This window comes from Streptosporangium sp. NPDC053982, from assembly GCF_055585205.1.
The window spans coordinates 368101-412292 of record NZ_JBVJKQ010000008.1; the positions used below are offsets into that span (position 1 = coordinate 368101).

Here is a 44192-nt window from a genome sequence, read left to right on the forward strand (position 1 = left end):
GTCCTTGTCCAGGCCCGGCACCCGCGCGCTGACATTCGGTTGCGCGGCTTTGGGGGAAGGGCAGTCAGGCAGGATGGCCACCGGCTTACCGCTCACCTCCACCTGAAACGTCTTCGATTCCTCGCGCGACGGGTCGAAGACCGCCGTGGTGAGTCTGCGGTAGACGGTGCCGTCGGACTCCTCGTACCGGGCCGGGAGCTTCTCGGTCACTTTCGCGGTGGTCGGCTGATCGACGTGGTCCGGCCCGCGCAGGCCGGCGATCGCTCCCGTGGTGACGACCGCGACGGTGGCGGTGACAGCGGCGGTGACGGCCGCCAGCCGGCGCCGCCGCGCGCCGCGCGTCCTGGCCCGCAGTGAGTGCCACGGGATCGGGCGGTCGAGTGCGGGGCGGCTGCGCTCGTCCAGCAGGCCGCGGAGTTCTCCCTGGTCGACATGCATGGTGCTACCCCCTCCTGTCGTACGCGAACGACTCGTCCATCCGAAGCTTCGCCAATGCCCTGCTCGCCTGGCTCTTGACCGTCCCGACGCTGCAGCCGAGCGTCGAAGCGGTCTGGGCTTCGGTCAGGTCCTCGAAGAACCGCAGCACGACGACGGCCCGTTGCCGGGCGGGCAACCGGCCGAGTGCCTGCCAGACCAGTTCGCGGTCGTCGGCCTGTCCCATGTGGTCGGCCGCCTGCGTCCGGTCGGGCGGTGACTCCCTGGTCAACTCGGCCTGTCTCCAGCGACGCCGCCACCAGGAGACGTGCAGGTTCACAATGATCTTGCGGACGTACGCCTCACGTTCGTCGCCCAGACGCGGCCACGCCTGCCATGCCTTCAGCAGCGCCGTCTGCACCAGGTCCTCGGCCGCTCCCCAGTCACGGGCGAGCAGGTAGGCGGTGCGGAGCAGCCGGTGCCACGACGCCTCGACGAACGCGTCGTACTCGGATCGATCCGCCATGTACGGTCCTTCTTCAGATGACAGTCACCCGCCTTTACGCCGCCGGAAGCACAGAAGGTTGCTCAGTCTCAAGAAGCCGTCTTCCATCGCTCTTCTGCGACCACTGACCGGCGAGGAACGCGGACATCCGGCCGGAGCGTGGCCGATCGTCGGGATTGTCGGTGTGCCCCGCCATACTCGTCCCCCGGCGGAAGCCGTCCCGGTGCCGCCGGACGAAGGGAGTGAGTATGGCCGAGGTTCTCCTGTTCCACCATGTGCACGGGCTGACGGCCGGGGTGCTGGAGTTCGCCGAGGAGCTCAGGCGGGCCGGGCACACCGTCCATGCCCCTGACCTGTACGAGGGGGAGGTCTTCGACGACTTCGAGGAGGGCGTCGCCCACGCGCAGAAGGTCGGGTTCGACGTGCTGACCGAGCGTGGGCGGGCCGCCGCCGAGGGGCTGCCCGGCGAGCTGGTCCACGCCGGGTTCTCGCTCGGCGTCCTCCCGGCGCAGTCGCTGGCCCAGACGCGGCCCGGCGCGAAGGGCGCGCTGCTGTTCCACGCCTGCATGCCGGTCTCGGAGTACGGCGGTGCGTGGCCGGAGGGGGTTCCGGTGCAGGTCCACGGCATGGACGCCGACGAGCTCTTCGTCGCTGAGGGCGACCTCGATGCGGCCCGCGCCCTGGTCGTGGAGGCCAAGGACGCCGAGCTGTTCCTCTACCCGGGTGACCGGCACCTGTTCGCCGACCCGAGCCTGTCCACGTACGACGCGGAGGCCACCGCGCTGCTCACCGAACGCGTGCTCCGCTTCCTCGACACCGTCCGCTGAGCCACGGGCGGTTCGCCCTAGTCGGTGCGTCACGGATGTTTTGTCAGTGATTGGGTAGCGGCGGGCGGGTGACGCCGACGACGAACCCCCGCCCGCCTCGTCCCCGCGCCCGGTTACGGGCGATCTCCGCCGTGATCGCCGCACTGGTGCTGTTGCTCCCGGCCTGCTCGGCGGGGGACGGCGAGCACCGCAGCATCACCGACGTGATCAAGCAGGCGATCGACGACGTCAAGCGGCACCGGGAGCAGAAGAGCGGCACCACACCGAGCCGACGGGACTCGGCTCCTCTGGGCACCGACGGGCGCACGTCCTTCGACTACGCCGCCTACCAGCGCACCCTGTCGGCCACCCTCGGCCTGCTGGAGCGGTACTGGAGCAGCCAGGTGCCGGAACTGGGCGGCTCCTACGGCAAGCCGCGCGCCTACACCTACTACCGCTCCGACGAGGGCGGCGGCCCGGCCTGCGGCGACCAGCCCGCGCCCGCCCGCAACGCCTTCTACTGCCCGGCCGGGGACTTCATCGCGTGGGACGAGTCCGGGCTGATGATCCCGTACTACGTCAGCGGCGGCGACTTCGCCGCGTCCTTCGTACTGGCCCACGAGTTCGGTCACGCCATGCAGGCCCGGCTGCCGCGCCAGGAGCAGGCCGGAGTGCTGCGCGAGCTGCAGGCCGACTGCTTCGCCGGGGCGTGGGCGCGGTGGGTGGCGCAGCAGAACCTGCTGGAGGAGGGCGATCTGGACGAGGCCACGCTGGCGGTCTTCTCCGGCCGGGACCTGCCCGGCACCGCGTGGACCGACCCGGCCGCCCACGGCAGCGGGTTCGAACGAACCCGCGCCTTCGGCGACGGCTTCGAGTCCGGCGCCAAGACCTGCTACCCCGCCCCCGCCGAACGCTGGATCCTCCGCTGACGTCGACGCCAGGCCGTCAGGCGAGATCTTCGACGAAGGCGGAGAGTCGGACGACGTTGCGGCATTCGCGCATCGGGACGACCGCGCCGTAGGCGCTCGCCAACGAGTCGCCGGTGTCCCACCGGCTCACCGGCTCGGGGTTGAGCCAGCGGGCGGGCCGGGCCACGGCCGGTCCGCCCGGCGTTCCGCCGTTCACCGTACCGCTTCGGCCAGCCTGTCGGCGAAGTGGCGGCGGCAGGAGAGGCAGCAGAAACCGTAGGTCGTGCCCTCGTGTTCCAACGTCGCCACCGGATCCCTGGTGGTCATGCCGCACACCGGATCGACGAACACGCCGGGGTCAGCCGGAGCCGGGGTTCCGGTCCTGGCGTCACTGATCATTTCCAGCAGCGCCGACTCGCCGACGACCCGGCCCGACATCCCGTATCCGCCCTCCGGCACACCGATGACGTGTACCTCGACGTACGGCTCGCGGTGGTGGCGCTCGGGGTCGGGGTCGGCCTGTGAGATCACCCGGGTGACGGCGGCGACGAAGAACGCGCTCATGTCCTTGCGCCAGGGGCCGGGCACGTACACGCGCGCCACGTAGCGGGTCGGCCCGGCCGGGCCCAGCACGTTCCCGCCGACGACCCAGGTGCCGATCTCGTGCACGACCACATGGGTGATCGTGTCCAGGAAGTCCATCACCCCGGGATCGGTGCCGGACCCCTCGTCGCCGCCCACGACGTCGCGGATGGCGTCCACATGGGTCAGCAGCGCCTTCATGGTGAGCCCCTCGGCGAGCCGGCGCAGCTGCTCGGGGCTCTTCGTCCCGCGCGGAACGAACAGTTCGAGGAACATCATCTCCAGGACCTCCAGAACCGGCCGGGTCGATGCCGGCCGGACGCGTCGCGTACGGGCTGACGGGACACACCCTGGCGTTGCGACCTGTCAGACGGCTCTCAAGCCGCTCTCAGCCGGCTAGGGCGGCTCTCACCCCGCTTCTGGCCGACGATCCGCTGCTCCCGGCCGGCCGCGGTCTGGCGGCCGCCGGGCAGCCGGACCACCGGGCCCGTGGTCAGTGCGACAGCCGGTCGGAGACGACGGCGAGCGCGTCGTCACGGCCGAGACCTCGGCCACGGTCGTAGGCGGCCCGGTACGCTTCCGGGCCGAGCGCGGCCCGCAGTTCACGGCTCACCCTGCGGACATCGGGATCGCCGACGTCGGGGACACCACGCAACGCGTGGGCGGCACCGAGCACGGAGGCGGCGTCCCCGGCTGCACCGCTACGCAGCGCGAGTTCCGCCACGCCCACCGCGATCTGCGCCACCATCGGCATGTCAGGCATCGAGGAGGCCAGTGTGAACGCCTCCCGCAGATGGGCACGGGCCACGTGGAGGTCACCGGTGGACAGGGCCAGCCGTCCCCGGCCCAACCGCAGCAACGCGTCATTGAAGCAACCGTCGCCGAGCCGCTCGGCGGCCAGGTCGATCTGGGCCGCGGCTTCGGCCGGCTCACCGCTGTGCCGGCTCAGATCGGCCAGGAAGAGCCGCGCCATCGCCTCGGTGGCGTGCGGCGTCCTCTCGTCGAGGACCGCCAGCAACCCGGCGCGCGCCGCCACGGGCCCTCCGGTCCGGGCCCGCAGCATGGCGAGCCAGACGCGCTGGAAGTGATCGGAGCCTCCCAGGTCCCGGATCAGCGTGATCGACTCCTCCAGGGCCGAAGCGCCCGCGCGGGCATCGTCGGACATGCCCTCGGCGAGCCCGAGATAGGTCAGCGAGGTGGCCAGCCCCCAGCGTTCCCCGGCGTCCCGGAAGGCCGCCGCCGCTGCCGCGAGGTCCCGCCGCATCGTCGCCATGCCGCCGTCGGCGGCGCCGGCCAGCATGGCGCGGGTGAGGGCCAGCATCCCCCGGTGCCAGGGATCCGCGGGCGGTGGTCGCCGGTCGATCGCGGTGAGGCCGGCGGGGACGTCGTTCCCGAGCAGAGCCAGCAGCGCTGCCACCAGCGTCGCGGCCGTGTGGTCGGCGTCGCGGCCGAACGGCCCGGCGGCCGTTCCGGCCGCTTCCGCGGTTTCCGCGGTTCCGGCTGCTTCGGCTGATTCGGCCACCGGGATCGTTCCGGCTGCCCCGGCTGCCGGGATCGCTCCGGCCGCTTCGGTGGTCTCGACCGGCGAGATGGTTCCGGCCGCCGAGGCGGTCGCTTCCGCGTCCGGTACGCGCCCGCTGAGCACCGCGTGGAACAGGTACTGCGCCGCCACCTGCGTGCTCGCCGTCACCGGGGCCGCGCCGGGAACGGTCAGCGCGGTGCGTAACCGGTCGGCGGCCTCGGCATGGCCTCCCCGGATCGCCCAGAACAGCCCGAGCGCGGCGCCCAGCCTTCTGGCCGTGGCGGCATTCCCGGCCTCGGCCGCGAAGTCCAGTGCGGTGAGCAGGTTGTCCTCCTCGGCCGTCAGCACCCCGAGCCAGTACGGCTGGCCGGCGCCACGCAGATGCGGCGCCGCCCGCTCGGCGAGTTCGAGGAAGCAGGCCGCGTGCGCGACGCGCGCGGAGCCGGCCAGGCCGCTGTCGGCGAGCCGTTCCAGGCCGTACTCACGGATCGTGGCCAGCATCCGGTACCGCTCGCCCACCAGCTGCAGCAGCGACCTGTCCACCAGTGTGTCCAACGTCTCCCAGCCGACACCCACACGGTCGGCGGCCTCGGCGGTGAACGAGGACGGGAACACCGCCAGCCGGGCCGCCCGCGCACGCTCCGCGTCGGACAGCAGGTCCCAGCTCCAGGCCACCACCGCCCGCAGGGTCCGATGCCGCTCCGGCGCCGAACGCGCCCCGTGGGCCAGCACCCGGAAACGGTCGTCGAGACGGGCCAGGAGCCGCCCGAGCGTCATGGTCCGCAACCGGGCGGCCGCCAGCTCGATCGCCAGCGGCAACCCGTCCAACCGGCGGCATACCTCCGTCACCTCGGCCGCGGTGTCCTCGGTGAGCGCGAAGCCGGGGCTCACCGCGGCCGCGCGGTCGGCGAACAGCCGTGTCGCGGGACTCTCCGCCTCCGGGGCGTCGGGCAGCGGCAGCGGCGGAACAGGACACAGCCGCTCGCCGGTGACGCCGAGAGGTTCACGACCGGTGGCCAGCACCCGCAGGCGTGGGCACCGGGCCAGCAACTCGCCGACCAGTCCCGCGACGGCCTCGATCACATGTTCGCAGTTGTCCAGTACGAGCAGCGTCTCACCGGACGCCAGCACCTCGACCAGGCGGCGCACCGGATCGCCCGACCCGGCGGAGGTGTCCGGAACGCCCACCTCACGTGGCCCCAGCGCCGTGAGCACGGCCCGCGCGACATCACCGGCGGTCACCGAGGCCAGCTCCACCAGCCACACCCCGCCGTCGGTGCGCGCGGTGATCCTGGACGCGGACTCGGTCGCGAGCCGTGTCTTGCCCACGCCTCCCGGGCCGACCAGGGTCACCAGCCGGCCTTCTTCCAGCCGCGCGTGGATCCGTGCCACCTCTCCGGCACGTCCGACGAAACTCGTCAGCGGTGTGCGCAGGTTCCCCCTCGGCCGATTCCCGTCCCGCCGGTCATCGGCCGGCCGGGCGCCGTCCGGCTGTCCGCCGCGCAACACGGCCAGGTGCGCCCGCCGTACCTCCGGCCCCGGGTCGCACCCCAGCTCGTCGGCCAGCCGTCGCCGGACGTCCTCATAGAGGGCCAGCGCCTCCGCCGGCCGGCCGTCGGCGTCCAGGGCTCGTATCAGCAGGGCGCACAACCGCTCACGCAACGGGTACGCCGCGGTCAACTCGGTCAGCTCGGCCACCGGCGGCGACGCCGGCCCGCACGCGAGGTCGGCCTCCACCCGGTCCTCGATCGCGGCCAGCCGCAGCTCCCGAAGCCGTACGGCGGCGGCCACGGCGTAGGGCGCGTCCGCGGCGTCGATCAGCGGTTCACCCCGCCACAGCGCCGACGCCTCCCTCAACCGGCTCCTCGCCAGCCCGGCGTCACCCGTCCGCAACGCTCGCCGTCCCTCGTCCGCCAGCCGTTCGAACAGACAGGCGTCCACCGCCTCCGGCGGCAGATCGAGCCGATACCAGCCGCTCCCGGACCGCACGATCCGCTCGTCCGGAAGGGCCCGCCGCAGCCGCCACATCAACGACTGCAGCGCCGCCGCCGGATCCTCCGGAGCCGCCTCCGGCCACAGCGCGTCCACCAGGGAGCCCGTGGCGACCGGGTGCCCGACGTCCACCGCGAGCCGGATCAACAGCGCCTTCAGCCGAGTGCCGCCGATCCTCACCACGTCGTGGCCGACGGTCACCTCCAACGGCCCCAGTATCGACACGCGCATGTCCACACCCTGCCACGGGTGGCGGCGGTACGCCTTCCCCGCGCGGACCGTGCGCCTCCCTGGAACGGCGCGGCGACCTGCGGACCCGGCATGGCTTTCCCGCGCGGACCGTGCCGGCCGGATACCCGGACGCGAGGTGGGCGTCAGGTGAGGTCTTCGACGAAGGCGGAGAGCTGGACGACGTTGCGGCATTCGCGCATCGGGACGACCGTGCCGTAGGCGCTCGCCAGGGAGTCGCCGGTGTCCCACTGGCTCACCGGCTCGGGGTTGAGCCAGTGGGCGTGCCGGGCCTCGCGGACCATGCAGCGGAGGGTCGTAAGAGCGGGCGGCTGGTAGTTGGACCGGGCGTCGCCCAGGATCAGCAGGGACGTCTTCGGCCCCACGGCGTCGCCGTACCGTTCGGCGAACCGCTCGAAGGCGTGGCCGTAGTTCGTCCGGCCGAACCGCACCATGTCGGCCTCGGCGGTCATCCGCGTCATCGCCTCCGTCACGTCGGAGCCGGGTGTGAAGAAGCGGGTGATCTCGTCCACGGTGTCCACGAACCCGAACGCCCTGACCCTGGCGAACTGCTCGCGCAGCGCGTAGGTCAGCAGCAGCGTGAAGTGGGCGAAGGAGGCGACCGAGTCGCTGACGTCGCACAGGACGACCAGCTCCGGCCGGTGCGGGCGGCGCGGCCGGTTGACGACGGTCAGCGGCACGCCGCCGCTGGACAGCGAGGCCCGCACGGTCCGGCGGAAGTCCAGGCGGCCCCGGTGGCCGGTCCGGTTCCTGACCGTCAGCCGGGCGGCCAGCCGCCGGGCGAGCGGGTGGACCTCCCGGCGCAGCCTCACCAGGTCGGCCCGGGTGATCCGGAGGAAGTCCACCTGCTCCAGCGGCGGCCGTACGGCGGAGCGCGCGATCCGCTCGATCCCCGACTCCTCGGCGATCCGGCGGCGCACGTCGGTGGCGACGGCCTCCTCGAAGCGCCGGATGCCGTCACCGATCCGCCGCCGGGCCACCTTCTCGGCCAGGCCGCCGCGCTCCTGCCCGGCGAGGACCTCGGCCAGCAGCCGGGCCATGAGCGTCTCGGGGGACAGTGCGCGCAGCACCGGGTAGGAGAACCAGTTCTGCCGGCCGGGGGAGGCGGCCTGGCGGCCGAAGCGCTCCACCATGGCGCGGGCGAAGGCGTCCATGCCCTCGGCGCCCAGCAGCAGCTCCGCCAGCCGGTCGCGCAGCTCTGGCAGGTCGGCGGTCCCCGGGTCCACACCCGCGGTGAGGTCCCGGGACGCGGAGACGCCGGGGTCCCCGTCGCGCGGGTCCGCGGGCTCCTCCGGATCCCGGGCCGCGGGCGGGGCGGTGGTCGCGGCGGGGAACCACAGGTCGAAGAGAGCGTCGAACCCCGGCCGGTACGACGGCCGCTTGACCAGCGTGGCGGCGTAGGCGGCGCGCAGCGACTCGCGTTCGGCCAGGTCGACGACCAGCAGCGCCCGTGCGGCGTCCAGCCCCTCGGCCGGTGACACCGGCAGCCCGGCCTCGCGCAGCGCGCGCACGAAGCCGACGTGCCGGTCCAGCAGGCTCACCGCCCGGCCCCCGCCCGGCCGTGCCGGAGCGTCCGGAGGGTAATCCGGCCCGCCCGGCTGTCCCGGAGGGTAATCCGGCCCGGACGGGAGGGTGTCCGAACCGTCCGGTGAGCCGTCTCGGCCGGGCGGGCGCGGGACGGGCTCCCGGACGGTCCGGACAGTCCGGTCCGGCCGGTCACAGGCCCAGCTCCTTGCGGGTCCGCGCCTGGTCGGAGGCGTGTTTGAGCACCACCCCCAGGGTGGCGTCCACGGTCGCCTCGTCCAGCTCGGTCCGCCCGAGGGCGAGCAGGGTTTCGGCCCAGTCGACGGTCTCGGCGATGGAGGGCGACTTCTTCAGCTCCAGGGCGCGCATCGTGGCGACCGTACGGGCGAGCCGTTCGGCCAGGTCCGCCTCGACGCCGGGCACCCGCGCCAGCACGATGTCACGCTCGCGCTCCGGCGTCGGGTACTCCAGATGCAGGTAGAGGCAGCGCCGCCTGAGGGCCTCCGACAGCTCGCGGCTCGCGTTGGAGGTCAGCACCACGTACGGCCGGCGTGTGGCGGTGACCGTGCCCAGCTCGGGGATCGTGACCTGGTAGTCGGACAGGACCTCCAGCAGCAGGCCCTCCACCTCGACGTCGGCCTTGTCGATCTCGTCGATCAGCAGGACCGTCGGGGCGTCGGCGCGGATCGCCCGCAGCAGCGGGCGCTCCAGCAGGAACTCCTGGGTGAAGATGTCGTCGTGGGCGGCGTCCCAGCCCTCGCCGCCGCCCGCCTGGATGCGCAGGAGCTGCTTCTTGTAGTTCCACTCGTACAGCGCCCGGGCCTCGTCGAGCCCCTCGTAGCACTGGAGGCGGATCAGCGCGGCGCCGGTCGCCGCCGACACGGCCTTGGCGAGCTGGGTCTTGCCCACCCCGGCCGGCCCCTCGGCCAGCAGCGGCTTGCCGAGCGCGCTGGCGAGGAACACCGAGGTCGCGATGGAGTCGTCGGAGAGGTAGTCCGCGGCGGCGAGCCGGTCACGGACGTCGGCGGGCGAGGCGAACCACATGTGTGCTCCCGGGCGGGACCCGGACGCGATCCGGGCGGACTCGAACAGGCTCGTACAGGTACCGAATGTTGTTCTAGCGTAGCCGCTGACAGCGCCGGGCGGCATCGGGTGTCCCGCCGCCCGGCGGCTCCGGCGCCGGGGCGCTTCGGGCAGGAGAGGCCGCCTCCGCCTTCGGCCGGGCCCCGTATTCCGGTTCGGATCGTCCGGCGGAGTGCGCTATTCTTCAAGGGCTTCACGCGCCGCTAGCTCAGTTGGTTAGAGCAGCTGACTCTTAATCAGCGGGTCCGGGGTTCGAGTCCCTGGCGGCGCACAGAAAAGAAGCCCCGGCCCGGGTGCACCCGGGCCGGGGCTTCTTTCGATCTACGACTCCGGTGGGGCTTCAAGGCGTTCCGCGGCGGCGTAAGGGTCCGTCAGGGCATCCTCCCGGACTCCGCCGACGGCGTTGATCTGTTCGGCGGACAGGCCCGTGAGCAGAGCGACACGGGCGAGGTTCGAGCCGTCGAGTTTGCGCATGGACTCCGTCATCCTGGTGCGGATCTCCTCCCGCCGCAGTTCCGAGTAGACCCGGACCGCTTCGGCGACCAGTTCCTTCCTCGGGCTTTCTTCGGGCGCCCGGGCGCCGGCGGTACGGCCTCGCCGGCCGGGCTCGAACCGGCGCCCACCCGGTCCAGAGCCGGGCGCTCCACCACTGAGCTACGGCGAGGCCGTCCGTCGCGCGCGGCACCGCCGGCCGGGCTCGAACCGGCGCCCACCTGGTAAAGAGCCAGGCGTTCTACCACTGAACTACAGCGTGCCGGTGCCAGTCTGCCCGATGGCCCCAGGCGGAGGCCACCGGTTAACGACGGCTCCGGAGGCCGCCCGCCGGTGGGTCCTCCCTGGGAGGACCCACCGATCACCGGCTCACCGGTCCGGCAGGGGGCGTCGTGGGCAGGTCGCTCGCGACCACCCCGGAGGCCAGCCCATGGTAGGCCTCGGCGGCCAGCTCCGGCTTGACGCGCCCGCCGCTGAACACCCCTGCCCGGCGGAGCAGCGCCGCCCACACCGGGTCGGCGATGGTCACACCGTGCACCAGCTCGGGCGTCGGCCGGAACACCGCCGTCCCGCGCCGGGCGGCGGGCGCGGTCCAGCCGGTCCGCTCCGGATCGAGCCCCGCCGTACGGCAGGCCGCCTCGACGTCCGGACGGGTGCAGGACGCCTCACCGTCGAGCACCTCCCAGGGCGGCGGCAGAGCAGCCCACACCGCGGTGCCCGGGTCGACCCCGCCGCCGGAGACCTGATGCCAGGCGGCGAGATCGGCCGCCATGAACCGCATGACCTTGCCCGGACAGGCGGCGTCCAGAAGCTCCAAAGCGTCCAGTGAGGCCAGACAGGCGAGCCAGCCGGCCCGGGCCGCGTTGTAGGCGGTCGCCAAGTTGTTCCACGTGCTGGAGTCGTCACCCCGGCGCACGATCATCGTCGTGCGGTCGACGCCGGGACTCCAGCGGTCACGGAGCAGGCCGGCGCTCTCCCGCATGACCGCCGACCACCGGCCGAGCAGCAGTCCCCGCTCCTCGTCGGTGAGGCGGGCGAGGACGTCGGGTGTCGCCCGCACCTGGGCGATCATCCACCAGTCGCTTCCCGTCGCGCACCGGTCGAGCAGCACCTGGGCGATCTCGTCGAACGGGTTGTCCCGTCCGGACAGGCTGAACTCCCGGCGCACCTTGCGCCGGGCGGTGTAGTAGGCGACGAAGCAGGCGGCGTCGACGTCGGCGGCGAACCGCTCCGGCGGGATGTCGGCGCCGAAGCCGGTGACACCCACCATGAGCAGGCGCCGCTTGTCCTGCTCGATGCTCAGCGTGCCCGCCTTGGCGGCGATCCTGCGCAGCATCCGGAAGCGGCGGTTGTACTGCCGCTTGGACAGATCCATCCCCGTCGCGTCCCGGGCCCGCCGGTCGAGCCGGTCCGCCAGGAAGTCGCTTCGCTCCGGCGCCCAGCCGATCGAGCGGCCCACGGTGGCCGCGAAGGCGAGCAGAGCCTCCGGGTCGTCCGGGTCGCACTCCGCCGGGTGCTCGAACAGCCGGGCGGCCGTCGCGACCTGCCGGGTGCCGCCCACCGGCCTGGCGTAGTCGTCGGACATCGAGGAGAACCACGCCTCACCAAGGGAGGAGCGCGCGGCCGCGCGCCCCAGCACGACGCGCTCGCGCCGCGTCAGCCGTCCCTCCAGCGCCTGCAGCACCAGATCGGCCACATCCTCGGGCCGGTAGCGCCGGTCCAGTGATCGGTGCAGCTCGGCGAGGATCCGGCGGAGTCGGTCGTCGTCGTTCTTGTGCTCGCGGAACGCCATGGGATCATCATCTCCACCGGATCCGGTGAAGTTCGACCGGATTATCCGCCGGATGGCGTGAGGTCAGGGGCCGCCCGGCCGGGAGCCGGGTGAGGACGGCGGGTGCGACGCGTTCCAGTGCGGTTCGATCCTGGACGGCAGCCGGATGGCCAGCAGGAGGGCCAGGAACCCGATGACGCCCCCGCTGATGATCAGGATGAGGGCGAGCCGCCAGTCGTCCTGCCCCCGGTCGTCCTCCCGGTCCGCGGCGGGGGAGGTGGCGGCGGGCGGCGGCAGGACCGACTCGACCAGCCTGGTCGCCGCCCGCGCCGGGGTGTCGAACTCCGCCGACACCAGCTTGCCGGGATCGACGGACCGGGCGACCCTGCCCAGCGCGTCGCGCAGCCCGCGGCCGACGGACCCGTTGGCCAGCACGAGGATCGAGCGGCCCGGCGGGTCGGCGAACGCCTCCGACCTGGAGTAGTCCCCGGCGACCTCCCTGGGCACGAGGGCGGCCAGCACCTCCTCCTTCCGGAGGTCGTGCAGCGGGTCGGCCGCCGGGACGGTCCTCGGCTTCAGCGAGGGATGGCGCTCGCGCAGGAACCGTTCGGGGCTCTCCCCGGAGAGGGCGTCGGGAGGGGTGTCGGGCACCGAGACCCGGGCCTTGCCGTCCGGACTCGTCAGGGCCGCCGCCACCTGCTCGGGCCCGGTCCGCCTGGCGTCGTAGACCAGGACGTACGGGTCCGGGACCGGGACGGTGGCGACCTCCGAGAACCCCTGCGCCGCGGGCGGGTCCGCCGGAGGCTCGGGCGCGGCGCCGTCCGGCGGGGCGGGATCCGGGGAAGGGGCCGTCACGAGCAGCACGGCCGGCTCCCTGAGGGGCGCGGCCGCGGCGGGGGTGTCGCTCAGCCGGACCTCGGGCCGGTGGCCCGCCCGCCGTACGGCCGCTTCCACGAGACGTCTGGCGAACTCGTCGCGCCGTGCGGCCGATGCCTGGACGACGACCACGTCCGGGCCCGTCCCGGTGGTGCCCTCCTCGGCGGGCGGGTCGTCGCCGGAGGCGCTCACCATCGCGACGGCGCCGACGGCGATCAGGGTGACGGCCAGCGCCATGAACGCGGCGGCCAGGGTGAGCCTGCCGTGCGGGCTCCAGAGGGGCCCGAACCGCTTCGCGTGGTCCGCCCGCTCCAGCCCGCCGAGCGCGGTCCGCATCGAGGGCGGCACGGCGCCCGGCCGATGGGGCGCGGTCGTCGTGGCGGGCGCGGCCCCGTTCAGCCGCCTCCACGGCGTGCCGATGAGCGAGGTCAGCCTGCTGACGGGAGAGGTGTGCCGCGCCTCGTCGGGTTCCCGCTCCTCGCCGGGTCCGAGGGCGCGCGGGGCCGCGCCGGGCCACGGGGAGCCGCCCGCCGGAACCGGTTCCGGAACCCCGCCGCCGGGCACGGCGCGCCGGAGCCCCGTCGTGGCTCCCGGGGCCGCGACGGACTCCTCCGCCCAGGGGTCCTCCGCGCCTCGGCGGCCGGCCGCGGAGCCCGGGGCCGCGCCGGGAGCCTCCCGGAACCCCGGCTCCCACCCCGCCGCCTCCTCCTCCACCTCGGCGTCATCGGAGGACAGCTGCTCCTCGGGGTAGCCCGAGTGTTCGAGCAGCCGTACGGCGTCCGGAAGGTCGTCGGGGCCGAACGACAGTGGCTCGGTCATCCGGGCGAGGTTCTCCAGCATGTCCTCGACGCGGACGTCGGGCCGGGTCAGCAGGTCCAGGCAGACCTTCGCCCGGCTGTCCTGCCAGGCGGTCTCCGTTCCGCGGCCCCAGCGCACCTCGTGGGCGTCCTCCGGCGCGTGCCGCGCGAAGGACAGCCTGATCCGGTGCCGGGCCGTGCTGCTGACCCAGGTCGCCGCGGTCAGCCTCGACCGCATGCCGTACGGCAGGAGGGCGGCGACGGTGTCCAGGAAGCGCAGCCGTTCGGCCATGGGAACCCGTTCCGCGCCCACCACGCAGACGGGCCGCCCGGTCAGCAGCAGCGCGGCGGCGCACCGCGCGTCCGGCCCGGGGTCGAAGGCCGCGGGATCGGCCTCCGGCACCCGCACGACCAGCGGGGCGTACGGGGTCACCGGCAGGCGCGCGAGGGCGCGGTAGAGCGCCTCGTAGGACACCCGGTGAGCGGCCAGTTCCTCGTAGGGGACGTAGAACCAGCGGGTGTAGGCGATCTTCCGGTTGGTGGCGTCCCGGTGCCCGGACCACTCCTGGACCGCGAGCACGACGTGGCGCGACACCCGCTCCCGCTCCCTGGTCGCCGCGACCGCGATCGTCAGCTGGGGCAGGTCCGCCGACAGGCCGGTGGCGTACCTGTTCCTGATCTCCTCGAAGACCTCGGGCCCGAGGCGGTCGTCGCTCCAGGAGAGCAGCTCGTAGTCGTTGTGGGCGCCGGGCCGTTTCCCCTCCAGCGCCCACTCGAACCCGATGTCGTGGCCGGTCACGAGCCTCCCCTCCCTGGTCGTACGGCGGGCGTCCCGTGCCGGAGCCCCGCTCGTACGGCGGGCGTCCCGCGCCGGAGCCCCGCCGTGCGGCCGGTCACGAGACCCCCTTCGCCGGCCGGGTCGCGGCGAGTCGCTGTCCCAGCCAGAGCATGGGCTCCACCACGTTGATCGGGTGCAGCTGCCCCCGGATGCGCGAGTCCTCGTCCGCCTCCCCCGGGACCATGTTCTGGAAGTCGTCCCAGTCGAAACGCCTCGTGCGCCGGTCGACGTAGAAGCCGATCGAGGAGGTGGCGAAGAAACGGATCCGGTCCGGGTGGAAGAACTGTTCGAGCGTCTTGAGCACCATGTCGGCGCTGCCGGTGGCCGACACCTGGGACAGCTCGTGGAACAGCTCCCGCGCGTCGTCGCCGGCCACCCGCGGCAGCCGGTAGGGGTCGTCGTCGTCCGTGGTGAGCAGCCCCCGCGCCTCGGCCGTCTCCAGCACCCGGGGGTCGTCGAACTTGGTGACGCACACGGCGACGTGGTGCGGCAGCTTCCCGTCGGTGAACCCGCCGGTGGCGAGCATCCGCTCGGCGAGCCGGTTGAGCGGAGGGTACATGTGGTCGAAGGCGTCCCCGAAGGTGAACTCCCTGATCGGGTCGAAGAGGAAGACGATGCCCCGGCTCTGCTCCAGGTTGTCCAGCAGCTCCTGCCTGCGGGGGTCCTCCGAGGGGTCCGGGCCGCTCGGGCCGCCCGCCGTACGCTGTCCCGTGCCGAACAGTCCCCCGGGGGCGTCGATCATGCCGATGCCGATCCGGGGCGGCTCCGCCTGCCTGGACTTCCTGCCCCAGAAGCCGGTCCTCCGGGGAGGGGGGCCGATGAGCGTCCAGTGGTAGCGCTCCAGGGCCATGCTCGCCTCGGGGAACACCTTGCCCCGCAGGAGGTCGTTGGTCCGCTCGATCAGGTAGTCCGACGACGCGGGATCGGATCCGACGATCTTCCAGCCGTCGTCGCTCCTGGTCAGGGCGGTGTACAGCGCCGCCAGCAGGGTGGTCTTACCGCTGCCGGGGGCGCCCCACATGGCGATGTTGTGATCGGGGCGTCCCCGGCTCGGATCGGGCTGCATGGGCGTCGTCACTCCGTCTCGTCGAGCAGGGGGAACGGGAGGCGGACGGGGGAGGGGGCGGTCAGGCCGAGGTCGGCGGCCAGCCCGCGTACGTCCACCGCCTCCAGGTGGGCCAGCGCCGCCGCGCCGAGCCCGTGCCACAGGGGGTGCGCCTGACCGGCGGCGTGGTCGCAGATCGCGCCCAGCGTGGTGTCCGGCCGCTGCCGCAGGGCTGCGGCCAGCTGCCGCCAGTCGTGCCGGCGGGGGCAGGGCAGGATCCTGGAGCGGTCGGTGCGGGGCGGGTGCGGCGGGCGGCCCCCGACCGTGAGGACGACGGCGGGCGCCGGGCTCGCGGGGCCGAGTCGCCCGGCCACCACGGCGAGCGCGTCCTCCAGCTGCGCCGCCTGGGGGTGGTACGGATATCCCCTGGTCACCGCCCCCTCGTCCTCCAGCGCGCCGAGCGCGTCCAGGGCCTCGGCGGGGCCCGCCTCCCAGGCCGCGATCCGCACCGGGTGCTCGGGCGCCGACGGGTCGAACGAGTGCGCGGCGTAGGCGAGGAGGGAGACCCGGATCAGGCCGCCGAGCTCTCCGGAGGCGAAGCTGATCATCTGGCGCGCCCGGCTCAGCCGTTCCGAGACCTGGTCGTCGGACCCGCAGACCTCCACCGCGCAGACGAGGTGCGCCGATCCGGCGCGCGGCGGCAGCCGGTCCGGGAGCGCGCCGACGAGCCGGTCCCAGTCGCGGGGGTCGGGGGAGAGGGCGGGCAGGCCGGTGAACCGTACCCGGCCGGAGCGTCCCAGCTCGGCGGTCACCTCGTACCGGCCGGGCGCGATCGGGGCGGACTGGACGGACAGCAGCCGCGGCTCCGGGCCCTGCCAGGTGACCACGGCCAGCGCGGTGCCGTGCGCGCCCGGCGCCGTGCAGCGGAGGGCGACCCGGGTCCGGGTTCCCGGGCGGGAGCCGATGGGGAAGAGCCGCCTTCCGGTCAGCCGGAGCCTGCCGGTGCCGGGGTCGGCGAGGAGGACGACCAGCTCGTACGACCTGGTGAGCGGGTCGTCGGCCATGGCCTCCCGGATCAGCGCGGCGGCCGGGGCGTCGGCGCGCAGCACCTGCGCGGCGGGATGCGCCGCGCGCAGCCAGTCGAGGGCCTGCTCGGCCCTCGGGTCGGCGGACGCGGCCACGAGGACCACGTCGGCGGAGGGCGAGGCGCCGCGGGCCGTACGGAGCGTGTCGGCGGAGGGCGGGTGGACATAAGCCGCACGCGTGTCGGCGGAGGGCGGGTGGACGTGGGCCGTACGCGTGTCGGGGGAGAGGGGGTGGACGCGGGCCGCGCGGAGCACCGCCTCGCGGACCGCGGCCGGGTCGGCGTCCCAGCCGTGCTCGCCCGCGAGGTCCGGCCAGGTCGCCGACCAGCTCCGGCCGCGGGGACGGCCGTTGCCGTCCCGGTGGAGCAGGAACGTGGTGACGCCGTCGGCGGCGACCTCCACCACGGTGAGGTGGCCGGTGTCGGCGAGGTCGGCCAGAGCCTGGGCGATCGCCTTCCTGGTCAGGTCCCTGTCGGGCTCCGGCACGGGGAGTCCTCCGTAGATATGTCGTATCAGCTGCGCCGTGTCCTCAATATCCTGGTTAGTCGGTTATAGAATGCTATGGCGGGCTATCCGAATAAGGTTCCGCGAGTTTCTCCGGTTAAATTCCGCTGGGTATCCGGAAATGTGACATTGGGCGCCTATGATAACCCCTCCGAGGGGGCCCGCGGCGTTCCGACCGGTGCCGGCGCGGTACGACTTCCTTTCCGAGGAGGAGTATGCGACGTTTCCTGGCCACGCTGTCCGCGGTTCTCATCGCGCTCTCCGGAGCGCGTCCCGAGGTCCTCCGGGCGTGCCCCACCGAACGCGGCAAGTTCGAGGGCATCGGGGGCGCCGTCCTCACCACGAGCGTGCTCGCCGCCGTCTCGATGACGTTCGCCCTCAACAGCGCGCTCGGCGTCAACATCGTCCTCGCCGTCGTCGTCGCCCTCCTGTGGGGCCTGGCCATCCTCAGCCTCGACCGGTGGCTCGTCTCCACCCTCAGGGCCGACTCACCGAACCGCTGGATGATGGCCGCGCCGCGCGTCGCCATCGCCATCGTGCTCGGCCTGGTGATCTCAACCCCCCTGGTGCTGCAGGTCTTCAAGGCGGAGATCGACACCCAGATCAACGAGATGAAGCAGCGGCGCGCCGACGACTTCACCGTGCAGCAGGCGCAGGGCGCGACGGGCAAGAGCGTCGAACAGCTCCGCAAGGAGGCGACCGGCCTCCAGCAGGTGATCTCCTCCGGCGGGGACGTCCCCCTCGACCTGGAACAGGACCCGAAGATAAAGGCGCTGTCCGCCCGGCGGGCCGACGAGCAGAAGCAGGCGGACAAACACTACAAAGAGTGGCAGTGCCAGCTCTATGGCGGTGCGAACTGCCCCAAGAAGGGCAACGGCCCTCTCGCGAGGGAGAGCCGGATCGCCTACGAGAAGGACAAGGACCGCATCGAGCTGCTCACCAGGCAGATGGAGGACCGCAAGCGGGAGCTGAACGCCACCGGGGAACAGGCCAAGGAGACACGGCTCGCCGCCGCCAAGGAGGCCCTGCCCAAGGTCCAGCGCCAGCTCGACGCCGCGCTCGATCAGCAGGCCCGCATCCAGAAGTCCTTCGACGAGGACAACCTCGCCACCGACGGGCTGCTCACCCGGCTCCGGGCGCTCAACGAGCTGACCGGCAAGGACTTCACCCTCAGCGCGGCCCGGCTGCTGCTGTTCGCGCTGTTCCTGCTCATCGAGTGCCTGCCGGTCGCGGTGAAGCTGATGCAGCGGCCCGGCGTCTACGAGAAGGCGCTCGCGCTCGCCGAGCGCCGCGAGATGGACAACGTGCGCGAGGAGTTCGGCGCCCGCTCCGGTTCGCGGCTCCGGTCCCGGCCGACGGGGCCCGGCGGATCGAACAGCGTCTGGAGCATCTGGTCGTCCCCGGAGGACACGTCCTCACGGTCCGGCTCCGTCTTCGGAGAGGAGACGGGGGCGCGCCAGGGGCCGAACGGCACCCGGGTCGAGCGGGCCGGGGACGACGACGGGTACGGCCCCGGGTCCGGCGGGTACGAACCGTCGTCCGGCGGCGGGTACGGCCATCCGCACGACGCGCACGATCCTCCGCGCGGCGAGCACGGCTTCCCGCGCGACGAGTACGGTTCCCCGCGTGACGGGCACGGCCCCCGGCCCGGTGAGCACGGTTCCCCGCGCGGCGGGCACGGCCCCCGGCCCGGTGAGTCCGGCGCGTACGGGCCCACGTCCGGCGACGAGTACGGGCCCCTGGAGGACCAGGCCCTGCGCGGCATGGCCGACACCCGCGTCGTGCGGAGGCCGGAACCGGGTTCCGGACCGGGCGCGGGGCCGGGTGCGGGGCGCTCGGGCGGCGTCGAACTGCTCCCCGACGAGGACTGAGGCGCCCGGGTGACGGCACGGACCATCGGAGGCCGGTACGAACTGAGGTCCCGGCTCGCCAAGGGCGGCATGGGCACGGTGTGGCTCGCCTGGGACCGGACGCTGCAGCGGTCCGTCGCGCTCAAGGAGGTCGTGCTGGCGCCGTACGGCGAGGACATGTCCGTGCGGCGGGAGAGGGCGCTGCGCGAGGCGCGCGCCGCCGCGCGGATCCGGCATCCGGCGGTCGTCCACGTCTACGACGTCATCATGGACGACGAGTCGCCCTGGATTGTCATGTCGTACATCGAGGGCACCTCGCTGGAACACCGGATCGAACGGCAGCCCCTCTCCGAGCGGGAGATCGCCCGGGTGGGACGCGAGGTGCTGGCCGGACTGACCGCCGCGCACGACGCGCAGGTTCTGCACCGCGACGTCAAACCGGCGAACATCATCGTCGACTCCGGGGACCGGGTCTTCCTGGTCGACTTCGGCATCGCGCGGATCTCCGGGGAACGCGGCCTCACCTCGGCCAACACCCTGATCGGAACCGTCGAGTTCATGGCGCCGGAACGGATCGAGGGGCATCCGGCGGGACCGGCGTCGGACCTGTGGTCGCTGGGGGTGACGCTGTTCTGCGCGCTGGAGGGCTACTCGCCGTTCCTCCGCGACGGTCCGATCGAGACGGTGCGGGCGGTCACCTCCGGGCGTCCCCCGGACTTCCGGCGGCCGGGCCCGCTCGCCGACGCGATCGCCGGACTGCTCGTCGCCGACCCCGCCGGCCGGACGGGAGCGGCCGAGCTGGCCCGGCGGCTGGGCGCGATCCTCGCCGCGGGACCCCGGACCCGTAAGCGTGAGGACGAGCCGCGGCCCCGTGGGCGGGAGGACGGGCCGCGGATCCGTGGACGGGAGGACGAGCCACGGGACCATGAGCGGGAGGAACGGCGCGCCGGCCGGGGGCAGGACCGGGAGCCGGGAGGCGGACACGACCCGCGTCCCCCGGACCGTGAGGCGCGGCGCGGACCCGACGCCCACCGGCCGGACCATGAGGCGCGACGCGCGCAGGGCGCGCACGGGCCCGGCGGAGAGGCGCGGGGCGGACAGGGCGCCCACCGGCAGGACCGGAAGGAACAGCGCGGACCCGCCGCGGACGGGGCGGACCGGGAGGCGTGGCGTGACCAGGGCGCGCGCGGGCCGGGGCGGGAGCGGGAGGCGCGGCGCGGCGCGGGCGCCCACGGTCCGGAGCGCGCCCGGGAGGCGGGGCTCGGGCCCGGAGCGCGCGGATCCGGCGCGCGCGGACCAGGGCGGGACGGGGCCGCGGGCCGGGCGGGGGAGGCCGGTGACGGCGGGAACCCGCTGCTCGGCCGGTCCGGCCGGGAGGCCGCCGCCCTGCTCGGCTCGATGGAGCCGAACGCCGCCGGACGGCTCCTGAACGACGCGGCGGAGACGCCGGGCCCGGCGGCCGAGGCGCTGACGCTGCTGCCGGCGCAGCGCGCCGCGCGGCTGGTCGACCACATGATGCCGCAACGGGCGGCCAGGCTGCTGGGCGCGATGCCCACCGGCCCGTCCGCCGCCGTCCTGGTGCACGCGGACGACCGCGTAGCGGCCGCCGTCCTCGGCGCGCTCGGCGTCGTCCCCGTCGCGGCCCGCCTGGTGGAGGCGATGACGGTACGGCGCGCCTGCCGGGTGCTCGCCCACCTGCCGCCCGCCGTCGTCGCGGGCCTGCTGTCGGCGACCTCGGACGGCCGTACCGACCGGCTCCTCGGCGGGCTCGGCCACGCCGTACGCGACGAGTTCACCCGCCTGACCGGCGCGACGTGAACCGAGCCGGCTCCGCCCAACCGGCTCGATGACGTCCTCCATCGTCGAACCTTGCCATCAGCCCTACGGCCCGGATGAGACCGTGTCAGAATGGCCGGGCCTTTCCCGCCCTCCGATCTGAATGCGTTGGGAAGTGCCAAGATGGTGACCATGAGCGTCAATCGGCGTGACGAGGCCCTGAACGAACTGGCCGAGGCGATCGGGGAAGTGGACGTCCCGGACGCGCCCACGATCGTGCGGGCGTCGCGGACTACGACCCGGCCTTCGATGCCACGCGGATGAGCGCCCTCGGACACATCAACACCGCCCGTTCCGGCATCGACGCCATCAAACGGATGGACAAGAACAACCTCCACCAGTTCGACATGTTCCTTCTGCTGGCACTCGGCGGCGAGCGGATGATCAGGAACAGCTGATTCCGGTCCTCGCTTCTCCCGGATGCCACACGCCCCGAACCCGGGCCCGTCTTCGGGAACCGTCTGGCGGTGTGTCCGCCCTACTGCCATCCGCTCATAGGTGACGTGGTGGTTCCGACGTGGCCGGGGAAGTCGGCGGCTTCTCACGTCCGCGCGAGCCCATCGGCAGGCAGGTGATCGGCGCGGAGCGGTTGCCCATCGATGACCGGCGAAGCTCGGTGTAAAAAATTCTGTACATGGGGTCAAAGATCGGTTACCTTCGAGATGTCAAAGATTCTGTACATCGGAAGGTGTCGATCATGACTCACGTGGAGAAGCGCGCCTGGATCAGGCTGGTCGTCGCCGTGCTCGGCTACACGGCGTACGTCGTGGCCGTCCTCAGAGGGGCGGGCGGAGAGCCGTTACCGGACGTGCCGTACACCGCCGCCCTGCTGTGGACGGTCGGCGGGGCCATCGTCGTCTCGATCGTGGCCGAGATCGGGATGGCGATCGTCAACCCGAGGGCCTCGCGCGTCGTCGACGTCCGCGACAGGCAGATCGGGCGGCTCGGCGAGTACACCGGCCAGGCGTTCGTGGTCATCGGCGCGCTCGCGGCGATGCTCATGTCCATGGCCGGATGGGACCACTTCTGGATCGCGAACGCGGTCTACCTCTGCTTCGTGCTGTCGGCGGTCCTCGGCGGAATCACGAAGATCGTCGTCTATCGCAGGAGCCTTCCCGAATGGTGAAGCCGACACACGTGACCAACCGCATCCGCGCGCTGCGGTTCGCCCACGACGAGATGACCCAGGCCGAGCTGGCCGAACGCATCGGTGTGACCAGGCAGACCGTCATCGCCATCGAACAGGGCCGGTACTCGCCCTCGCTGGAGATGGCCTTCCGGATCGCCCGGGTGTTCGGCACCCCGCTCGACGACGTGTTCCAGTACTCGGACCCCCCGGAAGGAACGTCATGAAAGCCATCGTCCAGGACGTGTACGGCCCGCCGGACGTGCTCCGCCTACGCGACATCGACCGCCCCGGCATCGGTGACGAGGAGGTGCTCGTCGAGGTCCGTGCCGCCGCGGTGGACCCCGGCGTGTGGGTCCTCATGACCGGCCGGCCGTACCTCGCGCGTGTCATGGGCTTCGGGCTGCGCAGGCCCAAGGTCGCGGTCCGGGGCCGTGACGTGGCCGGGGTGGTGGCGGCCGTCGGCGCCCGCGTGACCCGGTTCCAGCCGGGCCAGGAGGTGTACGGCGCCTGCGAGAGCGGTTCGTACGCCGAGTACGCGAGCGCGCGGCAGGACAGGCTCGCGCCGAAGCCGGCCGGTCTCACCTTCGAGCAGGCCGCCGCGGTGCCGGTCTCCGGCATGACGGCGTTGCAGGCCGTACGGCACTCCGCCGGCGTACGGCCGGGGCAGCGGGTGCTGGTGATCGGCGCGTCCGGAGGCGTGGGGTCGTTCGCCGTGCAGATCGCCAGGGCCTCCGGCGCGAGCGTCACCGGCGTGTGCGGGCCGGCGAACGCCGGGCTCGTCCGGTCGCTCGGGGCCGGCGACGTCATCGACCACACCCGGGAGGAGATCGACCGGGACGGGCCGTGCCACGACGTCGTCGTCGACACCGCCGGGAACCGGCCGCTGTCCCTGCTGCGCCGCGCTCTGACGCCGAAGGGGACGCTGGTCATCGTCGGCGGCGGGCACGTCGCGTACCGCTTCACCGGGGGCATGGGACGCACGTTCCGGGCGCCGCTTTTGTCAGTGTTCACCGGGCAGCGGCTGCTCCCGCTCATCTCCAGGGAGCGCGCCGAGCTCCTGGAGGAGCTGACCGGGCTCATCGAGTCCGGCGCCGTCACCCCGGCGATCGACAGCGTCCATCCCCTCGCCGCCGTGCCCGACGCGATCCGCCACCTCATCGCGGGGCACCCGGGCGGCAAGGTCGTCGTCACCGTGACCGGAACGGCCTGAGGTGAAGGGCCCCGGAGCCGTCGTCCCCCACGTCGCCCCCTCACCCGGTACCGCCGTACCAGGTGAGGGGCGGTCGTTCGTACGGTGTCCCGGAGGGTCCGGCAGGCGGTCAGGTGAGGGCGGGGGCCTCGGTGAGGGCGACGCGGACGGCCGACGGGTCGCCGCCGCCGAGCGGGGCGGCGAACACCGCCGTCCGCCGGCCGGCCCCGTAGACCACGAAGCGCAGGCCGTCCTCGTCCCAGGTGTCCTGGACGTCCGAGGTGAGCAGGGCGGACGCCGAGCAGTAGGCGGGACTGAGGTACAGCAGGCGCAGCGTGACCTCCAGCGGGACCTCCCCGGGCGGGGGCGGGGCGAGCGGCCCGCTCAGCCGTACCCGCAGCCGGCGCAGGGGGGTGAGCCAGTGGCGGTCCAGCTCCGCCGAGAGCCCCAGCAGGGCGACGGCCTCGGCCAGGCCGAGCGCCACGAGCGAGGAGTCCATCGGGTACGGTCCCGCCCCGATCGCCACGAGGCTCATGGCGAGCAGAAGCCCGGCCCGGACGAATCCGCGCCGGTCGACGGGCCGCGAGTGCGCGCCCAGGCAGCCGCACGACGAGGTGGGCGCCGCCCGGCGCGCGTAGACGAGGTAGCCGAGGAACCCCGTGGAGAGCACGGCGGCGGCCACGCCCTCCACGGGGGACGCGGGCGGCAGCAGCAGCGCCGCCGCCACCGCGAGCTCCAGCACCCCGACGAGCCGGAGCGCGGGGACCGCCCGCGCCGGGCCGACCAGCCTGGCCAGAGCGGTCCGCCCGGCCTGTGCCCGCGTCCGCCGGTCGAGCAGTTTCAGCAGGGCGGCCCAGAGGAGGAAGAGGCTGATCACGTACGGCTGCAGCGCGGCGATCCCTTGCATCTGTCGCTCCTAGTGGGCGGAGAAGACGGTGGCGATGTCGACCTCGTTGGTGTCGGGCCGCCAGGCGCCCATGACCTGCACGTGCTGGCCCACGCGCAGCAGCGACAGGTCGCCGGAGGGCGGCGCGTCGGAGTAGATCGCCACGGACCTGCCCGGCACGCGGTGACAGAGGACCTGCTGACCTTTGTGGTCGAGGTGGATCCGCTCGGCGGTGATGTTCCTGACGTGTCCCTTGATGTTGACGATGTTGAGCCACACCGCCTCGGCCGCCAGCACGCCGTCGGGCATGCGGACCCCGCGGGCGTAGAGACCGTCGCCGGGTTTCGCCTGGTCGAAGGTGGTGGGGCCCAGCTTCCACAGGCTCGTGCCGTCCACGATCCTGATGCGGTGGAACACCATGTTCGACCCCAGGACGAGGAGGGTGTCCTCCTTGACGGAGCGGATGCGGCCCTCGGCGAAGTTCGGGTCGGGCGCGCCGGGCTCGACGTCGGGGGCGGCGGCGCCGAACGCCGCCTCCGGCCCGAGCGACCCCAGCGCGGTCGCGGCGACGACGCCGGCCCCGCCGCCGAGGAGGGCGGACTTGAGCAGTTGCCTTCTGCTGGTCATCGTCGTCCTCCTAGGGGGTCGAGATCTCGCACGGCCGCAGGCCGGTGGACAGGCTGGCGATCCGGCTGTAGGCGGCCGGGGTCAGGTCGATCAGGCGGTTGCTCGCGCAGGTCGAGCCGCAGCAGCTCCGCTCGCCGCAGAACAGGTCCGTCTGCGGGCCGCAGTCGGCGATGGAGGTGATGACGCTGCCGCCGCCGCACAGCGAGGTGATCCGGTGCTGGAAGCCGCAGGTCCTGCGGCTCAGTGACACCCCGCAGCTGTCGGGCCGGGTGATCGACCAGCAGGCGTCGGAGGTGTTGGGCCAGGCGTGCTGCAGGCTTCCGGAGTTGCAGGTGCCGCAGGCCCCTTTGCCGGTGCCGCTGCACGGCCCCCAGGCCGTGCCGCAGCAGAACCAGGAGACCTCTCCCTGCACGGCGGCGAGGAGGTCGATGGGCGGGTCGGTGGGCTGGGTGCGCGTCATGCGCTTCCTCCTGGGGGGTGGGAGGCGGGGGTGGGGGTGGTGTGAGAGGTGAGGCGGGCGCCGAGGGATCCGGGATGGGACGGGTGCCGATGGATCCGATCAGGCGGCGCGGTAGCACGAAATTTCCTGACTTTTCACATGAAAAGCATGTAACTAAATTTCGTCAATCCCTCATCTGACGGCATCCGCCGACGCTCCGTCCCCAATGGCCGATCGCCTCTTGTCGGAGGTATCCCCGTCTGTCACAGTCGGCAGAAGATCCACTACCCCGGCCGGCGTGCGTGGAAGGCGGAACGCGGTGATCGAGCTGACGTCCGGTGACCTGGAGGAAGTGCTGACCCTGGTCACGGGGCAGCAGGAGGAGACGCCCGGCGAGATCCTCCACGTCGCCCGCCGCGAGCAGCCGTCCCTGGTGGCGACGCTGCTGAGCGTCTGGGAGCGGGAGGGGCGAGACCTCGGGCCGGGACTCTCGCACGAGCTGCGGCAGCAGCGGGCGCGGACGGACTTCTACCGCGGCCTGCAGGCGGGTCTCGGCCGGGCGTGGCCGGAGGCGGTGCCGCTCAAGGGCCTGGAGGTCGCCGACCGCTACCCGGACGCGCTGGTGCGCTACATGAACGACCTGGACTACTGGTTCCCCCGGCGGGACCGGCTCTGGGAGGCCGCGGGCACGCTGCTCGCGGACGGCTGGTCGATGCACACGGCGACCTTCATGCGGGCCGGCGGAGAGCTGCAGTTCCTGCTCAGCCTGCGCAGGCTCCCGGAGGACCCGTACGCGCTGCCGTACGGCATCGAGCTGAGCACCACGCCGCTGGTCGGCGACCGGATCGGCGTGCCGGTCCGTACGGCGCTGCCCGCCCTCTGCGCCGACCCCGTGGTCAAGAACCTGGTCGCGCTGCTCTTCGAGCGGTTCGAGCAGCCGTACCGGGCCCGCGACCTCGTCGACGCGGCCGTGCTGCTGACCGGGGCGTCGCGGCGGCTGCTGGCGTCCTGCGCGCTCGCGGTCCACGAGCTGGCGCTGTGGCCCGAGTACGCGGAGCTGGCGGCCCTGCTGGAGGAGAGCCCGTTCACGGTGCCGCGCCTGCCGGGGGACGAACGGGTACTGGTCCGGGCCAGCCGCATGTGGCGGCGGGCGACCGCGGTGGGCGGACTGCGGCGGCCGTTCGGCCTGGCGGTGACCGCGCTGCAGAACGGCATGGTCGGCGGCTCCGCGGGCATGCTCGGCAGACGGGCCTGGGACGCCGTGTCGCGCCGGATGAGCCCGCGCGCCGCGCTCGACGCGGGGCTTCCGCTCTTCGCCCTGCCCGTGGAGGGCGACCACCGCGCGGAGCGGGTCACGCTGGCCGAGCGCGGCGGGGCGCTGTGGGCGTACACGCCGGTGGGCGGGTTCGTCCTGGTCCACGGCGACGAGATAGACGAGGAGCTGCTGGCGGGGGAGAAGGCCGCGGGCGGCATGCGTGAGGAGGCACACGGATGACCGAGCCGATCCGCGCCGAACTGCCGGGCGGAGTGCCCGCCTGGATCCTGCACCGGCCGGGGGCGGGCGTGACGACCGTCACGCTGTGGACGCTGACCGGGTCCAGATACGAGGACGAGGACCTGTCGGGCGGCACCCACCTGCTGGAGCACGTCCTGATGCAGGCGCCGCTGCCCGGCGGGGGCCGCCCGGTGGACCTGCTGGAGGCGCTCGGCGGCGAGGCCAACGCGGTCACCAGCCGGGACCACCTCGTGCTGTACGCCCGCGTGCCCACCTCCGAGACGCTCGCCGCGCTGGACGTGCTGTCCCGCGCGCTGACCGGGCCGGTCATCACCGCCGAGGTGCTGGAGGCCGAGCGCAGGGTGGTCCAGGAGGAGCTGCGCCTGGCCGCGTCCGACCCCGCCGACGTGGTCCACGACCTGTTCTTCGACGTCGCCTTCCCCGGCGGCGCCCTGGGCCGCCCGGTCGGCGGGACGGCCGGGAGCGTCGGCCGGATGGGGCTGGAGGCGCTGCGCGCCCACCATGCCCGGTGGGTGCGCGCGGGGACGGTGGCCGCGGTGATCTGCGGGGGAGCCGATCCCGGGGCGCTGCTGCGGGCGCTGGAGAGCGGGCCGCTCGCCGCGCTGCCGCCCGCGGGGCCGCTCCCCGAGCCGGAACGGCCGCGCTTCGGCGGCGGCGGGCGGCGGACGCTCGCGCTCAACAGCGACTCGGCGGGCGTGGTCCTCGGCGGGCGCGCGGTGCCGTACGGTGACCGGCTGCTGCCCGCCTGGCAGGTCCTCATGGACCTGGTCGCGGACGCCAGCTCGGCGCTGCTCACCGAGGAGATCAGGAACCGGCGCGGTCTGTCGTACGACATGTGGGGGTTCGCCAACGCCTACCGCGACGCGGGGGTGTGGCGGGCCTTCGTCTCCACGGCCCCCGAGAACGTCGGCGAGGTGGTGGACACGGCCGTGGCGCTGCTGGAGGAGCGGGTGGGGCCCGGCTGGACGGAGGAGGAGGCGGCGCTGGCCGCCCGCCGTACGGCCGGGCTGTTCCGGCTGGAGGCCGAGGAGTCGCTGGAGGAGGCGCTGCTGTACGGCCGGTACGGGCTGCTCGGCGGCGACCCGCACTGGACGCTCGACGGGCAGGTCGCCGCGATCCGCGCGGTGACCTCGGACGACGTGCTCGCCGCGCTGCGGACGGCGACGGATCCCCTCGTCATCGCCATCGCCGGTATTGACTAATACGGATTTATCCCTAAAAACTCGTTTATCAAGGATCGGTCCGGCGGGGCATTTCCTGTCCTGTTCGGCGGTGATCCATGGCCGAAAAGGAGGATAGGGATGGACCGGAGAGCAAAACTCCTTCGCCGCCCCAAGACCGTCAAGCCGAAGAGGAAGTGACCGTGGACCGAGGGCGCAAGCTTCTCCGCAGGCCAAGGGCCGTCGCGCCGGGCACGTCGAAGAAGAGGTGACCATGGACCGCAGGTGCAATCTGCTCCGCCGTCCCAGGGTCTCCACATCCCGGAAGAGGTGACCGATGGACCGCAGACACCATCTGCTCCGCCGCCCCAGGACGGCGAAACCCAAGAAGGGCTGACGATGGACCGCAGGCACCAGTTGCTCCGCCGTCCCAGGACGGCGAAACCCAGGAAGGGCTGACCGATGGACCGTAACCGCGTGACGGCTCGCAGGCCGCGCGTCGTGAAGAAGGCCAAGGCCTGAGTCAGGCCGGAAACCGGGATCGGATCACACGCTGAGGCCGGCGACGGCCGGAGCCGGCCGGGAACCGCGACCGGCAGGAACGACACCCGCCGGGAACGGACACCGGCCGGGAGACCGAGGAGGCCGGAACGGTGAGTGATCGGTGACCGCGATCGAGTGGCAAAGGACCGTCCTGTTCCTCCTACCGCCCGACGCGCTCGAACGTCACCTGTGCGGCCCCGTCCTCGACATGCTGGAGGAGAACGGGTTCTCGCCGGTCCGGTACGACGTCCTGTGGCACCGGCCTCCCAACCAGGACGCCTTTCAGGAACGCAACATCACTTCCGTCTGGAAGGCCTACTTCTACCGGCAGGTCGACCTGGTGTTCGACCTCGGACCCACCCTCGCCCTGCTGGTAGAGGACAGGCGCGCGGACGCCGCGCCCGGCACGAGCCACACCCGGCTGCGCGCGCTCAAGGGCGCGAGCGACCCCGCCGAGGCCGCCCCCGGCACCATCCGCCGCGACCTGCGCGGCATCAACGTCATGCTCGACATCGTGCACAGCTCCGACAGCCCCGAGGACTCCCGGCATGAGGCGGAGGTGTTCTTCGGCCCCGGCCTCGGCAGGCCGCTCGACGGCCCGGAGGAACTGCGAGACCTGGTGGCGCTGCTGGAGGCGGGCATCCCCAGGGAGACCAGGGAGTACGACGACGTGCTCACCGGGCTGCGCGCCAAGGTGGTCGCCGCCGTCTGGAACGAGCTCACCCCCGAGGGGCGCGAGGCGGCGCCCGGCCTGACCCGGCTGACCCGCCTCGGCGCGGGGGCCGAGCTGGCCGCGCTGCTGCCGGGCGGGACCGCCCACCCGCTGGCCGAGCTGCTCTCCTGCGAGTTCCTGCCGGACCATCCGAAGACCGACCTCAAGCGGGCGGCGGCACGGATGGCGGTGTACGGCCTCACCCTCGACCGGTGGGAGAACGCGGTACTGCAGACCTCCATGATCTTCCCCCCGCTGCGGCGGGACTGACCCGCCCTCCGCGTCCCGTACGGCCGCCTCTCCGCGCCCCGGACGGCCGGCCGCCGTGACACTCGCCCCGCCCGGCCTCGTCCGGTCCCGCCCGGTCTCGTCCGGCCGGGCGGAACCGGGAGACTCAGGGGGACAGCAGGGACGTCGTGCGGGCGCTCCACGCCACGGCGGGGGCCAGCGCCGGATCCAGCGGCAGCACCCACCCGGACAGCTCCACCGCCTCGCAGCCCCGCGCCGTCTTCGCCCGCCAGCTCCCCTGGCCGTAGTGCAGACGCCGTACGCCCGCCGGGTAGGCGAGCCGGGCGGGCTCGTAGAAGACCGTCGCGAAGTAGGTGTGCCGGGCCGCGGCGGAGGCGTAGTCCATGCCGGTGCTCACGCAGTACCGGACGCCCGCGTGCTCGACGAACAGGCCGTAGCCGAGCAGGACCCCGGCGCGCTCGGCGCGCAGCAGCAGCGCCCCGCCCGCGCACAGGTCCCGGAGCCGTCCGGCCGTCTTCGCCCGGTCCGGCGGGCGGCCGTTGTACTTCGCCGAGTGGCCGCACTTGAGCTCCACGACGTCCGCGCCGGGCTCCGTCACCCGTTCCGCGCGCACCTCCACCCCCGCCTCACGGAGCAGGCGCAGCTCGCGGCGGGCCTCGCCGCGCCGCTTGCGGGGCAGGGCCCCGAGGTAGTCCTCGAACCCGTCGCCGGGCAGCCGCAGCTCGCAGGAGTACGCCAGGGGGACCTCGGTGAACCCCCGGGCGGCCAGGACCCGCCCGAGCGGCGCGGTGTCCGGCGGGGGGTAGAGGAACGCGACGGCCCGCAGCCCCCGGTCCGCCGCCCAGTCCGTGACTGCCGCCACCAGGGTGTCCAGGGCCTCGTGGTCGCGGGCCAGCGGCCCGAGCGGGTGACACTCGTAGCCCGGCAGCATCACCACCAGGTGCGGGAACCAGTCGTCCCGAGGGGGCGCGGGCTCAGGGGGGCCCGCGGCCCGCGCCGCCCGCGCGGCGGCGCTGAGCGGCAGCTCGGCCGGGTCGCCGGCGAGGATGTACGGCAGGTCGAAGACCTCGCCCCGGCCGGGACGGTCCACGCCGGTCACGACCGTGCCGTAGAGGGCGAGCACCGCCGCACCCGCCGCACCCGCCGCACCCGGCATGGCCGGATGCGCCGCGCCCGGCACGACCGCGCCCGCCGTACCCGGTGCGGCCGGCACGGTCGCGCCCGCCTCGCGCAGCACGAAGGTGTACGCGGCGCCGGGCACCCGGCCGCGCATCGCCGTGAGCCACCGTTCGGTGGCGAACATCGGCCCGTCCGCCGCCAGAGCCGGCCACTCCGGCGGGCGGCCGGGCACCGCCTCGAAGGCGAAGGCGCTCATCCGGCGGGGAGCAGGCAGGCGTCGAGGGGGATCGGGGTGAGGCCGTGCCTGAGCTTGAACACGTGGTTGCCCCGGCCGCCCTCCAGGGTCGTCAGCCCCTCGCGCAGCGCCTGCCCGACCGAGAGGGGGTAGAGCAGCGGGTAGGGGCTGTAGTTGCCGCCGACCTCGTAGTCCACCCCGCAGGCCCAGGCGTGGAAGCGGCTCTCGTCGCGCAGGCAGACGGCCGCGCCGACCAGCCGCCCGCGCTCGCGGACCTCGATGACGTGCGCGGCGTCGCCGAGTTCGGTGAGGAACCCGGCGAAGACCTCCCGCGGGTAGTAGGACCCCGTACCGTGCCGGGCGGCGGTGCGCGCGCACAGCTCGCCGATCTCGGCGAGGTCCGCCTCCGCCAGGGGAATGGACGCGCTGCGCGCCCCGGCGTCCTCGGCCCGGCGGCCGTTGCGCCGCATGTTGGCCCGTCCCCGGGGATTGGCGCTCGCGATGTAGCCGTCCACGTCGGCGAAGGGGCGCAGGTCGACGCGGAACCGGTCCTCGATGTGCCGGGCCGGGAAGCCCAGGGAGACCAGGCCGTCGCCCAGCTCCGACCCGCGCGGCACGTTGACGAAGCCGTACCAGGCCGCCCCCCGCTCGGCGGCCAGCTCCCGCATGGCCGCGGTGACCGCCTCCAGGTTCGGCTCCCCGGGCACCCAGGCGTCGTAGCAGTGCCACACGTGGCTGAGCAGACCGGTCTCGTCCCCCGACAGCGGGTATCGGACGCGGAGCTGGCCGAGCGGGTCGAGCCCGCGCAGCAGCGTGACCGGGAGCACCGTGACGGCACGTCCGCCGGCCCGCACGACGAAATAGAAAAACGCCTCGATCGGGATAAGGGGAAACCGCTCGTAGGCGCGCAGATAACGGGACCGGTAGAAAACCGGCGCTCCCGACCTCGATACAACCTCATCCCATTCGGCGGTGTCAACGGTCTCTATGGACGTGCTGATATCGACGGTTAAGGAAGCACTCATGGCACACCTAGCCTCGGAAACCGGCGCGGGTCGGGGGAGATGAGACGCTTGACGACAATGTCGTATATGGCGCAATACTAAGCGGATACTGCTCTCCGTAGCGAGGGAGAAAGCCGTGGTTCACGTCGTCTTCCACAACAAAGTCGGTGGGTCCGAAAATCTCGCGGCCGCTCCCGGCCAGCCGTTGACGGCGGTCCTCGCCGCGCACGGCATCCCGCTCAACGCCGTCCTGACGACCCGCAACGGGCAGATCGTCCCCGAGCAGACGACGATCGTCGGGGAGGACGACCTCATCGAGGTCCGCCAGGTGCGCCACTACGACCTCGACGTCACCCGCAGGCCCGCCCGCACGGTCTACGGCACGCCCGACCCGGTCTACGTCAAGTCGGTCCTGTTCGACACCCTGGGCCGCCTGGAGCAGCGCGTCGAGCAGTTCGACGCCGAGGGGTTCGTCCGCTACGTGGAGGAGACCTTCGTCCAGAGCGTGCTGCGCGGCGAGGTGCTGCGGCAGGGCGACTCCGTGGTGATCGGGCTGTCCGGCGGCAGGGACAGCGTGGCCTTCCTCAAGCTGCTGGAACGCACCCGGGACCGCCTGCCCGCCTTCACGATGACCTCCGTGACCATCACCGGGCTGCCCGACTGGGAGGAGCCCGCCACGTTCGCCGCGGCCCGTGCCTCGGCCGAGGGGCTCGGCATCGACCAGGTCATCGTGGACGCCACCGACATCGAACGGGTCTTCAAGCTGCGCAGGCCGTTCGTCGAGGCGATGAACAGCGTGGTCGCGGGCGACGCGAACCACCTGACGATGGTCGTCGGCCACCAGGTGCTCCGCCGCATGCTGGAGGACCACGCCCAGCGGATCGGCGCGGGCACCGTCGCCTTCGGGTTCAACGCCGACGACCTCGTCGCCAGCATGGTCACCTGGATGACGAGCGGCTACCGGATGGGCGGCATCCCCGTCCGGGAGATCGGCGGGATGCGCTACATCTTCCCGCTCTACCGGATCCCCAAGAAGGAGCTCACCCTCTACCTGGAGCTCGTCGCCCCGGAGCTGAACCGTCAGGGCACGCCGGGCCGGTTCACCACCGGGCCGCAGGAGAGGTCGATGGCCTACGCGATGGCCGACCACCTCTACGACCTGTGGCCGGGCATCGACTACTACCTGTTCGAGGCCTTCGCGAACATGCAGCGGTACATGTTCCCGCTGGTGGAGGACAAGTGCCGGGTGTGCGAGGGCGTGTACGTCATGCAGGAGGGCGTCCCCGGCAATCCGGCCGGCCTGTGCGACGTGTGCGACTTCTTCGCGCGCCGGGAGTTCGCGTGACGGGCCTCCTCGCACCTGGACCTCGCCGTCCGGGGGTTCGCGTGCCGGGGGCTCGCGCGGTGAGGGCTCGTGCGGTGGGGGTTCGCGTGCCGGGCCGGTTCGTGTCCAGGGTCCGTCCGACGGGCCGGTCCGCGTGACGGGCTGGTACGCCGACTACTTCACCGCCGACTACTGGAGCTTCGCCCGCCACGAGTACACCGCCGAGCGTACGGCGGGCGAGGTCGCCTACCTGGCCGGGATCCTCCGGAAACACGCCCCCGGGCGGCGGGTGCTCGACCTGGGCTGCGGCGTCGGCAGGCACGCCGTCCCCCTGGCCCGGCACGGCTTCGAGGTGGTCGGCGTCGACGTCTGCGCCTGGGCGCTCGACCGGGCCGCCGAGGCGGCCGGCCGGGCGGGCGTCCGGATCGGGCTCCTCCACGCCGACCTGCTGGCCGCCCCGGACCTCCCGGAGGCGGACGCGGCGATCTGCGTGCAGTCGTTCGGCTGGGGCTCCGACGCCGAGCAGCGCGCGTTGCTGGCCCGGGTGCGCGAGCGCCTCGCGGCCGGGGGCGTGCTGATCCTGGACCACTCCAACGTCTCGGCCATCCTGAGCCGCTACGAGCCCGCCGCGCGGTTCGAGGCCGAGGGGGAGGTCTTCGACTTCCTGCGCTCCTACGACCCGGTGAGCGGGCGCAGCCGCGGCGAACTGCGCGTCACCCGCCGCGCCGGGTCCGGCGGGCCCGTGTCGGGGCCCGTGCCCGTGCCCGAGTCCGAATCCGGCTCCGGCTCCGGTTCGGATTCCGGTCCGGGCCCCGACTCCGGTTCGGGTTCCGGAGAGACGGTCACCGTGCTCCGCGACGACGTGCGGCTCTACCAGCCGAGTGAGGTGACCGCCCTGCTCCGGGAGACCGGCTACGACGTCGTGCGCGCCGACGCGGACTTCACCGCCGGCTCCCCGGTACGGCCCGGCACCCGGTACGTCCAGTTCGTCGCCGTGGCGCCCGCGCGCCCCGAGCTCGCGGTGCTCGACCACGCGCGCTCGGAGCCGTCCGCCGGTCAGGTGGACCTGCGCTGGGCGCCCGACGAGGTGGAGTACGTGCGCGAGGCCGTCGACCGGGCCTGGGCGCGGGTGGCCGCGGAGCCGGGCGGGCTCGCTGAGACCGCGCGGCGCTACGCGCTGGGCGATCCGTACGGAGGCGTCCGCGCGGCCCCCGTGCTCGGCCGGCACTTCGGCGCGGACCTGCCAGCCGACCGGGTCGTGACCGGGGCCGGGACGACCGGGCTGCTCAACGCGCTGAGCGCGCTCGTCGCGCCGGGCACGCCGCTGTTGTGCACGCCGTACGCCCATCCCGACCTGCCCGCGTGGGCGGCGCGGCGGGGTGCGGCCCTCCACGTGTTCGATCCGGCGGACGGCGAGGCCCCGGAGCTGGTGGCGCGGCTCCGGCCCTCGATGGTGCTCGTCGAGCGGCCCGGGGTGCGCGGCGACCTGCTGCCGCCCGGCCGCGTCCTGGAGCTGGCCGAGGCGGTGAGCGGGGCCGGCGGCCTGCTGGTGGTCGACGAGGCGTGCGCGGCGTACGCGGGTCCGGAGGTGAGCGCGGTGCCGCTCACGAGGCGGGCCCGTGGCCTCGTCGTGCTGCGCAGCGTGTCCAAAGGGTACTGCTGCGGCGGCCTGCGCGCCGGGTTCGCCGTCGCCTCCGCCGGCGCCGCCGGAGCCCTGCGCGCGGTGGCCCCGCCGCTGGCCGTTTCACCGCTGTCGCTGGAGGTCGCCCTGTGGCTGCTGGAGCAGGGCGACGTCCTCGGCCCGCTGCGCGCCGCCGTGGCGGAGGCCAAGCCGGAGCTCGTCGCGGCCCTGCGCGACCTGGGCCGGGAGGCCGACCCCGGGCACCCGGCGCTGCCGTGGGTGACGGTCGAGGGTGACGCCCCGCCGGGTGTTCTCGGCAGGCCGCTGCGCCACCGCGCCGGAGGTCCCGCGCTGACGAGGATCAGCGTGCCGCTCTCGGCCGCCCGCAGGCGCGCGCTGCGCGAGGCGGTGGCCGCCGCGGGCGGCGGCGAGCGGACCGGCCGGACGGCGGTGGGCGGATGACGGGGCCGGGCGGAGACGGGTGGACGGGGACGGCGGCGGGCGGGAGGACCGGATGACGGGGCCGGGCGCGGCGGCGGACGTCAGCGGGACCACCGGGCTGGTGCACGCCCGGTTCGACGTCGGGGCGGCCGAGAGGGACGTCGCCGAGCTGTGCCGGTTCGACCGCTACCAGGCGTCCGACGGGATCATGGCGGCCGCCGCGTACGTCGCCGGACGCGCGGAACGGGCGGGGCTCTCCGACGTGCGGCTGCTGGAGTTCCCCGCCGACGGCGGCAGGCACTGGTGGACCTTCCGCGCCCCCGCCTCGTGGACGCCCGTCCACGCCGAGCTGGCCGGTGTGACCGCCTACCCGGACCGGCCGTTCGCGCTCGCGGCGTACTCGGCGTCCACCGGTCCCGGCGGGGTCGAGGCACCCGTCGTCCGGCTCGGCGCGGGACCGGACGACCCGGAACGGCTGCGCGGCGCGATCGTCGTCCACGACGACCCGGACCTGCCGCTGCCCGCGGCCCTGGACCTCGCCGTCCGGTACGGCGCGCTCGGCCTGGCGACCGACCGCGTCTCCGGCCCCGGCCGGACCGGCCGGATCGAGCTGCGCGCGGGCGGTCCGCTCCTCGCCTTCAGCCTCACCTCCGGACAGCTCGCGGACCTGGCGCGGCGTGACCGCGTGCGCGTCACGGTGCGGGCCCACGGCGCGGCGCCCATGCCCGTGGTCACCGCGCTGCTGCCCGGGGAGCCCCGGGGGGCCGGAGACCCCGCGGCGGAGGAGGTGCTGCTGTCGGCGCACCTGTGCCACCCCCGGCCCAGCGCCAACGACAACGCCTCGGGGGTCGCCGCCCTCCTCGGTGCGGCGGCCGTCCTGGCGGGCCTCCGGCGCGGACGCCGGGCCGTCCGCTTCGTGTGGGGCCCGGAGTTCACCGGCATGGCCGCCTACCTGCACGATGTCGCGCCCGCTCCGCCGGTGGCGGCGGTGAACGTGGACATGGCGGGCCAGGACCAGCGGCTGTGCGGCGGCCCGCTCATCGTCGAGCGCAGTCCCGACCACCTGCCGGGCTTCGTCAACGCGCTGGCCGAGCATGTCGTCGGCGAGATACCGCAGGCCGGACGCTCCTACTCGGGCACGGTGGCCTGCGACACCTGGGCCTGGCGGGCGACGCCGTTCGTCGGCGCCTCCGACCACAGCCTGCTGGTGGACCGGTCGGTCGGCTGCCCCACCGTCACGCTCGGCCACTGGCCGGACCGGTTCAACCACAGCTCCGCCGACACCCTCGACAAGGTGGACTTCCAGGAGTTGCGGCGTACCGCGACGATCGCCGGAGCCTGTGCCGCGGTGCTGGCCGACGCGGGCGAGGAGACCCGGGGTGAGCTGGAGCGGATCGCGATCCGCTGGGCCGCGGCGCGGCTGCTGGAGTGTCTGCCCTCGCCCGGCGAGCCCCCGGCGGACCGGACGACCGCCCTGACGACCGGCCGTGCGGCGGACCGAACGGCGAACCCTGCGATGGACCGGACGGTGGACGGGGCGGTGGGACGGACGGCGGACCGGACGGTGGACGGGACGCGCGGGCTGCTGAGGCACCGTACGACGGTGGCGCTCGGCGCGCTCGACGGGGTGGACCGGCTGTGCGGCCGGCCGGGCGACCCGGAACGGCACCGGTGGGTCGAGGGTCTGTCGGCGCACGTCGCCGGACTGCTTCCCGGCACCCGTCCGGAGCCCGCACCCGCGGAGCCCGCGGGGCCGCCGCTGCGCCGTACCTGGGAGGGGCCCTTCAACCTGCGCGGACTGGCCGAGACCGCGAGTCCCGCCGGGCGGAGCTGGATCGACGGGCGGCTGGCCGCGGACCGCTCCGGCGCGTACGCGCTGATGCTGGCGCTGGCGCACGGCATCGACGGCGCGCGGGACCGCGGGGAGCTGGCCCGGTACGCCGGGTACGCCGCCGGACTGCCCGTCGGGACGGACTTCGCTGACGGGTTCCTGTCCGTCCTCGTCGAGGCGGGCTGGGCAGAGGAGACGACCAACGCCGAAAGGGGCGCCGATGCGCAGGCTCCTGCGTGACCGACAGTTCGTCCTGCTCTTCTTCGGCCAGGCGGTCAACATGTTCGGCGACCGCGCCCTGCTGATCGTCCTCGCCATCTTCGTGAAGGACCTGACCGGGTCGGACTCGATGGCCGGCGTCGTCCTGGTGCTGCTGTCGCTGCCCTCCTTCATCGCCCCGCTCACCGGGCTGCTGGTGGACCGGTTCCCCCGGCGCGCGACGATGATCGTCAACGATCTGGTCGCGGCCGTGCTGGTGCTGTCGCTGCTGCTGGTGCGGCACCCGGGCGACCTGTGGATCGTCTTCGTCGTCACCTTCGGCTACGGCGTCTCCAACCAGGTGTTCAACGCGGCCAGGGGCGGGCTGGTCCACTCGATGCTCCCGTCCGAACTGCTCGGCGACGCCAACGGCCTGTTCGGCTCCTTCAGCCAGGGGCTGCGGATCGTCGGGCCGCTGCTGGGCGCCGCGCTCTTCACCGCGATGGGCCTGAGCGCGGTGGCGGTGCTGGACGCGGGCACCTTCCTGGTGTCGGTGCTGGTGCTCCTGGCGCTGCGGCGCGCACCCGACCTGACGCGCTCCGGCGAACGCGGGCGCGAGGGCGGACGTGAGCCGGGCCGCCTGACGCGTGATCTCACCGCCGGCATCCGGCACATCCTGCGCGACGCGGAGCTGCGCTCGGGCGTCGTCGCGCTCGGCCTGGCGCTGGGCGCGGCGGGGCTCATCAACTCCGCCATGTTCGCCGCGGTGGACCAGGGCCTGGACCGGCCGCCCGCGTTCATCGGGGTGATCGCCGCGTTCGAGGGCGGCGGGGCCATCGTCGGCGGCCTGATCACCGGGACCCTCATCCGGAGGTACGGCGAGCAGCGCACGGCGGCCGTCGGCTTCGCCTCCAGCGCGTTCGGCCTGCTGCTGGTGATCCCGACGAGCGTGGTGAGCGTGTGCGTGAGCGGCGTCTTCGTCGGGCTGTCCATCCCGATGTTCATGGTCGCGACCACCACGCTCGTGCAGCGCCGCACCGGGGCCGGGCTGCAGGGCCGGGCGCTGACCGCGATGGACGCGCTGATCGACCTGCCGTTCGTGGCGTCGATGGCGGTGGGGGCGTTCGCCATCCGGTTCGTGGAGTTCCGGTTCGTCTACGCCTTCAGCGCGGTGGCGTTCGCGGCGGTGGCGGCGTACGTGCTGCTGTCGCGCCGCGGGTCCCCGGTGGCCGCGGGTGAGCCGGAGCGGGCCGAGGCCGGGTGAGCCGGAGTGGGCCGGAGTGGGCTGGAGAGGGCCGAGGCCGGGTGAGCGGCTGTCTGGGACGCCGGGCGGGAGGTCCGCCGGGACGGCGCGCGGGCGCGGGCGCATTCGTCAATGACCGGCGGGCCGTTCGATTTCCCCGTTGACAGGTAAGTCGTCCCATTTTACGTTCATTCACATAATCTCAGGGGAAATCGTCAAATCCCCATCAGGAGGTCCAGCGTGATGCCCGAGATCCTGCAGCAGACGACGACCGAAACCCCGGTTATGCTCACGCCTGAACTCGTGGAGACAATGCTCTCCGAGCGCCAGGCCGTACAGGTCATGAAATTCCGCACGACCTGCACGGACTGCGTGCCGAATTACTGATGATCGGAAGACCCGGGACGCCCGCCGCGAGAAACCCGTCCGGCCTTGCCGGATGACGCGGACCTGACGGGCGGACACGCCGGCGTCCCGGGGGTCGGCGTCACACCCCACCCCCGGGAGTCGTTGCGCGCGGTGCCGGACCGGATCCTGGCGGCGCTGGAACGGGCCGAGCGCGGGGTCGTCGTCCTGGCGGTGGACGGCCTGGCCTGGCGGGCGGCCCGCGCGGCCTGGCCCGCGGCCGGTCTCACCCGCCTCACCTCGACGTTCCCCAGCACCTCGGCGACCGCCTGGATGACCTCGGTCACCGGCCTCCCGGCCTCCGGGCACCTGGCGATCGGGGCCGCCTGCCGCTCACCCGCCGACGGCTCCCTCATGAACGTGATCACCGGTGAGACGCTCGCGCGAGCCGTACCGGATCGGCCGGGCGGCGCCCCGCCCGGCGGCGGCCTCTCCGGCGGTCCCCCACGCGGTGCCCGTCCGGACGGCGGCCCCCAGGGCGGCGCCTCTTCCGGCGGCGGCCCGCCGGGCGACGACCCCCGTGACGGCCCGCCCGGCGGTGACCTCATCGCGGCGCGGACGACCGTGTTCGAGCGCGCGGCCGCGATTCCCGGAACCGTCGCCGTCGCCGCCGGACGCGAGATCGACACGCTCGGGAGCCCCTGGTCCGCCGCGCTGCTGCGGGGAGCGGCCCGGTTCCCGGCGTTCCGGAACGCCGGAGAGGTCCCGGCGGCGCGGCGGAGCGAACTCGCCGCCCAGGCGCTCGACCCGGAGAGCCTGGTGGCGGCCGTGGCCCGCGACGTTGAGGCCGCGTTCGCCGCGCACGCCGCGGACGGCCGGCGGCTGCTGCTGTGGATCTACGTCAACCTGGACGACCACGTCCACCGGCACGGTTACGACCCCCATGCCATGCGCGCCGTCGCCGGACTGGAGCGCCACGCGCTGGCCTGGGCCGCGAGGGGGTGGCACGTGATCGCGCACTCCGACCACGGTCAGGTGCCCGTCGTCCCCGACCCGGCCCTGGAGGCCGCGTGGGCCGAGGTGGACGTCCCGGAGCTGTGCGCGCTGCCGGGCGGGGGCGCGGGACGGGTGCGCTGGCTCCACCCGCGTCCGGGACGGGCGGACGAGGCGGCGGAACGGCTCGCCGCCGCTCTCGGCGGGCACGCGCTCGTGCTGGCCGCCGACGAGCTGCCCGGCATGGGCCTGCTGGAGCTGACCCCGGCCGTCCGGGAGCGGATCGGGGAGGTGGTGGCCGTCGCGGCCTCGCCCCGCTTCCCCCTCCCGGTGCGCGGCCCGCGTTTCGAGCACGGGGCGCTGACCGAGGACGAGATGCTCGTGCCGCTGGCCGTCTGGTCAGCGGGCTGAGCCGTACTCCTCGTCCAGCAGACCGAGGGTCTCGCGCAGCCAGCGGATCTCCGTACGGCTGGTCGCGGTGGCGATCGTGAACAGGCCCCGCCGGAAGGGGGCGTCGAAGTCGGCGGCGCGCAGCGGACGGTCGCCGTCCCAGAAGAAGCTGGCGGGCTGGGTGAGGAAGTCCAGCCGGCGGCGCAGGACCGCGGCCTGCCGCGCGGGGTCGCCGAGGTGGCGCAGGAAGGCCAGGACGGTGAACCAGCGGTTCTCGTCGGTGACGAACTGCTCGTCGGGCTCGCCCAGCCGGCGCAGCAGCTCCCGGCGCCCGGCCTGGGTGAGGCTCAGCATGTGCCGGGGAGCGGCGAGGGCGCCGGGCCGCAGCTCGCGGGCGAGCAGCCCGGCGCGCTCCAGGCGCTTGATGGCCGGGTAGAGCGTTCCGTCGGCGATCGGCCGCACGTGCCCGGTCAGCGCGGCGGTGCGCTTGCGTGCGGGTGAGGGACGACGGGAGCCGGATCCGCTGGGTGGAACTGCCGGGCGTGGAACCGGCCAGGGTGTTCGTGCACGGCCTCGGCACGTCGTCGGCGCCGTACTTCACCCCGGCTGCGACCCACCCGGCGCTCGCGGGCCACCGGACCCTGATGATCGACATGCTCGGGTTCGGCATCAGCGACCGGCCCGCCGACTTCGGCTACACCCTGGAGGGGCACGCCGACATGCTCGCCGCCGCGCTGACCGGCGCCGGCGTCGGCGCCGCCGAGGTCGTGGCGCACAGCATGGGCGGCGCGGTGGCGACGGCGCTGGCCGTACGGCATCCGCACCTGGTCTCGGCGCTCGTCCTGGTCGACGCCAACCTCGACCCGGTCGATCCCGCGCCGTGGCCGGGCAGCTCGGGGATCGCCACCTACGCCGAGGAGGACTTCCTGCGGTACGGCTGGGCGGAGACCATGGAGCGGGTCGGCCCGCACTGGGCGGCCACCATGCGCCTGGCGGGTCCCGAGGCGCTGCACCGCAGCGCGGTCCACCTGGTCCGGTGCGCCGTGCCGTACGGCGGAGCCACCCGCAGCGTCCGCGAGCTGCTGCCGGAGCTGACGATCCCGCGCACCTTCATCCACCCCGAGGCGGACGGCGCGCCGGTCGGCGCCGCCGGACTGGTCGCGGCCGGGGTGGACGTCGTGGCGGTCCCGGACTGCGGGCACAACGTCATGCTCGACAACGTCGACGGCTTCGCCCGCGCCGTCGCGGCGGCACTGCGGCGGCCCCGGGGTGCGGGTCCGGGGGTGTGAGGGGCCGGCAGTCGCGGTCGGCGGCCCGGCGGGAACGGCCCGAGGGGTGAACCCGGAGGTGTCCCGGACGTGTCCCGGGACGCGGATCCGGGGGCGTGCGGGTCAGGCGTCCCGGGCGGCGGGCCGCCAGCGGTAGCGGGCGTCGGGGAGGTTCTCCTCGTTGCCCTCGCCGTCGCCCAGCTCCACCAGGGCGAAGCCGTGCCGCTCGTAGAAGCGGCGGGCGCCGGCGTTCTCCTGGAACACGTGCAGGTCGAGCCCGTCCGGCCGCCGCTCCTTGGCCAGCGCGAGCAACGCGGCGCCGAAACCCCGGCCCTGGGCCTCCGGCGCGACGTACAGGTGCTCCAGCCACCCGTCGCCGAGCGCCGCGAAGGCCGCGACCTCGCCGTCCGGCCCGGTCACCCAGACCTCGTCGTCCCGGAGCACGACGTGGGCGATCCAGCGCCGGGTCTCCTCCTCGGTGTGCAGGTCCGGCAGGTAGGTCATCTCCGCGCGAGCGGCCAGGAAGACCTCGGCGATCCGCCCGGCGTCCCCGGGCAGGGCCCGGCGCGGGCCCGCGGTCTGTCGCATCCGCCCACGGTGGCACACCCGCGCGATGGCGGGCCACCGGATATCACCGACGGCCCGCCCTGCCGCCGGAGGGGTCCGGAGCGGGCGACGGGATCCCGAGTCGCTAGTGCTGTGACCGGAAACGATCACCGGGTTGTTGCAGGCATGAGCGCCTTTGGAGAGGCTCTTCCGCGTCTTCGGAGATCGGGCGCTGTCCGTCAACACCAGTGATGGGAGTAGATGACGATCACGGTGGGGCCGGGGGATGAATTCAGCGGTAGCCGCTCAGACCGTCCGCCAGTTGTTCTTCGTCGCCGTCCCGGTGCGCGGATAGAGCCTGCTGCAGGGCGAAGGTTGTGCGAATGATGGCGATGCGGGTGGCCATCGTGCTGTCCAACCAGCCGCCCAGCGTCAGTACCCGATTCAAGAAATGCGTGCCGTAGCCGGCCTCAACGGCCGCAAGATCCTCGGCGGGATCACCAATCGTGACCTCATCCCAATCGATCACCCCGCCGAGCACGGGCAGTCCGTCCTGGCACTCCCATAGGACATTCTCGGCACCGAGATCACCGTGGACCACCGCATCGGTGATGTGGGGAAGGCTGTCGAGCGCCGCGAGCTCTCGCTCAGCTCGTTGACGCCCGCCATCGGACATGAGCCCGAACAACTCGGTGCGGACGTAGGCTGCGAACTGCCGCCACCGATCTTGTGGTGCCGGCAGGGCCGCTCGCACCTTCTCCTCAGTGCCGACTCTGGCCAGTTCGGTAAGTAGCGCGACGTACTGCGCGGCCGCGGCCTCGGCCACCTTGGCATCTTCGAGTGCATCGGCCTCCAACGGGGCTCCGGGAACGCGGCTGAGGACGAGGAACTGCGGCTGGTCTGTGCCGTGAGTGCTGCTCTCTAGCAGTGGCTGAGGCGTGCGGAAGCCGAGATCGAATCCGGCGAGCAGGCGCAAGACAGCGGCCCTGTGCGGCAGCCGGGTGGCCGCGGCTTCGGTGCGAGGCAGGCACACGACACGGTCTGCGCCGATCACTACCTGGTGGAATTGTCCTTGGCGGACGGCGAGATCCTCCGGTCTGACGGCCGGCAGTAGTCGGCTCAACAGAGCGTGATTCGTCTGCAGGATCTGCATGAGGTGCGAACTGTCCTTTCCTTCAGAGCGCCGGGGGTACCGGGCGGGTGGTCACGCGGCGGGTGCCAGCGGTCGGCCGCCCCAGCAGATGCCTTTCTCGCTGCGGATGCGGGCGCGTTCGCGGCGTTGCGCGGCCAGCACGTCGGGATGACGGAGGTGAGCGTTGCGCCAGCGCAGGTAGGCGTGCAGTGCGCGGGTCTGCACGGTGTGGTTGGGATGGTCGGAGTTGGACAGGGTGAACTGGCGCAAGGGCCCGAAGTGCGCCTCGATCGGATTGGCCCAGGAAGCATACGTCGGGGTGAACAGCAACTCGACCTTGTTCTTCTTCGCCCAGGCGAGGCTGCGGGCGTTCTTGTGCGCCGACAGGTTGTCCAGGATCACGTAGATCGGGGCGCCGTCCGGGCGGGCCGCCCGGATCGAGCGCAACGCGGCCCAGGTGTGATCGATGCCCTTGCGTCGATGGTTGATGCCCCACAGCAGATCGTCGCCGACGGAGTAGCAGCCGTGGAAGTACCTCACGCCGTGGGTGCGGTGGTAGGTGGCCGGCAGCCGGTCCGGCTGGCCCTGCGGCGCCCAGCCCGTCCCGGCGGTCGGACGAATGCCCAGGGGACCGAACTCGTCGAAGGCGAAGGTGCGCTCGGGCCGCTGCGTCAGGGCGTACTCGATGCGTTCCAGCTTGGCCTCGAAGTCCGGGTCGGGCGATTCTTTCCGGTCTTGGTGCGCTGGAAGGTGATCCCGCGCCGGGCCAGCAGGGTGCGTAACGCTTCCCGGCCGATGGCGATGCTGCGGTCGGGCAGGCGGCGCAGGTAGTCGAGGAGCTTGCGGATGGACCAGCGGGTGAAGGGCTGGCCGAGCTCGGCAGGTCGGGTAGTGGCCGTCGCCGCGACGAAGTCTTCGTCGTCAGGACTCAGCAGGCGGGGACGGCCTCCCGCCCACTGAGGGTCCAGGCAGGCCAGCCCGATCTCGTTGAAACGATGAATCACATCGCGCACGGTGTCCTCATCGGCGGTCACCAGGCGCGCGATGACCGGCACGGTATTGCCACCGGCCGAGGCCAGCAGGATCATCGCCCGCCGATGGCGCACCGTGCTCATCGTGCCTCGCCGCACGATGCGCTGCAGCTTCTGCCCTTCTTGATCCGTGAGCCTGCGGACCTTGACCGGTTGCGTCACCCTGCCTCCCGAGCACTGATCGAACACGATCAAAGCGGCACGGGCGCCCTACGCGCCAACCCGATGATCGTTTCCGGTCACAGCACTAGTAGTGCTTTGTTAGGTCAGGCTGTTGTGGCTGGTCGGGTCGTCCGGGTGATGGTTCGATGCGGGCGTGACCCCCGAACAGCTCGTTCATAT

39 protein-coding genes, 3 tRNA genes and 1 pseudogene (1 of these 43 running past the window's edge) are annotated in these 44192 nt (G+C 73.4%); 20 read left to right on the forward strand and 23 right to left on the reverse strand.

What is annotated here, in order from left to right; translation table 11 throughout:
• Both ACZ6W9_RS17020 and ACZ6W9_RS17025 read right to left on the reverse strand, forming a co-directional pair.
• On the reverse strand, positions 1 to 438 hold the start of the coding sequence (locus ACZ6W9_RS17020; RefSeq protein WP_389970080.1) for a hypothetical protein. The gene continues 555 nt to the left of window position 1, outside the view; only the first 438 of its 993 coding nucleotides appear in the window; the start codon lies at positions 436 to 438; the stop codon falls past the left edge of the window.
• Positions 439 to 442: 4 nt separating this feature from the next.
• Entirely contained in the window at positions 443 to 940 is a 498-nt protein-coding gene (locus ACZ6W9_RS17025; protein WP_389970083.1) for a SigE family RNA polymerase sigma factor, read from the reverse strand.
• Positions 941 to 1167: 227 nt separating this feature from the next.
• On the opposite strand from ACZ6W9_RS17025, the gene ACZ6W9_RS17030 reads away from it, so the two are divergent.
• Together ACZ6W9_RS17030 and ACZ6W9_RS17035 are read left to right on the forward strand one after the other, a co-directional pair.
• On the forward strand, positions 1168 to 1746 hold the full coding sequence (locus ACZ6W9_RS17030) for a dienelactone hydrolase family protein (protein ID WP_389970087.1): 579 nt from the start codon (positions 1168 to 1170) through the stop codon (positions 1744 to 1746).
• Between the two features lie 131 nt (positions 1747 to 1877).
• The gene (locus ACZ6W9_RS17035; protein ID WP_470118535.1) at positions 1878 to 2654 is read left to right on the forward strand and encodes a neutral zinc metallopeptidase; all 777 of its coding nucleotides are present in this window, start codon (positions 1878 to 1880) and stop codon (positions 2652 to 2654) included.
• Positions 2655 to 2670: 16 nt separating this feature from the next.
• Here the strand turns inward: ACZ6W9_RS17035 and ACZ6W9_RS17040 are convergent, their stop codons facing one another.
• The 5 genes from ACZ6W9_RS17040 to ACZ6W9_RS17060 all read right to left on the reverse strand — a co-directional run bounded on the left by ACZ6W9_RS17040 (position 2671) and on the right by ACZ6W9_RS17060 (position 9546).
• On the reverse strand, positions 2671 to 2850 hold the full coding sequence (locus tag ACZ6W9_RS17040) for a hypothetical protein (protein ID WP_389970093.1): 180 nt from the start codon (positions 2848 to 2850) through the stop codon (positions 2671 to 2673).
• Complete coding sequence (locus tag ACZ6W9_RS17045) at positions 2847 to 3494, reverse strand: YHS domain protein (protein WP_389970096.1); 648 nt, start codon at positions 3492 to 3494, stop codon at positions 2847 to 2849. The genes ACZ6W9_RS17040 and ACZ6W9_RS17045 overlap by 4 nt, the downstream gene beginning before the upstream one ends.
• Positions 3495 to 3708: 214 nt before the next feature.
• Complete coding sequence (locus tag ACZ6W9_RS17050; protein ID WP_470118538.1) at positions 3709 to 6960, reverse strand: ATP-binding protein; 3252 nt, start codon at positions 6958 to 6960, stop codon at positions 3709 to 3711.
• A 143-nt stretch (positions 6961 to 7103) separates the two neighbouring features.
• Positions 7104 to 8519, reverse strand: a complete 1416-nt coding sequence (locus tag ACZ6W9_RS17055; RefSeq protein WP_389970102.1) for a vWA domain-containing protein — start codon at positions 8517 to 8519, stop codon at positions 7104 to 7106.
• 175 nt (positions 8520 to 8694) lie between these two features.
• Positions 8695 to 9546, reverse strand: a complete 852-nt coding sequence (locus tag ACZ6W9_RS17060; RefSeq protein WP_470118540.1) for an AAA family ATPase — start codon at positions 9544 to 9546, stop codon at positions 8695 to 8697.
• 236 nt (positions 9547 to 9782) lie between these two features.
• On the opposite strand from ACZ6W9_RS17060, the gene ACZ6W9_RS17065 reads away from it, so the two are divergent.
• Positions 9783 to 9856, forward strand: a tRNA-Lys gene (locus tag ACZ6W9_RS17065).
• A 50-nt stretch (positions 9857 to 9906) separates the two neighbouring features.
• On the opposite strand, the gene ACZ6W9_RS17070 is transcribed toward ACZ6W9_RS17065, so the two are convergent.
• The 7 genes from ACZ6W9_RS17070 to ACZ6W9_RS17100 all read right to left on the reverse strand — a co-directional run bounded on the left by ACZ6W9_RS17070 (position 9907) and on the right by ACZ6W9_RS17100 (position 16975).
• Positions 9907 to 10059, reverse strand: a complete 153-nt coding sequence (locus ACZ6W9_RS17070) for a hypothetical protein (RefSeq protein WP_389970108.1) — start codon at positions 10057 to 10059, stop codon at positions 9907 to 9909.
• Positions 10060 to 10177: 118 nt separating this feature from the next.
• Positions 10178 to 10249, reverse strand: a tRNA-Gln gene (locus tag ACZ6W9_RS17075).
• Between the two features lie 18 nt (positions 10250 to 10267).
• Positions 10268 to 10340: transfer RNA gene (locus ACZ6W9_RS17080), tRNA-Lys, on the reverse strand.
• Between the two features lie 98 nt (positions 10341 to 10438).
• A complete protein-coding gene (locus ACZ6W9_RS17085) occupies positions 10439 to 11869 on the reverse strand; it encodes a hypothetical protein (RefSeq protein ID WP_470118542.1) in 1431 nt (476 codons plus the stop codon).
• Positions 11870 to 11932: 63 nt separating this feature from the next.
• Positions 11933 to 14320, reverse strand: a complete 2388-nt coding sequence (locus tag ACZ6W9_RS17090) for a hypothetical protein (RefSeq protein WP_470118544.1) — start codon at positions 14318 to 14320, stop codon at positions 11933 to 11935.
• 94 nt (positions 14321 to 14414) lie between these two features.
• Positions 14415 to 15425, reverse strand: a complete 1011-nt coding sequence (locus tag ACZ6W9_RS17095) for a hypothetical protein (RefSeq protein ID WP_362929890.1) — start codon at positions 15423 to 15425, stop codon at positions 14415 to 14417.
• An 8-nt stretch (positions 15426 to 15433) separates the two neighbouring features.
• On the reverse strand, positions 15434 to 16975 hold the full coding sequence (locus ACZ6W9_RS17100) for a hypothetical protein (RefSeq protein ID WP_389970118.1): 1542 nt from the start codon (positions 16973 to 16975) through the stop codon (positions 15434 to 15436).
• 233 nt (positions 16976 to 17208) lie between these two features.
• On the opposite strand from ACZ6W9_RS17100, the gene ACZ6W9_RS17105 reads away from it, so the two are divergent.
• The 7 genes from ACZ6W9_RS17105 to ACZ6W9_RS17135 all read left to right on the forward strand — a co-directional run bounded on the left by ACZ6W9_RS17105 (position 17209) and on the right by ACZ6W9_RS17135 (position 23018).
• On the forward strand, positions 17209 to 18864 hold the full coding sequence (locus tag ACZ6W9_RS17105; RefSeq protein ID WP_389970121.1) for a DUF4407 domain-containing protein: 1656 nt from the start codon (positions 17209 to 17211) through the stop codon (positions 18862 to 18864).
• A 9-nt stretch (positions 18865 to 18873) separates the two neighbouring features.
• Positions 18874 to 20661 (forward strand): protein kinase domain-containing protein, encoded by a 1788-nt coding sequence (locus ACZ6W9_RS17110; RefSeq protein WP_470118547.1) that lies wholly within the window; start codon positions 18874 to 18876, stop codon positions 20659 to 20661.
• A 150-nt stretch (positions 20662 to 20811) separates the two neighbouring features.
• The gene (locus ACZ6W9_RS17115) at positions 20812 to 20943 is read left to right on the forward strand and encodes a hypothetical protein (RefSeq protein WP_389970128.1); all 132 of its coding nucleotides are present in this window, start codon (positions 20812 to 20814) and stop codon (positions 20941 to 20943) included.
• Complete coding sequence (locus tag ACZ6W9_RS17120) at positions 20940 to 21077, forward strand: hypothetical protein (RefSeq protein ID WP_389970130.1); 138 nt, start codon at positions 20940 to 20942, stop codon at positions 21075 to 21077. Before ACZ6W9_RS17115 ends, ACZ6W9_RS17120 begins: the two co-directional genes overlap by 4 nt.
• A gap of 299 nt (positions 21078 to 21376) precedes the next feature.
• Entirely contained in the window at positions 21377 to 21805 is a 429-nt protein-coding gene (locus ACZ6W9_RS17125; RefSeq protein WP_389970133.1) for a hypothetical protein, read from the forward strand.
• Positions 21799 to 22032, forward strand: coding sequence for a helix-turn-helix transcriptional regulator (locus ACZ6W9_RS17130; protein ID WP_389970136.1), 234 nt, complete (start codon positions 21799 to 21801; stop codon positions 22030 to 22032). The genes ACZ6W9_RS17125 and ACZ6W9_RS17130 overlap by 7 nt, the downstream gene beginning before the upstream one ends.
• Positions 22029 to 23018 carry an NAD(P)-dependent alcohol dehydrogenase gene (locus ACZ6W9_RS17135; protein ID WP_470118550.1) on the forward strand — a complete coding sequence of 330 codons (990 nt, stop codon included), beginning with the start codon at positions 22029 to 22031 and terminating at the stop codon, positions 23016 to 23018. The genes ACZ6W9_RS17130 and ACZ6W9_RS17135 overlap by 4 nt, the downstream gene beginning before the upstream one ends.
• Before the next feature lie 109 nt (positions 23019 to 23127).
• Here ACZ6W9_RS17135 and ACZ6W9_RS17140 read toward each other — a convergent pair whose 3' ends face one another.
• The 3 genes from ACZ6W9_RS17140 to ACZ6W9_RS17150 are packed head-to-tail and all read right to left on the reverse strand — an operon-like array spanning position 23128 to position 24970.
• Positions 23128 to 23904, reverse strand: a complete 777-nt coding sequence (locus tag ACZ6W9_RS17140) for a MauE/DoxX family redox-associated membrane protein (RefSeq protein WP_470118552.1) — start codon at positions 23902 to 23904, stop codon at positions 23128 to 23130.
• A gap of 9 nt (positions 23905 to 23913) precedes the next feature.
• Positions 23914 to 24510: a cell wall protein gene (locus ACZ6W9_RS17145; RefSeq protein ID WP_389970145.1), complete on the reverse strand. Its 597-nt coding sequence runs from the start codon at positions 24508 to 24510 to the stop codon at positions 23914 to 23916.
• A 10-nt stretch (positions 24511 to 24520) separates the two neighbouring features.
• Positions 24521 to 24970 carry an RlpA-like double-psi beta-barrel domain-containing protein gene (locus ACZ6W9_RS17150; RefSeq protein ID WP_362929913.1) on the reverse strand — a complete coding sequence of 150 codons (450 nt, stop codon included), beginning with the start codon at positions 24968 to 24970 and terminating at the stop codon, positions 24521 to 24523.
• A 298-nt stretch (positions 24971 to 25268) separates the two neighbouring features.
• Here ACZ6W9_RS17150 and ACZ6W9_RS17155 point away from each other — a divergent pair, with 298 nt between their 5' ends.
• The 3 genes from ACZ6W9_RS17155 to ACZ6W9_RS17165 all read left to right on the forward strand — a co-directional run bounded on the left by ACZ6W9_RS17155 (position 25269) and on the right by ACZ6W9_RS17165 (position 29150).
• Positions 25269 to 26444 (forward strand): hypothetical protein, encoded by a 1176-nt coding sequence (locus tag ACZ6W9_RS17155; RefSeq protein ID WP_389970148.1) that lies wholly within the window; start codon positions 25269 to 25271, stop codon positions 26442 to 26444.
• Positions 26441 to 27667 carry a M16 family metallopeptidase gene (locus ACZ6W9_RS17160; protein WP_470118555.1) on the forward strand — a complete coding sequence of 409 codons (1227 nt, stop codon included), beginning with the start codon at positions 26441 to 26443 and terminating at the stop codon, positions 27665 to 27667. The genes ACZ6W9_RS17155 and ACZ6W9_RS17160 overlap by 4 nt, the downstream gene beginning before the upstream one ends.
• 622 nt (positions 27668 to 28289) lie before the next feature.
• Positions 28290 to 29150, forward strand: a complete 861-nt coding sequence (locus ACZ6W9_RS17165) for a nucleoside-diphosphate kinase (protein WP_389970154.1) — start codon at positions 28290 to 28292, stop codon at positions 29148 to 29150.
• A 124-nt stretch (positions 29151 to 29274) separates the two neighbouring features.
• Here ACZ6W9_RS17165 and ACZ6W9_RS17170 read toward each other — a convergent pair whose 3' ends face one another.
• Both ACZ6W9_RS17170 and ACZ6W9_RS17175 read right to left on the reverse strand, forming a co-directional pair.
• Positions 29275 to 30504, reverse strand: coding sequence for a GNAT family N-acetyltransferase (locus tag ACZ6W9_RS17170; RefSeq protein ID WP_470118557.1), 1230 nt, complete (start codon positions 30502 to 30504; stop codon positions 29275 to 29277).
• On the reverse strand, positions 30501 to 31337 hold the full coding sequence (locus ACZ6W9_RS17175) for a GNAT family N-acetyltransferase (protein ID WP_389970160.1): 837 nt from the start codon (positions 31335 to 31337) through the stop codon (positions 30501 to 30503). Before ACZ6W9_RS17175 ends, ACZ6W9_RS17170 begins: the two co-directional genes overlap by 4 nt.
• Positions 31338 to 31623: 286 nt before the next feature.
• Between ACZ6W9_RS17175 and ACZ6W9_RS17180 the strand changes: the two genes are divergently transcribed.
• From ACZ6W9_RS17180 to ACZ6W9_RS17205, 6 genes are all read left to right on the forward strand, one after another.
• Positions 31624 to 32832 carry a tRNA lysidine(34) synthetase gene (locus ACZ6W9_RS17180; RefSeq protein ID WP_389970163.1) on the forward strand — a complete coding sequence of 403 codons (1209 nt, stop codon included), beginning with the start codon at positions 31624 to 31626 and terminating at the stop codon, positions 32830 to 32832.
• Positions 32833 to 32965: 133 nt separating this feature from the next.
• A complete protein-coding gene (locus ACZ6W9_RS17185; protein WP_470118560.1) occupies positions 32966 to 34894 on the forward strand; it encodes an aminotransferase class I/II-fold pyridoxal phosphate-dependent enzyme in 1929 nt (642 codons plus the stop codon).
• Between the two features lie 52 nt (positions 34895 to 34946).
• Complete coding sequence (locus ACZ6W9_RS17190) at positions 34947 to 36944, forward strand: DUF4910 domain-containing protein (RefSeq protein ID WP_470118562.1); 1998 nt, start codon at positions 34947 to 34949, stop codon at positions 36942 to 36944.
• On the forward strand, positions 36925 to 38166 hold the full coding sequence (locus ACZ6W9_RS17195; protein ID WP_389970172.1) for an MFS transporter: 1242 nt from the start codon (positions 36925 to 36927) through the stop codon (positions 38164 to 38166). Before ACZ6W9_RS17190 ends, ACZ6W9_RS17195 begins: the two co-directional genes overlap by 20 nt.
• A gap of 219 nt (positions 38167 to 38385) precedes the next feature.
• Positions 38386 to 38532, forward strand: coding sequence for a hypothetical protein (locus ACZ6W9_RS17200; protein WP_189247281.1), 147 nt, complete (start codon positions 38386 to 38388; stop codon positions 38530 to 38532).
• Positions 38533 to 38577: 45 nt separating this feature from the next.
• Positions 38578 to 39894 carry a hypothetical protein gene (locus ACZ6W9_RS17205; protein ID WP_389970175.1) on the forward strand — a complete coding sequence of 439 codons (1317 nt, stop codon included), beginning with the start codon at positions 38578 to 38580 and terminating at the stop codon, positions 39892 to 39894.
• Here ACZ6W9_RS17205 and ACZ6W9_RS17210 read toward each other — a convergent pair.
• Positions 39883 to 40347, reverse strand: a complete 465-nt coding sequence (locus ACZ6W9_RS17210; RefSeq protein ID WP_470118573.1) for a PadR family transcriptional regulator — start codon at positions 40345 to 40347, stop codon at positions 39883 to 39885. The genes ACZ6W9_RS17205 and ACZ6W9_RS17210 overlap by 12 nt on opposite strands.
• A gap of 17 nt (positions 40348 to 40364) precedes the next feature.
• On the opposite strand from ACZ6W9_RS17210, the gene ACZ6W9_RS17215 reads away from it, so the two are divergent.
• Positions 40365 to 41162, forward strand: coding sequence for an alpha/beta fold hydrolase (locus ACZ6W9_RS17215; protein WP_470118565.1), 798 nt, complete (start codon positions 40365 to 40367; stop codon positions 41160 to 41162).
• A 102-nt stretch (positions 41163 to 41264) separates the two neighbouring features.
• On the opposite strand, the gene ACZ6W9_RS17220 is transcribed toward ACZ6W9_RS17215, so the two are convergent.
• The 3 genes and pseudogenes from ACZ6W9_RS17220 to ACZ6W9_RS17230 all read right to left on the reverse strand — a co-directional run bounded on the left by ACZ6W9_RS17220 (position 41265) and on the right by ACZ6W9_RS17230 (position 44012).
• Positions 41265 to 41729: a GNAT family N-acetyltransferase gene (locus tag ACZ6W9_RS17220; RefSeq protein ID WP_389970181.1), complete on the reverse strand. Its 465-nt coding sequence runs from the start codon at positions 41727 to 41729 to the stop codon at positions 41265 to 41267.
• Positions 41730 to 41979: 250 nt separating this feature from the next.
• The gene (gene vph / locus ACZ6W9_RS17225) at positions 41980 to 42840 is read right to left on the reverse strand and encodes a viomycin phosphotransferase (protein WP_470118567.1); all 861 of its coding nucleotides are present in this window, start codon (positions 42838 to 42840) and stop codon (positions 41980 to 41982) included.
• 51 nt (positions 42841 to 42891) lie between these two features.
• A pseudogene (locus ACZ6W9_RS17230) lies at positions 42892 to 44012 on the reverse strand (IS630 family transposase).
• Positions 44013 to 44192 lie beyond the last annotated feature (180 nt).

What these genes read in the sequence shown, in the direction of transcription:
- ACZ6W9_RS17025 (WP_389970083.1), bottom strand. Translation starts at nt 940, where the DNA reads ATGGCGGATCGATCCGAGTACGACGCGTTCGTCGAGGCGTCGTGGCAC.
- ACZ6W9_RS17030 (WP_389970087.1), top strand. Translation starts at nt 1,168, where the DNA reads ATGGCCGAGGTTCTCCTGTTCCACCATGTGCACGGGCTGACGGCCGGG.
- ACZ6W9_RS17045 (WP_389970096.1), bottom strand. Translation starts at nt 3,494, where the DNA reads ATGATGTTCCTCGAACTGTTCGTTCCGCGCGGGACGAAGAGCCCCGAG.
- ACZ6W9_RS17050 (WP_470118538.1), bottom strand. Translation starts at nt 6,960, where the DNA reads ATGCGCGTGTCGATACTGGGGCCGTTGGAGGTGACCGTCGGCCACGAC.
- ACZ6W9_RS17060 (WP_470118540.1), bottom strand. Translation starts at nt 9,546, where the DNA reads ATGTGGTTCGCCTCGCCCGCCGACGTCCGTGACCGGCTCGCCGCCGCG.
- ACZ6W9_RS17070 (WP_389970108.1), bottom strand. Translation starts at nt 10,059, where the DNA reads ATGCGCAAACTCGACGGCTCGAACCTCGCCCGTGTCGCTCTGCTCACG.
- ACZ6W9_RS17085 (WP_470118542.1), bottom strand. Translation starts at nt 11,869, where the DNA reads ATGGCGTTCCGCGAGCACAAGAACGACGACGACCGACTCCGCCGGATC.
- ACZ6W9_RS17095 (WP_362929890.1), bottom strand. Translation starts at nt 15,425, where the DNA reads ATGCAGCCCGATCCGAGCCGGGGACGCCCCGATCACAACATCGCCATG.
- ACZ6W9_RS17105 (WP_389970121.1), top strand. Translation starts at nt 17,209, where the DNA reads ATGCGACGTTTCCTGGCCACGCTGTCCGCGGTTCTCATCGCGCTCTCC.
- ACZ6W9_RS17115 (WP_389970128.1), top strand. Translation starts at nt 20,812, where the DNA reads ATGAGCGTCAATCGGCGTGACGAGGCCCTGAACGAACTGGCCGAGGCG.
- ACZ6W9_RS17120 (WP_389970130.1), top strand. Translation starts at nt 20,940, where the DNA reads ATGAGCGCCCTCGGACACATCAACACCGCCCGTTCCGGCATCGACGCC.
- ACZ6W9_RS17125 (WP_389970133.1), top strand. Translation starts at nt 21,377, where the DNA reads ATGACTCACGTGGAGAAGCGCGCCTGGATCAGGCTGGTCGTCGCCGTG.
- ACZ6W9_RS17130 (WP_389970136.1), top strand. Translation starts at nt 21,799, where the DNA reads ATGGTGAAGCCGACACACGTGACCAACCGCATCCGCGCGCTGCGGTTC.
- ACZ6W9_RS17135 (WP_470118550.1), top strand. Translation starts at nt 22,029, where the DNA reads ATGAAAGCCATCGTCCAGGACGTGTACGGCCCGCCGGACGTGCTCCGC.
- ACZ6W9_RS17140 (WP_470118552.1), bottom strand. Translation starts at nt 23,904, where the DNA reads ATGCAAGGGATCGCCGCGCTGCAGCCGTACGTGATCAGCCTCTTCCTC.
- ACZ6W9_RS17145 (WP_389970145.1), bottom strand. Translation starts at nt 24,510, where the DNA reads ATGACCAGCAGAAGGCAACTGCTCAAGTCCGCCCTCCTCGGCGGCGGG.
- ACZ6W9_RS17150 (WP_362929913.1), bottom strand. Translation starts at nt 24,970, where the DNA reads ATGACGCGCACCCAGCCCACCGACCCGCCCATCGACCTCCTCGCCGCC.
- ACZ6W9_RS17160 (WP_470118555.1), top strand. Translation starts at nt 26,441, where the DNA reads ATGACCGAGCCGATCCGCGCCGAACTGCCGGGCGGAGTGCCCGCCTGG.
- ACZ6W9_RS17170 (WP_470118557.1), bottom strand. Translation starts at nt 30,504, where the DNA reads ATGAGCGCCTTCGCCTTCGAGGCGGTGCCCGGCCGCCCGCCGGAGTGG.
- ACZ6W9_RS17190 (WP_470118562.1), top strand. Translation starts at nt 34,947, where the DNA reads ATGACGGGGCCGGGCGCGGCGGCGGACGTCAGCGGGACCACCGGGCTG.
- ACZ6W9_RS17195 (WP_389970172.1), top strand. Translation starts at nt 36,925, where the DNA reads ATGCGCAGGCTCCTGCGTGACCGACAGTTCGTCCTGCTCTTCTTCGGC.
- ACZ6W9_RS17220 (WP_389970181.1), bottom strand. Translation starts at nt 41,729, where the DNA reads ATGCGACAGACCGCGGGCCCGCGCCGGGCCCTGCCCGGGGACGCCGGG.
- vph (WP_470118567.1), bottom strand. Translation starts at nt 42,840, where the DNA reads ATGCAGATCCTGCAGACGAATCACGCTCTGTTGAGCCGACTACTGCCG.